Here is a 57,671-nt window from a genome sequence, read left to right as displayed (position 1 = left end):
ATCCTTCCACGGGCGTACTCCACCAGGGGGTGATCCTGGGCACGGGACCTGATCCACACCCGCGCAGCACTTACCCTCGTGCCCAATCGGACCGTCCCCACCCACAGGATGGTCCTTCGTCCGCCGCTTCGTACTTGGGAGTCACCACAGTGACCGATGTGACCGGCGCTTCCGTCGATGTACTGCACACCCTGTTCCGCTCGGACCAGGGCGGCCATGAGCAGGTAGTGCTCTGTCAGGATCGCGCCTCCGGCCTGAAGGCCGTCATCGCCCTCCACTCCACCGCCCTGGGCCCGGCCCTGGGCGGCACCCGCTTCTACCCCTACGCCTCCGAGGCCGCGGCCGTCGCCGACGCGCTGAACCTCGCCCGGGGCATGTCGTACAAGAACGCCCTGGCCGGCCTCGCGCACGGCGGCGGCAAAGCAGTGATCATCGGCGATCCCGAGACCCTCAAGAGCGAGGAACTGCTGCTCGCGTACGGCCGCTTCGTGGAGTCGCTCGGCGGGCGCTATGTGACCGCCTGCGACGTCGGCACCTATGTCGCCGACATGGACGTGGTCGCCCGCGAGACCCGCTGGGCCACCGGCCGCTCCCCGGAGAACGGCGGCGCGGGGGACTCCTCCGTGCTCACCGCGTACGGGGTCTTCCAGGGCATGCGGGCCTCGGCCCAGCACCTCTGGGGCTCGCCCTCGCTCAGCGGCCGCAAGGTCGGCGTCGCCGGCGTCGGCAAGGTCGGTCATCACCTGGTGAACCATCTGATTCAGGACGGCGCCGAGGTGATCGTCACCGATGTGCGCGAAGAGTCTGTACGACGAATTCAGGCCAAATATCCGCAGGTCACCGCCGTCCCTGACACCGCCGCGCTGATCCGGATCCCGGGTCTGGACTTCTACGCGCCCTGCGCGCTCGGCGGCGCGCTGAACGACGCCACCGTGCCGGTGCTGACCGCGAAGGTCGTCTGCGGCGCGGCGAACAACCAGCTCGCGCACCCGGGCGTGGAGAAGGACCTCGCCGACCGCTCCGTTCTCTACGCGCCCGACTACGTGGTGAACGCCGGCGGGGTGATCCAGGTCGCCGACGAGCTGCACGGCTTCGACTTCGACCGGTGCAAGGCGCAGGCGTCGAAGATCTACGACACCACGCTGGAGATATTCGCACGTGCGAATGAGGATGGCGTTCCGCCCGCCGTGGCGGCGGACCGGATCGCCGAGCAGCGCATGGCGGAGGCCCGCCGGCGCTGAGATTGATCATGGCTTCGGCCCGCCGCGTCGGGAGACAAGACTCACCCCGGTCGGCGGGTCGACCGCCAAGAAGAGGTTAATATCGCAGTTGACCAGCGAGGACGGGGCTCCTCGCGGGTCCTGCGAAGTGGCACGTCATGCGGGCGGCGTACCGTATGGCTGCGGAAGCAGGTACCGTTGAAGCCCTACGGGCCGGTCTCCCCGCGGGGAGTCCGTTCCGACTCATGAACGCGTGTCAAGACTCTGGGGCCGTCGAGCCCCGTCACCGAGGGGGTCGAGCCATGGGGCGCGGCCGGGCCAAGGCCAAGCAGACAAAGGTCGCCCGCCAGCTGAAGTACAACAGCGGCGGGACTGACCTGTCGCGTCTGGCCAACGAGCTGGGCGCTTCGACTTCGAGCCAGCCTCCGAATCCGGAGCCGTTCGAGGACGACGACGACGAGGAAGACGACCCGTACGCGCGGTACGCGGAGATGTACAACGACGATGAGGACGAGGACGACGAGTCCGGTCCTTCGTCACATCGCCGCGGCGCTTGACGTCGTAGCTGGCCACCGACCCGGTCCGGATCACTCCGGACCGGGTTCTGTGCTGTACGGGTCAGACCGCGCGGGCGGTCCGGATCACGCGTGATCGCCGACGAGGGCGGCGCCCGTGCTGTGATCGCCGCGCTCGGTGATCTCTCCGGCGACCCAGGCCTTCACCCCGCGGTCCGCCAGCAGGGTCAGCGCGACGTCCGCCGACTCCTCGGGCACCACGGCGATCATGCCGACGCCCATGTTGAGCGTCTTCTCCAGTTCGAGGCGCTCGACCCGGCCCGCCCGTCCGACGAGGTCGAAGACCGGCCCCGGCGTCCAGGTCGAACGGTCGACCACGGCGTGGAGTCCGTCCGGCACCACACGGGCGAGGTTGTTGGCAAGACCGCCGCCGGTGACATGGCTGAAGGCGTGCACCTCGGCGGCCCGGGTGAGCGCCAGACAGTCCAGGGAGTAGATCTTGGTCGGTTCGAGCAGTTCTTCGCCCAGCGTGCGGCCGAACTCCTCCACATGGGACTCCAGCGCCATTCCCGCGTGATCCAGGAGGACATGGCGGACCAGCGAGTACCCGTTGGAGTGAAGGCCGGAGGAGGCCATGGCGATGACCGCGTCCCCCGTACGGATGCGATCCGAGCCCAGCAGCCGGTCGGCCTCGACCACGCCCGTGCCGGCGCCGGCGACGTCGAAGTCGTCCTCGCCGAGCAGCCCCGGGTGCTCGGCGGTCTCGCCGCCCACCAGCGCGCAGCCCGCGAGGACACAGCCCTCGGCGATGCCCTTGACGATGGCGGCGACCCGCTCGGGGTGGACCTTGCCGACGCAGATGTAGTCGGTCATGAAGAGCGGTTCGGCGCCGCAGACCACGATGTCGTCGACGACCATGCCGACCAGGTCGTGGCCGATGGTGTCGTACACGCCGAGCTTGCGGGCCAGGTCGACCTTGGTGCCGACGCCGTCGGTCGCGGTGGCCAGCAGCGGGCGCTCGTACCGCTTGAGGGCGGAGACGTCGAAGAGGCCGGCGAAGCCGCCGATGCCGCCGAAGACCTCGGGGCGCCGGGTCCGCTTCACCCACTCCTTCATCAGCTCGACGGCGCGGTCACCGGCTTCGATGTCGACGCCCGCGCCGGCGTAGCTGGCGCCGGGGCCCGCCTGCGGAGCAAGGTCGGAAGACTCAGATGTCATGACGGAGAGAGCTTTCGTATCGATACTGCGGAGCCCCGGCCGCGGGCCGCCTCACGGTGACCCACGGCGCTGTGGATCACCGTGCTGTGGCACACGGAACCTATGGGCGGCGGAGTGCGTCGGCGGCGTCGGTGCCGCCCGCCAGCTCGGTTTCGAGCAGCTGCTTGCCCAGCAGCTCGGGGTCGGGAAGATCCATCGGGTACTCGCCGTCGAAGCAGGCGCGGCAGAGATTCGGCTTGGCGATGGTGGTCGCCTCGATCATGCCGTCGATGGAGATGTAGGAGAGGGAATCGGCGCCCATGGAGGTGCCGATCTCCTCGATCGTCATCCCGTTGGCGATCAGTTCGGCCCGGGTGGCGAAGTCGATCCCGAAGAAGCAGGGCCACTTCACCGGCGGCGAGGAGATCCGTACGTGGACCTCGGCCGCACCGGCTTCACGGAGCATCTTGATCAGGGCGCGCTGGGTGTTGCCGCGGACGATCGAGTCGTCCACGACGACCAGCCGCTTGCCCCGGATGACTTCCTTGAGGGGGTTCAGCTTGAGGCGGATGCCGAGCTGACGGATGGTCTGGGAAGGCTGGATGAAGGTCCGGCCGACATAGGCGTTCTTGACGAGCCCGGAGCCGTAGGGAATCCCGCTCGCCTCGGCGTAGCCGATCGCGGCGGGGGTGCCGGACTCCGGAGTCGCTATGACCAGGTCCGCCTCGGCAGGAGCTTCTTTGGCCAATTTCCGGCCCATCTCCACCCGGGACAGATAAACGTTCCGGCCGGCGATGTCGGTGTCGGGGCGGGCGAGATAGACATACTCGAAGACACAGCCCTTGGGCTTCGCTTCCGCGAATCGAGAGGTGCGGAGGCCGTTCTCGTCGATGGCGATCATCTCGCCCGGCTCGATCTCCCGGACATAGCTCGCACCGCAGATGTCGAGGGCGGCGGACTCACTGGCCACCACCCAGCCGCGATCGAGCCGGCCGAGCACCAGCGGGCGGATGCCCTGGGGGTCCCGGGCCGCGTACAGGGTGTCCTCGTCCATGAAGACGAGCGAGAAGGCGCCACGGACCTCGGGAAGGATCCGGGCCGCGGCCTGCTCGATGGTGAGGGGCTTGCCGTCGTCGTCCGCCTGGCCCGCGAGCAGAGCGGTGACCAGATCGGTGTCGTTGGTGGCCGCGACCTGAGTGGCGCGTCCGTCCTGACGGGGCAGATCGGCGACCATCTCGGCGAGCTGGGCGGTATTGACCAGATTGCCGTTGTGGCCGAGGGCGATGGAGCCGCGGGCCGTGGCCCGGAAAGTCGGTTGCGCGTTCTCCCAGACGGATGCTCCAGTGGTCGAGTAGCGCGCGTGACCGACAGCGATATGTCCGCGCAGGGAACCGAGGGAGGTCTCGTCGAAAACCTGTGAGACGAGGCCCATGTCCTTGAAGACGAGGATCTGAGACCCGTTGCTCACCGCGATTCCGGCGGATTCCTGGCCTCGGTGCTGGAGGGCGTAGAGCCCGAAGTACGTCAGTTTTGCGACCTCTTCACCCGGAGCCCAGACACCGAAGACGCCACAAGCGTCCTGGGGGCCTTTCTCGCCGGGGAGCAGATCGTGATTGAGTCGACCGTCACCACGTGGCACGGCACCGAGTGTAGGCGAGATCGACCACCGGTCCGAATTGGGGTGGACGAATCGGCTCTGGGTGACGGGGCCGTCACCGGGCGGGGGCGGGGCTCCGCCGCTCCGGCGCACCGCGCGGGAGCGGCCTTCGGCGGGCCCGGCGCGGACCTACGGCGGGCCCGGCGCGGACCTTCGGCGGCCCTGGCGCCGGGCGGCGACCGGCCGCCCGGCGCGGAGGGGCCGCGGATTCTACCGCTCGGCGACGGCGGAGACGCGCTTGTCGCCCGGTCCGGTGAGGGTCAGTCCGCGGTGCAGCAGGTTGTACGTCACCTCTTGGTCGAGCACCTTGAGCAGATGCGCCTCGACCTGACCGGCCGTGCCCGCGCACATCATGCGGGTGGCGGCGACCCGGCCCAGGGTGATCTTCGAACCGGTGATCTTCGCGGGCGCGGTGAAGGAGTTGCAGCCGAGGTTGCCGCGCACCTTGCCGTCCTTGGTGAAGGTGAATCGGGCGCCCTTCGCCGTGCCGGCCGGCATCGGGGTCGCGACATCCCCGTCGAGCAGGGAGTTCACCGTCCAGGTGGTGCCGATCAGCGGGGCCGGCTCCTCGGAGGTCAGGGCGATGGTGTCGCCCCCGCCGCTGGTCAGGGTGAGCTTCTTACCGGTGAGTTGGGCCTTGAGGCGGCCCGTGAAGACGGTCTGGACCTTCTCCTCGAACTTCTGGGCCGAGGGCTCGCAGCCGACGGCGGTCGACTCCGCCGCGCCCACGGCGAGGGTGTCGCCGTCGACCTTCGCCGTCGCGCCGAACGGATTGCAGCCGTAGTTGCCCTGGGCCCGCCCCTTCTCGGTGATCTCGACATGCGCGCCGTCGGGGGCGGTGGTCTTCTCGCCGCCGACGGTGACGCTGTCGAAGGACCAGTGCACACCGGCGAGAGGGACGTCGGGGGCGCTCGCCTTGCCGACGCCGTCTCCGTCTCCGTTGCCGGATCCGGAGCCGCAGGCGGCGAGCGTGAGGAGGGCCAGGACGGTGAGGGGGACGCTCAGCTCGTTACGCATGCCCCTGGGACGGGACGGACGCCGGACCGGTTCCCGTCGCTCGCGGCAGGCTCCGGGCGGGGCGGCCCCGCTCAGCCGAGGATCGGCAGCAGCCCCGCGAGATCGGCCCGCTCGCCGCTCGCGCCGACCCGCGCCGCGCCCAGCTCCTCGGCCCAGCCCGTCCGCCCGGCGGCGAGCCGCACCCAGGTCAGCGGGTCGGTCTCCACCACATTGGGCGGAGTGCCCCGGGTGTGCCGGGGGCCCTCGACGCACTGCACCACCGCATACGGCGGAATCCGCACCTCCACCGCTCCGCCCGGGGCCTTGAGCGCGAGGGCGTCGGCGAGGAGGCGGGTGCAGGCGGCGAGCGCCTGCCGGTCGAGGGGGACGCTGAGGCCGGTCGCCTCGTTGAGATCGTCGGTGTGGACGACCAGTTCGACGGTACGGGTGACCAGGAGGTCGCCGAGCCGCATGGGACCGAAGCGGGTCGGCACCGGCCGGTCGTCCCCGGCCGCCGCCAGCGCCTCGCCGAGCCGGGCGGCGCTCCGGGCGAGCCCCTCGGCCGGATCGCCCTCCCCGGCCGGGGCCCCGGAGTCCTCGTCGATCGCGCCCGCCGCGCGGAAGGGCCACTCCATCAGCGCGGTCTCGGCCCTCGGCGGCGCGGGCTCGTCGAGGTCCCGGACGACGGAGCCGAGCACGGTCGCCAGATGCGCGGTGAGGTCGCGCACCGTCCAGTCCCCCAGCCGGGTGGGCCGGTCGAGCTGCTCGGGTGTGAGCGCGCCCGCCGCCTCGGCGAGCAGCGCGGACTGCGCGAGCACGGCGGCGCGGATCTTGGCGGAGTCATAGGCGCGGGGGCGTTTGCGGGCCGGTGGCATGGGGGTGAGATTAGTCGGCGGCCCGGGCGGTCGCGGAGCCGTCCACGGCGAAGGTCTCGCCGTTGGCCGGGACCCCGACGCCGCGCCAGCTGAACGGGAGGCCGCGCGCGGTGTCCGGGTCGGGGCCGTCCATCAGCTGGAAGTGGAGGTGCGGCTCGGTGGAGTTGCCCGAGTTCCCGCAGCGGGCGAGGAGCTGGCCGGCCCGTACCCGGTCGCCGGCGCGGACGGCGAGCGAGCCGTGCTGGACATGGGCGTAGGCCGCGTGGACGCCGTCGCCGAGGTCGAGCACGATCCGGTTGCCGAAGACGGCGGCCGGGCCCGCCATGTCCCGCAGGGCGGACTCGGCGAGCAGCAGATAGGCGATCATCAGCGGGGAGTTACGGCTCAGATGGTCGCGCCGGCCGTCGGAGGCGTGGACGACGGTGGCGTCCGCGACGGCGAGCAGCGGGGCGCCGTAGGACGGGAAGTCCCGGTTGCGCCGGACAACGGGCCAGAGCCAGGCGAAGGCGGGGCGGCCGGGGGCGTCCGGGCCCTCGGGTTCGGCGAGGATGTCGACGGCGTACGTCTGTCCGTAGCCGTGGGTGCCGTGGCTGGGCACCTTGTCGGCGGGGCTGTTCAGGGTCGTCCAGCGGCCGGTGACCGGCGGCTCCACCTCGATCGGGGGCGGTCGCTTCTCGGGGGTGTGGTCCCTGGCCGCGCGGGCGTTCGAGGTGATGCCGAGGACCATCGCGGTGACGCCGAGCCCCAGAATCCACAGCGTGCCGATGGGGAGGTCGATCAGAAAGCTGGTGATCACCAGGACGATGAAGACGATCCAGAGGGCGCGGATCCCGGTCATGAGCGCTTTCCGGTTCCGCGCGGGCGGGCTGGGCGCGGGGGCGTTGGGCACGGGCGCGGGGGCGCTCGGCTCGGGCGCGTTGGGCCCGGGCACGGGCACGGTCGGCGCGGGCGCGCTCGGTTCCGGCGGATGCGGCGCGGGTGCGTTCCGTACCGGTGTGGACCCGGACAGATCGGGCGTGGGCGGGTTCGGTGCGGACATGCGTGTCCCCCGGGTTGTGGGTGTCGGTGCGGCCCGCCGTCGCGGGTTCACGGGCGGGCCGCGGTCAGGGCGACCAGCAGCGGCACCACCCGGACCGGGGGCACTTCGTAGCGTCCCCCGCCCGAGGCGTGCAGCCAGCCGGCGGCGGTGAGCCGGCGCAGATGGTGGTAGATCTGGCCCGTGGTGCCGAGGCCGTCGAGTTCGGCCAGCTCGGCGGCGGTGCGCCGGCCGCCGAGGATCTCGCGCAGCAGCCGCAGCCGTACGGCGTTGCCCAGCGCGGCGAAGGAGTCGGCCGTCTCGGTCCAGTCGCCGTCGAGGAGCGCGCCGGTGAGCGCGCCGTACTGCCATTCGTACCGCTCCCCGGTCGGCAGCCGGACGGCTCCGGTGAAGAGCACCCCGCCGTCGGCGGCACCGAGCGCGGCGAGCCGCTCCTTGAAGTCCTCCAGCGCCCGGAAGTCGTCCTCGCCGTCGGCGGCGGTGGCGGGAGCCGGGGCCGGGCCGCGCTCCTCCAGCGCGGCGAGCCTGCGCTCCAGCTCGGCGACGCGCTCGTCCAGTTCCATGCGTACCAATATACGTAAGTACGTACATACGTACGCCCAGGAGACGGCGAAGCCCCCGCTCCACCGGAGGGAGCGGGGGCTTCGCCGGACGTCCGATCAGCCGAAGAGGGCCGGAAGGGTCTCCTCGTGGGCGGTGCGCAGCTCGCTCAGCGCGATCCCGAACTCGCCCTGCAGCTCGATCTCATCGCCGTCCACCACACCGATACGGGCGGCGGGCAGCCCGCGCGCGCCGCACATGTCGGTGAAGCGCAGCTCCTCGCTGCGCGGCACCGAGACGACCGCGCGCCCCGCCGACTCGCTGAACAGGAAGGTGAACGCGTCCAGACCGTCCGGGACGACCAGCCGCGCGCCCTTGCCGCCGCGCAGACACGACTCGACCACGGCCTGGATCAGACCGCCGTCCGACAGATCGTGCGCCGCGTCGATCATTCCGTCGCGCGAGGCGGAGATCAGGATCTCGCCCAGCAGCTTCTCCCGGTCGAGGTCGACCTTCGGCGGCAGACCGCCGAGGTGGTCGTGGACGACCTGGGACCAGGCCGAGCCGCCGAACTCCTCCGCGGTGTCCCCGAGCAGATAGAGCAGCTGCCCCTCCTCCGCGAACGCGATCGGGGTCCGGCGGTTGACGTCGTCGATCACGCCGAGCACCGCGACCACGGGCGTCGGGTGGATCGCGGTCTCGCCGGTCTGGTTGTACAGCGACACATTGCCGCCGGTGACCGGGGTGCCCAGCTGCTGACAGGCGTCCGCGAGACCGCGGACGGCCTCGGCGAACTGCCACATCACGTCCGGGTCCTCGGGCGAGCCGAAGTTCAGACAGTCCGAGACGGCCAGCGGCCGGGCGCCGGTGGCGGCGACATTGCGGTACGACTCCGCCAGCGCGAGCTGCGCCCCGGTGTACGGGTCGAGCTTGGTGTAGCGGCCGTTGCCGTCGGTCGCCATCGCGACGCCGAGATCGGTGCTCTCGTCGACGCGGACCATGCCCGCGCCCTCGGGCTGGGCCAGCACGGTGTTGCCCTGGACGAACCGGTCGTACTGATCGGTGATCCACGCCTTCGACGCCTGGTTCGGCGAGGCCACCAGCTTCAGGACCTGCTCGCGCAGCTCCGCTGCCCCGGCCGGCCGGGGCAGCAGGCCCGCGTCGTCCGCCTGGAGGGCGTCCTGCCAGGAGGGCCGGGCGTACGGGCGCTGGTAGACCGGGCCCTCGTGGGCGACGGTGCGCGGCGGCACGTCCACGATCTGCTCGCCGTGCCAGAAGATCTCCAGCCGCTCGCCCTCGGTGACCTCGCCGATGACGGTGGCGATCACGTCCCACTTCTCGCAGATCTCCAGGAAGCGTTCGACCTTCCCGGGCTCCACGATCGCGCACATGCGCTCCTGCGACTCGCTCATGAGGATCTCCTCGGGCGAGAGCGTCGCGTCGCGCAGCGGCACGGTGTCCAGATCCACCCGCATACCGCCGGAGCCGGCGCTCGCCAGCTCGGAGGTGGCGCAGGAGAGCCCGGCGCCGCCGAGGTCCTGGATGCCCGCGACGAGCTTCTCCCGGAAGATCTCCAGGGTGCACTCGATGAGGAGCTTCTCCTGGAACGGGTCGCCGACCTGGACGGCGGGGCGCTTGGCCGGGCCGGTGCTCTCGAAGGTCTCGGAGGCGAGCACCGAGACCCCGCCGATGCCGTCGCCGCCGGTGCGGGCGCCGTACAGGATGACCTTGTTGCCCGGTCCCGACGCCTGCGCGAGGTGGATGTCCTCGTGCTTCATCACACCGATGCAGCCCGCGTTGACCAGCGGATTGCCCTGGTAGCAGGGGTCGAAGACGACCTCGCCGCCGATGTTCGGCAGGCCCAGGCAGTTGCCGTAGCCGCCGACGCCCGAGACGACGCCGGGCAGCACCCGGCGGGTGTCGGGGTGGTCGGCCGCGCCGAACCGCAGCGGGTCGACCACGGCGACCGGGCGCGCGCCCATCGCCAGGATGTCGCGGACGATGCCGCCGACGCCGGTGGCCGCGCCCTGGTAGGGCTCGATGTAGGAGGGGTGGTTGTGCGACTCGACCTTGAAGGTCACCGCGTACCCCTGGCCGACGTCGACGACGCCCGCGTTCTCGCCGATGCCGACGAGCATGGCGTCGTTCTCGGGGACCTTCTCGCCGAACTGCCGCAGATGGACCTTGCTCGACTTGTACGAGCAGTGCTCGGACCACATGACGCTGTACATCGCCAGCTCGGCGCCGGTGGGACGGCGGCCCAGGATCTCCCGGATCCGCGCGTACTCGTCCTGCTTGAGGCCGAGTTCGGCCCACGGCTGGTCGGTTTCGGGCGTGACGGTGGCGTGCTTGACCGTATCGAGGCTCATGCCGTGACCAGCTTCTTGATGACGGAGGTGAAGAAGGCGAGACCGTCGGTGCGGCCGGTGCCGATCAGGGGCTCCACCGCGTGCTCGGGGTGCGGCATCAGGCCCACGACATTGCCCTCGGCGTTGGTGACGCCCGCGATGTCGCGGAGCGAGCCGTTGGGGTTGCCGTCGAGATAGCGGAAGGCGACCCTGCCCTCGGCCTCCAGTTCGTCCAGCACCCGCTCGTCGGCGACATAACGGCCGTCGATGTTCTTCAGGGGTACGGAGATCTCCTGGCCGGCCGTGTAGTCGGCGGTCCAGGCGGTCTCCGCGTTCTCCACCCGCAGCTTCTGGTCGCGGCAGATGAAGTGGAGGTGATTGTTGCGGAGCATCGCGCCCGGCAGGAGATGCGACTCGGTGAGGATCTGGAAGCCGTTGCAGATGCCGAGGACCGGCAGCCCCGCCCTGGCCTGATCGATGATCGTCTCCATCACGGGCGAGAACCGGGAGATGGCCCCGGCCCGCAGATAGTCGCCGTAGGAGAAGCCTCCGGCGAGGACCACGGCGTCGACCTGCTTGAGGCTTTTGTCCCGGTGCCAGAGGGAGACGGGCTCGGCGCCCGCGAGCCGTACGGCCCGCAGACTGTCCCGGTCGTCCAGCGTGCCGGGGAAGGTGACGACCCCGATCCGGGTGTTGCCGAGGCTCGGGGAGCCGGCCCCGGCGGCGGAGGACGGGACCGCGGTCACGACTCCACCCTGACGACGAAGTCCTCGATGACGGTGTTGGCGAGGAACGTTTCGGCCATCTTGTGGATGCGGGCGAGGGCGTCGTCGTCGACCGGTCCCTCCACCTCCAGTTCGAAGCGCTTCCCCTGACGGACGTCCGCGATGCCGTCGAAACCGAGACGGGGCAGCGCGCGCTGCACGGCCTGTCCCTGCGGGTCGAGGATCTCGGGCTTGAGCATGACGTCGACTACGACGCGTGCCACGGGCACTCCCGGTGATGTGGTGCGAAGGCGGTCCGCCCAGCGTACCCGGCCAAGAAATCTACTCGCGTAGATATGGGTGGATTTCCGAGGCCCCCAAGACGGAACACGGACGGAACACGACAGCCTCCGACCAGGCGTAACCGGCGTCGAAAATCACGGAAAATAACCCGCTCGTCATTGATCGGACACGCGCACATAATTGGGTGGGCTTCACAATGCACCACCGATCGCTGTACAAAGGAATGCAGAGGACAGCACTTTTACCCCCTCGACCGCCGGAATGCCGGTATCACCGCACGTCAGAACCTGTGATCGTGCGGGGTGCCTCGGGAAAGGACCGATATCCGTGGCTCAACGAGTAGTGGTCACGCTCTTCGACGACATCGACGGCGGAGAAGCGGCGGAAACGGTCAGCTTCGGCCTGGACGGGAAGTCGTACGAGATCGACCTCAATCCCGCCAATGCAAAGAAACTGCGCAAGGCCCTGGCGCCCTACCTGGCGGCCGGGCGGAAGCAGGCGGCCGGGTCCGGCCGGCGCGGCCGGACGGGACGGCCCGTGACGTACACGCACACCGCGCTGGAGCCCGCGCCCGCCGCCGTGCGCGCCTGGGCCCAGTCCAACAAGATGGACGTGCCCGCGCGAGGGCGTATCCCCAGGGCCGTCTACGAGGCGTTCCGCGAGGCGAGTTGAGCGAGGCGGACGGCTCGCGCCGACTCGGCCCCGAAGCCGAGTTGCGCAGCACCCCCCACCGTCCGCTAGAGTTTGGATCACGCCGAGGGGCAAGGCCGCAAAGGCCCCACCTCAGCAGCGTGCGGGTGTAGTTCAGTAGTAGAACATCCCCCTTCCAGGGGGAAGGCGCAGTGTGCAATTCCTGTCACCCGCTCTCATCGCTCGACCGACCACCTCTGTGGATCAGGTAGAGTGATGCACGCACCGCCCGGTGAAAGCCGTGCGGAGGCATGCGGACGTAGCTCAGTTGGTAGAGCGCAACCTTGCCAAGGTTGAGGTCGCCAGTTCGAACCTGGTCGTCCGCTCAGAGTATGAGACCCCGATTCTGATTCAGAGTCGGGGTCTTCTTCATGTGGGGCTTCTTCGTCCGGGGCTTCGGATTCCGGGTGAGGGGCTCTCGGGCAGGGGATCTCGTCCGAGGATCTCGTCCGGGGCTCTCGCGCGAGTTGATTGTCAGGGACCTGCCATTGGGCATGACATTTGTCAGCCCGGGCGGTGACAGGGCGCACTGCCCCCGGCCGCCCGGCGGCGGAAAGCTGGGGCCATGACCACGGACAAGCATGTGATCACGGTGGACGACCTGCGGCGGAGCTACACGGGCGGCTTCGAAGCCGTCGGCGGAATCTCCTTCTCGGTCGCGCGCGGCGAGATCTTCGCCCTGCTCGGGACGAACGGCGCGGGCAAGACCTCCACCGTCGAGCTGCTGGAAGGGCTCGCCTCCCCCAGCGCCGGAACGGTACGGGTGCTCGGCCACGACCCGTACCGCGAGCGCGCCGCCGTACGCCCCCGGATCGGCGTGATGCTCCAGGAGGGCGGCTTTCCCTCCGATCTGACCGTGGCCGAGACCACCCGGATGTGGGCGGGCTGCACCAGCGGCGCCCGGCCGACGGCCGAGGCGCTGGAGCTGGTGGGGCTCGGCGACCGGGCCCGCGTACGCGTCAAGCAGCTCTCCGGCGGCGAACGGCGCCGGCTGGATCTCGCGCTGGCGCTGCTGGGACGGCCCGAGGTGCTCTTCCTCGACGAGCCCACCACCGGACTGGACGCCGAAGGCCGGCGCGACACCTGGGACTTGGTCCGGGCGCTGCGCGACACCGGCACCACCGTGCTGCTGACCACGCACTATCTGGAGGAGGCCGAGTCGCTCGCCGACCGGCTGGCGATCATGCACCAGGGCCGGATCGTGACCACCGGCACACCCGCCGAGGTGACCGGCTCCCGGCCCGCCCGGATCCGCTTCACCCTCCCCGACGGAGTGCCGGCGGGCCGGCTGCCGCTCTCGCTCCGCGCCGCGGCCGAGGGACGCCAGATCTCGATCCGCACCCTCGACCTCCAGGAGTCGCTGGGCGAACTCCTCCGGTGGGCCGGGGAGTCGGGCATACGGCTGGAGGGGCTCGACGCGCGGTCGGCCTCCCTCGAAGAGGCCTTCCTGGAGATCGCGCGGACCGATATGGCGGGTGTGTGACATGACGACGACGGCAAACGGAACGAGCGGAACGAGAGGGTCGACCGGGGTGACCGGAGGAGCGGGTACGGCCGGAGCGGCAGGGACGGCGGGGGCTACCGGGACGGCCGGGGGCGGCGCGGGGCGCGGGACGACGGCGGCGGGCCGGCTGGCCTCGCTCGGCCGGGCCGAGCTGACCCTGCTCATCCGGAATCGGACCGCCCTCTTCGTGGCGCTGCTGCTGCCCGCCCTCGGCGTGGTCGGACTCAGCTCCTCGCTGGAGCAGATCGATCTCGGCAAGGCCGGGATGAGCGTCGCCGAGGCCGCGATGACCAGCGGAATCGGCATGGTGCTGATCCTCGTCGTCCACCTCAATCTGGTCTCCGCCTATGTGGCCCGGCGCGAGGAGCTGGTGCTCAAGCGGCTGCGCACCGGCGAGGTCGCGGACCGCGAGATCCTCGCCGGGACCGCGCTGCCCGCCGTCGGACTGGCGTTCGCGCAGTGCGCGGTGCTGGTGGCGGGCGGGGTCGTCCTCCTCGACCTGGACGCGCCCGCCCGGCCGGATCTGCTGATCGCGGGCGTGGCGGTCGGCGTGGTGCTGATGGCCGCCCTGGCGGCGGTCACGGCGGCGTTCACCCGGACCGTGGAGAGCGCGCAGATCACCACCATGCCGATGTTCCTGGTCTCGGTCGCCGGCTCGGGGCTCTTCTTCCCGGTGGAGCTGATGCCCGAGAAGATGGCGTCAATCTGCGAGCTGCTTCCGCTGACCGGGGTGATGACCCTGGTCAGGGCGGGCTGGCTCGGCGGCGCGGAGAGCGGCGAGCTGACGGGCGCCGCGCTGACCGCGCTGGTGTGGGTCGCGCTCTCGGTGTTTGCTGTCCAGCGGTGGTTCCGCTGGGAACCCCGGCGCTGAGAGGCGTCCGGCGGACGGAGTTCTGGGGTATGCGGTGCGGGTGAAGGGCTGGAGCGGGCGCAGCGGACTGGCCAAGGTGGATCTGTACTCCCGGGGCACGGTCTATCTGATCCTCTGGGTGGGCGTGCTGACGCTGATCGCCCTGCTGCTGTCCCACACCGTGCGCCGGAGCGGGCCGCCCCTGGTGCTGCTGATCGCCGGGCTCGCGCTGGCGCTCACGACGGGGGTGCTCTGCTCGAAGCTCGCACGGCGCGCGATGGACGCCTATCTGGGGCAGGGGCGGGTGCCCGGCAGGCTGCTCGCCCGGACCACGCTCGTGGTCGCGGCGACGACCGGCGTCGGCGGGGCGCTGGCGGCCATCGCCGGAGAGCCCGATCTGCTGGCGACCGTGCTGGTGATGGCGGTGCTGCCGCTGTCGTCCGTACACGCCCTGATGGTGCCCAACCGGGTCACCGTGCTGGTCCAGACGGCCGGTGTCGCGGTGCTCTTCGCCGTACTGCTGCCGGCCGGGATGCCGGTGTGGGCGGCCCTGCTCACCGCGCTGTTCACCGGGCTCATCACCGCCTGGATGGCGTTCACCGCCCGGGTGTCGATGTGGATGCTCGCGGTGATGTGGGAGCTGCGGGAGGCCCGCGATGTGCAGGCCCGGCTCGCGGTCGCGGAGGAGCGGCTCCGCTTCGGCCGCGATCTGCACGACGTCATGGGCCGGAATCTCGCGGTCGTCGCGCTGAAGAGCGAGCTGGCGGTCCAGCTGGCCCGGCGCGGCCGGCCGGAGGCCGTGGACCAGATGCTGGAGGTGCAGCGCATCGCGCGGGAGACCCAGCGCGAGGTGCGGGACGTCGTACGCGGCTATCGCGAGGCGGATCTGCGGGTGGAGCTGGAGGGGGCGCGCGCGGTGCTGGAGGCGGCCGGGATCGCCTGCACCGTGGTCGTCGGGGAGCCGGCGCTGCCGGAGGAGGTCAGGTCGGCGCTGGGGTGGGTGGTCCGGGAGGCCACCACCAATGTGCTGCGGCACGGGGACGCGCGGCGCTGCACCGTGTCGCTGGGAGAAGTGGACGGCGGGGTGCGGCTCGTCGTCGAGAACGACGGTGCGGAGAGCGCCCCGGGCGGCGCGGCGCGGGCGGCCGCGGGCGGCGGCCCCTCGGGGGCCCCGGGGTCGGGGCTGGCCGGGCTCCGGGAGCGGCTCTCCGCGGTGGGCGGCGTCCTGGAGGCCGGCCCCGGCCGCGCCGGCCGCTTCCGGCTGACCGCCACCGTCCCCCTGCCGGAACGGAACCCGGCACGGGCGGCGGATCCGGCGTGAGGGGCGGATCCGGCGTGAGGGGGTGCGGGGCGGGTGCGGACGGCACCGGTACGGGCGGGTCCGGGGGTGCGGGTCCGGTACGGGCCGGTACGACGGGTCCGGTACGGGCCGGTACGGCGCGGTGGTCCGGCCGGGCGCCGGGCGTGGGCGGGCGTGGGATCGTGGGGCGCGGGCGGCGGGCCCGGGTCGTCGGCGGCGGCGGCGGCCGGAACGGGCAGCGGACGGTGACGGCCCGGGCGGGCACGGACCCGTATGACGACACCGGGGCAGCGGCCGCCGTCCCCGGACAAGGAAGGGCGGCATGGGCGGCATGACCGTACGCGTACTCCTCGCAGACGACGAGCATCTGATCCGCGGCGCGCTCGCCGCGCTCCTCGCGCTGGAGGACGATCTCGAAGTGGTCGCCGAGGCGGCCTCCGGCACCGAGGCGCTCGCCATGGCGCTCGCCCACCGGCCCGATGTCGCGGTGCTCGATCTTCAGATGCCGGGCGCGGACGGTGTGAGTGTCGCCACATCCCTGCGGGCCGAACTGCCCGGCTGCCGGACGATGATCGTGACCAGCCACGGCCTGCCCGGCCATCTGAAACGGGCGCTCACGGCCGGTGTGCGGGGTTTTGTCCCCAAGACGCTGAGCGCTCAGCGGCTCGCCGAGATCATCCGTACCGTCCATGCCGGAAATCGCTATGTGGACCCCGAGTTGGCGGCCGACGCGATCTCCGCCGGGGACTCGCCGCTGACCGCGCGGGAGGCGGAGGTGCTGGAGCTGGCGGCGGACGGCGCGCCGGTCGCGGAGATCGCGGAGCGGGCGTCGCTGTCGCAGGGAACGGTGCGGAACTATCTCTCGTCGGCCGCCTCGAAACTGGGCGCGGAGAACCGGCACACGGCGGCCCGTCTCGCGCGCCGGCGCGGTTGGGTATAGTTGGCCTCGCGCCACGGCGCATGCGGACGTAGCTCAGTTGGTAGAGCGCAACCTTGCCAAGGTTGAGGTCGCCAGTTCGAACCTGGTCGTCCGCTCCGATGAAAGGCCCCGGACCTGCACCGCAGGTCCGGGGCCTTTCTCATGCCCCCGCGCGGCGCGCTAGGACCAGGGCGTACCGGTCAGCAGCTCGTACGCCTCCAGATACTTCGCGCGGGTCGCCGCCACGACCTCCGGGGGCAGCGCGGGCGGCGGCTGCTCGCTCCGGCGGTCCCAGCCGGACGCGGGCGAGGTCAGCCAGTCCCGTACGTACTGCTTGTCGTACGAGGGCTGGGCGCGGCCCGGCTCCCAGGTCGCGGCGGGCCAGAAGCGGGAGGAGTCCGGGGTCAGCACCTCGTCGGCGATGATCAGATTCCCGTCGTCGCCGACGCCGAACTCGAACTTGGTGTCGGCGAGGATGATGCCCCGGTCGCGGGCGATGTCACGGGCCCGGCCGTAGACGGCGAGCGTCGACTGCCGCAGCAGGGCGGCGGTCTCCGCGCCGACCTGGCGGGCGACCTCCTCGTAACTGACGTTCTCGTCGTGATCGCCGACGGCCGCCTTGGTGGCCGGGGTGAAGATCGGCGCGGGCAGCTCGGAGCCGTCGGTGAGGCCCTCGGGGAGGGCGAGACCGCAGACCGTGCGGCTGTCGTTGTACTCGGCGAGGCCCGAGCCGGTGAGATAGCCGCGGGCGACGCACTCGACGGGGATCATCCGCAGCGAGGTGCAGACCAGGGTGCGGCCCTCCCAGTCGGCGGGGGCGCCGGCGGGCAGCTCGGTGGAGAGCACATGGTTCGGGACGAGGTCCGACAGCCGGTCGAACCACCAGAGGGAGAGCTGGGTGAGCACCCGTCCCTTGTCGGGGATCTCGGTGGGGAGCACCCAGTCGTAGGCGGAGATGCGGTCGCTGGCGACCATGACAAGCTCACCCGCCTCGTTCTGGTACAGATCGCGCACCTTGCCGGTGTGCAGATGAACCAGGCCCGGCACCTGAAGCGGTTCGGGCTTTTCTACGAATCCGGACACGGTTCCTCCCCGTGGTTCTGAACTAATGATTCCGATTCTCCCGTATCCGGGGTCGGGCACTGGGGGCGGGGCCGGGGGTGGGTCCGGGGGCGGGGTCCTGGGCCGGGATCCGGGGCTCGGTTTCGGGGCTCGGATCCGGGGCGGTGTCAGTCGCGCTTGCAGATGCGGTCGAGGAGGTTGGCCGTCGCGCGCTGGATGCGGGAGTCGACGTGACCGGGCCGGTCGAGCGCCGGGGACCAGGCGAAGGTGCCGGAGGCGAAGACCAGCGCGCCGGAGGGGGCCCGGTAGAGGGAGGTCTCCTGGTGGCGGGTGACTCCCTCGGCGTCCCGGTACGGGGAGTGGGCGAGCAGGATGCGGCGCAGATGCTCGGGCAGCGAGGTGCGCGGGAAGTAGCGGTCGGCCTCGGCGGCGACCATGCCGGGCAGCTCGTCGCCGTCGCCCGCGCCGGTCGACTCCCAGAGCCAGTGGTGCGCGTTCCGTACGACCAGCGGATACGGCTGGGGCACCCGCCCCGCGTACTGGATGCCGAGCAGATGCTGCTCGGCCCGGTCGGCCTCCCGCCACAGGGCGGATTTCCCGGGGCCCCGGCGCTTTCGGCAGGTCAGCAGCCGGTCGGGTACGCCGGAGGGCGACGGGCCCAGCTCCACCTGCCAGTACATGGTGTTGGCGGAGAGGAAGACGAGCGAGGTGCCGTGGTCGCGGGCGGTCTCGACGGTGCGGCGCATGGGGACCGACCAGTACTCGTCGTGGCCGGGGAAGACCAGGCCCCGGTAGCGGGTGGGGTCGATGTTCCCGGCGTGCAGATCGCGGGCGTCCGCGTAGGCGAGGTCGTAGCCGTAGCGCTCGGCGAAGCGGATGAAGTCGTAGGCGTGGCCGATGTGGAGCGGCAGGCCCGCGCCCGCGTAGGGGCGGTCGAAGGAGACGGTGACGGCCGCGTGCTTCTCGCCGAGCAGCCGGCCGTCCTCGTCCCACGCGTGGTAGAGGCTCGCGCCGGTGCGGCCGTCCTCGGGGTAGAGGTTGTACGCCTGCCAGGTGATGTCCGGGAGGAGCAGCAGCAGGTCGGCGGGGTGGCTGTCGCGGACGGTGAAGGGGATGTGGGAGCGGTGGCCGTCGGCGGTGGTGAGGACGGCGACATACGCGCCGATCGCCCAGTAGGACGGGATCTGGAGCCGCCAGGAGAGCCACCAGTGGTGGCAGGAGACCGTGCGGTGGGCGGCGAGCGGGGTCGGCTGGACGATGCCGGAGAGACGCGGGCTGGTGGTGATCTTGGACGCGCCGTGGCCCGCGTAGTGGCCGATGCGGTAGACGTCGACGGAGAACTGCTGGGGCGGGTCCACGGTGATGTGGAAGTCGATCGATTCGCCGGGGGCGACCGCGCCGTTGGAGGCGAAGCCCTTGATCTGGCGGCGCACATCGTCGGCGCTGCGGGGGCCCCGGGCGGTGTGGCGGCGTTCGGGCCGCTCGGAGCGTCCGGAGCCTGCGGGCCGTGCGGATCCCTCTGATCCCTCGCATCCCTCGGACCCCTCGGCCCGTTCGGAGCGGGCGTACCAGGGGACGAGGCGGCCGGCGCCGTCGACATAGCTCTCCGCACCGCGGAGCCAGGGGAGGGGGCCCTGCCCGAAGGGATCGGACACGGCATGGGCGAGCGCCCCCGATTCCCACCGCCGGACGTGCTCAGCCCCCATGCGCCCTCCCTCGCCGCCCCCGGACAGCCCTCACCGCGCCGCTCTCCCGACGCCCGCCTCCAGCACATCACATAACGCACGCGGGCCGTCACCCTTCGTCGTGAATTGTTGAGGTCCCGGGGGAAGTCCGGGGAGGTCCGGGGTGGTTCGCAGAGGTTCGCAGAGGTCCGGGGAGGTTCGGGGAGGCCCGAGGGGCGCGGGCGGCGGGGGCGGGGCGCGGGGGCGTGGGCGGCGACGCTGGGGCGCGGGGGCTCGATGGCGCGGGGCTTTCGGGCGCGGGCGCTCGGGCCGGGGCGCGGGCCGTGAGCCGGGCGCGGGTGGGGTGCGTCGGAGGGGCGGGTCCGGTCGGGTGGTCGTCAGACCAGGCGGACGGGCTTCTCCGGGCGGACGCCGACCCCAGCGAGCCAGAGGCCGAGCGGTCGCGGGTCGCCGTCCTCGGTGAGGCTGAGCACCGGGGACATCAGATCGCTGCCGCGGACGCCCCTGATCAGCAGAACGGGCCCGTCGAGCCAGTCGAGCCCGGGTGCGGCGCCCGCGGTGTCGACCGCCGCGCAGCACACCATCGCGATGACATGGTCGGCGAGCAGCTCCCGTCCGGTGCGCGGCGGCTGGAGGGGGAAGAGGGGCAGCGGGTCCGCGCCCCAGCCGTTGAGCACGTCTCCCGGGCTCTTGGCGACGGGGGCGGCCGCCGCCGTCCGCTGCCGGGCGGCCTCCTCGCGGGCGACCTCGGCGCCGATGGCCTCCGCGAGATCCTCCCCGGCGTCCGCACCGCCGCCGGAGAGATGCGCCAGCACGCGGTCGAGGGTGGGGCCGTCGGGCCGGCTGGCGGGGGTGACCCCGAGGCCGTCGAGCACTCGGTGGAGCCGGGCCGCCTCCGTACGCCATTTGCGGTCCACGACCTCTTCCGGATACTGCTGCCAGTCCACCGGGGACCAGCCGACGCCGGTCTCGGCGGGGCCGCCGTGGAAGAGCCGGGCGGCGAGCAGGGAGGCGGCCTCGTCCACCGCGCCGGGCTCCTCCAGCAGATCGCAGGCGGGGCGGTCCCCGAGCCGGGAGGCGAACCCCTCGGCGAGGCGGTCGCGGCGGGACAGCTCGGTGAGCGCGGAGACCACTCCGGCGTCGAGCCGGGAGGGCCAGCGGCCCATGCGCCAGGCGGGCAGCGCGACCCGGGTCAGCAGCCGGTCCCACCCGGCGTACGCCAGGCCGACCTGCTCCTGGGCGACGATCCGCAGTCCGTAGTCGACGGTCTGGGCGCGCTCGGACGCGGCGGCGGCCACCCCGCGCTCCATCTCACCGGCGTACGCCTGGCAGCTGTGGAGCAGGAAGCGGGCGATCCCGCCGACGAGACCGAGGGCCGCCGCCCGGACGAACCGGACGGGGGATATGGACCGCTCCGGTCCGGGGGCGGCCGCCACGGCGACCGCCGCGTCGAGCCCGCGGACGAAACGGCGGGCCGCGGCTATGTCGGGGTGCGCGGCGGGCGCGGTGCCCGCGACGACGGGCGCGAGCAGGGCCCGCAGCTCGGCGACCCGCATCCACCAGAGGAAGGGCGAGCCGATCACCAGCACGGGCGCCTCGGCGGTGCGCCGGCCGCGCCTCTTGCGGATGGCGTGGGGCAGGGCGTGGGCGGGGTGGGTACGGTCCTCCAGCCAGCTGTCGCAGTCGGGGGTGAGCGCGAGCGCGGAGGGCGCGGGGACGTCGAGCCGCTCGGCCAGATCCCTGACCAGCCGATACAGATCGGGGGCGGCCCGCTCGGCGAGCTGGACGGTGGGGCTGAGCGCGGGCGAGGCCCGTACGATCACGGCCGTCACCGCGGCGGCGAGCAGCAGCGCGACCAGCGCGAGGACGCCGAAGAACCAGCGGGCGGCGTCCCAGGCATCGCCGCGCATATGGCCGGTGCTCTCGCCGGCGAGCAGCACCACGGCGACGGCCGCGGGCAGCAGGGCGACGGCGAGGGCCCGGCCGCGGACGCGCAGCACGGCCAGTGCCCGCGAGCGCGCGGCCCGCGCGCCGATCGACTCACCGATGCCGGTATCGGACACGGTCGGTCATCACCCCCTCTGCCCTGCGACGGTCTGGGTGCACTCCCCCACTGTGGCACCCGCCACTGACATCGCAATGCCGGTGGGCCAAGTGCCGGAACGCCTCCGCCGCACCCTAGTTGGGGGTTCGCCGGGCGTCATCCGGATGGCTCAGCCGTCACTCGATGGAATGGCTTTGGGTAAAGGTGCTGGCGGGTGTGGGGCAGCGGCTGTCCACTTCCGCGCCGGATGGACCGGGTGGGGGCTGTGGGGCGTCTGAGCTGCGGGTGTTCTGTGTGCTCGGCGGGTCCGGCGGGGCTTTCGGATCCGGCGGGGCTTTCGGGTCCGGCGGGGCTTGCGGGTTCAGCGGGTCCTGCGAGGTGCGGGGACGGGCCGGAGGGGTACAAGGGTCCGCCCGGGCCGCGTCGCCGCCGCGCCCCGGCCGTCCCGTACACCCGGCGGCACAGGGGCGGGACGGCCGACGGGACGGGCCCGCCGACTCGCGTACCCGCCCCGCGCCCGGTCCGGCTCACGCCCCGGCTGCCTCCGCGATCCCGGCTGCCCCGGCGGGCCCATCGGCCCCGGCCGCCTCAGCGTCCTCCGCCGCCTCGCGGGCGATGTCGGTGCGGTGCTGGGACCCGTCCAGACGGATCCGGTCCACCGCCGCGTACGCGCGCTCCCGCGCCTGTCGCAGATCCCGTCCGGTCGCGGTGACGGAGAGCACCCGGCCGCCCGCGCTCACGACCGCGTCGCCGTCCCGGCGGGTGCCGGCGTGCAGGACGTACGCGTGCGGGGCGTCCCGCGCCGCGACCTCGTCCAGGCCCTCGATCGGGTCGCCGGTACGCGGGGTGTCCGGGTAGTTGTGGGACGCGACGACCACGGTGACCGCGGCCTCGTCGAGCCACCGCAGCGGCGGCTGGTCGTCCAGCGCGCCGTTGGCGGCGCGCAGCAGCACCCCGGCGAGCGGGGTGCGCAGCCGGGCCAGCACGACCTGGGTCTCCGGGTCGCCGAAGCGGGCGTTGAACTCGATGACCCGCACCCCGCGCGAGGTGATCGCGAGACCCGCGTACAGCAGTCCCGCGAAGGGGGTGCCCCGGCGGCGCAGCTCGTCCACGGTGGGCTGGAGGACGGTGGTCATGACCTCGTCGACCAGCTTGGGGTCGGCCCAGGGCAGGGGCGAGTACGCGCCCATGCCGCCGGTGTTGGGGCCCTCGTCGCCGTCAAGGGCGCGCTTGAAGTCCTGGGCGGGGGTGAGCGGGAGGACGGTCTCGCCGTCGGTGATGGCGAAGAGGGAGACCTCGGGGCCGTCGAGATACTCCTCGATCACCACCCGGCCGCAGGCGACGGCGTGCTCGCGGGCGGCGGCGAGGTCGTCGGTGACGACGACGCCCTTGCCGGCCGCGAGGCCGTCGTCCTTGACGACGTAGGGAGCGCCGAAGGCGTCGAGCGCCTCGTCGATCTCCTCGGGGTTCGTACAGACGTAGCTGCGGGCGGTGGGCACGCCGGCCGCGGCCATCACGTCCTTGGCGAAGGCTTTGGAGCCCTCCAGCCGGGCGGCCTCGCCGGAGGGGCCGAAGCAGGGCACGCCGGCCGCGCGCACGGCGTCGGCGACCCCGGCGACGAGCGGCGCCTCAGGGCCGACGACGACGAGTCCTGCCTCCAGTTCGAGGGCGAGCCGGGCGACGGCGTCGCCGTCCAGCGCGTCGACCGGGTGCAGTTCGGCGACCTCGCCGATGCCGGCGTTGCCCGGCGCGCAGTGCACAGCGGTGACGTCGGGGTCGTGGGACAGAGAGCGGCACAGGGCGTGTTCGCGGGCGCCGCCGCCGATGACGAGGACCTTCACGGCAGTCAGCCTAACCGCCGACGCCGCCGGGACTGTACTCCCCTCCTAACCCGCCCCCTTTACTCGTTTGTGTATTCCTCCACCACGGTCGCGCCCAGCTCGCGCACGATCAGGTCGTGCCCGGAGAGGGCGGAGTCGACGAGATCGGGGTCGTCGTCCTCGGGGACGTCGTCCTCGGGGGAGACCGGCGGCGGGCTGTGCGCCGGGGCGGGCGCGGCGCGCGGCGGCTCGGCGGGGCCGGTCTGCTGCCCGGCGGACCCGGCGCTCCGCGGTCCGGGCTGGGCCGGGGCCTGCGCCGGGGGCGTCTGGGGCGGCGACTGCTGGTACTGCTGCGGTGCGGGGGCCCCGGAGGACTGCGGGGAGTACGGGGAGGGGGGCGCGGGCTGGGGCGGCCGGCCGCCGAAGCCGCCGCCACCGCCGCCTCCCCCGCTGCCGGGTCCGGCGGAACCTCCGGAGAGGTCGATGATCGCCTCGATCTTCCACTGCACGTTGAACTGCTCGGCGAGCGCCTGCTTCAGCACGTCCTCGCTGCCGCTGCCGGAGAAGTTGTCCCGGGCGCCCGCGTTGATGAAGCCGATCTGGAGGGTGGTGCCGTCGAAGCCGGTCACCTGCGCGTTCTGGCTGAGCAGGATCCAGGTGAAGCGCCGGCGGTTCTTGACGGCCTCCAGGATCTCCGGCCACATATTGCGGACCTGCGCCGCGCCCTGGGCCATGCCGGGCGCCTGCGCGGCGGGCGGCTGGGCCGCCGGGGCCTGCGGCTGGGCCGCGGGGGCGGGCGTCGGGGAGGCGGGCCGGGGGCCCTGACCCGGAGTGGAGGCGGTGGGCCAGCCACCGGGCCGCCGGGCCTCGGGAGCGGAGGCGGGAGCGGCAGGCGCTGAGGGCGCGGGCGCGGCGGCGGGCGCGGCGGGGGTGGACGCGGCGGGCCACGCGCCCGGCCGGGGCGCGGCGGACTCCTGCGACTGCGGCGGCTCGACGGGAGCCTCGGCCTGCGCAGGCTGTGCCTGTCCGGGCTGTGTTTGTACGGGCTGTGTTTGTACGGGCTGCGGCGGCGCGGGCTGTGCCTGTACGGGAGGCGCGACGGGGCCGTCGGGGCCCGGCATGTGCGGGGCGGCCTCCGGGCCGGGGACGTACCCCACGGGCGGACTCGCCGGGCCGGGCGGACCGGCCGAGAAGACGGGCGCCGGGCCGGCGGCCGGGCGGGCCGCCGCCCCGCGCTCCAGCCGGTCGAGCCTGGCCTGGGTCGAACGCTCGTCGTCGAAGGCGGCGGGCAGCAGCACCCGCGCGCAGATCAGCTCCAGCTGAAGCCGGGGGGAGGTGGCCCCGCGCATCTCGGTGAGCCCGGTGTTGACCAGATCGGCGGCCCGGCTCAGCTCGGCCGCGCCGAAGACGGACGCCTGCGCCTGCATGCGCTCCACGACGTCGACCGGGGCGTCGATCAGCCCCTTCTCCGCCGCGTCCGGCACGGCGGCCAGGATCACCAGATCCCGCAGCCGCTCCAGCAGATCGGCGACGAAGCGCCGGGGATCGTTCCCGCCCTCGATGACCCGGTCCACGACCTCGAACGCGGCCGCGCCGTCGCCCGCCGCGAAGGCGTCCACGACGGAGTCGAGCAGGGAGCCGTCGGTGTAGCCGAGGAGACCGGTGGCCATGGCATAGGTCACACCCTCCTCGGTCGCGCCGGCCAGCAGCTGGTCCATCACCGACATCGAGTCCCGCACGGATCCGGCCCCGGCCCGCACGACCAGCGGCAGCACCCCGTCCGCGACGGGGATCCGCTCCTTGCCGCAGACCTCGCCCAGATAGTCGCGCAGGGTGCTCGGGGGGACCAGCCGGAAGGGGTAGTGATGGGTGCGCGACCGGATGGTGCCGATGACCTTCTCGGGCTCGGTGGTCGCGAAGATGAACTTGAGATGCTCCGGGGGCTCCTCGACCACCTTCAGCAGGGCGTTGAAGCCCTGCGGGGTGACCATGTGGGCCTCATCGATGATGTAGATCTTGTACCGGCTGCTCGCGGGCCCGAAGAACGCCTTCTCCCGCAGATCGCGCGCGTCGTCCACGCCACCGTGCGAGGCGGCGTCGATCTCGATGACATCGATCGACCCCGGCCCGTTCCGCGCCAGGTCGCGGCAGGACTGGCACTCCCCGCAGGGAGTGGGCGTCGGCCCCTGCTCACAGTTCAGACAGCGGGCGAGAATGCGCGCACTGGTCGTCTTCCCGCACCCTCGCGGCCCGCTGAACAGATACGCGTGATTGACCCGGTTGTTCCGCAGGGCCTGCTGCAACGGGTCGGTGACATGCTCCTGCCCGATGACCTCGGCGAAGGACTCGGGACGATATCGGCGGTAGAGCGCAAGGGACGACACATCTACGAGGTTATCGGGACCCACCGACAACCGTCCCCGCTCCCGGCCCCGCCTCCCCCACACCACCCCGCGAACGCAAGCGCCCCCCACGCACCCGCCAGAGCCGACCTACCCTTGCTGCCTTCCGGCCCTGGGGGAGTTCAGTCAGATAGCGCCACGTGAGGGGCTCCGCACAGGGTACCCGATGGCGAGGGGTGGAAACGAACCGGTGGCCGGGGGCGGGAACGGGTTCGCGAGCATCCCTCAACGTCTTGTATTGTTTGCGGCGGAGGATTCGCCTAGTGGCCTAGGGCGCACGCTTGGAAAGCGTGTTGGGGGCAACCCCTCACGAGTTCGAATCTCGTATCCTCCGCCAGTGCCTCACCGGGCACTAACGTCGAAGGCCCCCATCGCGAGATGGGGGCCTTCGACGTTTCTGGTCGCGATACGGGATGTTCCACGAGCGCCGGACAAGCCCTTGGCCGTGCCCCCGGCCTCCGGTCCGTCCGGCGCCGCGCCGTTATGTGATTGCGGGCGCGGTCGCCGGTCCGTACTCTCCTCGGCAACGCGTAGACGGAGACGAGTAGCCAGGGCTCACGCGAGTGGAGAGAGCCGCCGGAAGCTGGGAAGGCGGTCTCGCGCCCCGGGGTGAAGACCCTCCTGAGCGCGGGGAGGAACGACCCCGTCCGGTGGTCCAATGCCCCGTCGGCCGGCCCCCGTCATCGGGCCCGAACGAGGCCGCCTCACTCGGCGGCGAAAGTGCGGTGGTACCGCGAGTCGCCCTTCTCGCCCGCACTCCCAAGGGATCATGACGACGTCCTTCGGAGGACCGAAATGATCCACAGCCGCGTACACGTCTCCGACCTGCGGGAAAGCATGGGCCGCACGGTGTCCGTCTGCGGGTGGGTGAACACGCTCCGCCTGCAGAGCACGATGCAGTTCGTCGTCGTACGGGACGGCACCGGCATGGTGCAGGTGACCCACCGGCGCGACGGCGGGCCGCTGGAGGCCCGGCTCGAATCCCTCACCCCCGAGTCCGCCGTCCGCGTCACCGGCCGGGTCGTCGACGCCGCGCAGGTCAGGCTCGGCGGTCTGGAGATCGTCCCCGAGAGGGTCGAGATCCTGAACCCGGCCGCCGCCCCGCTGCCGATCGACGAGCACACCGGCCTGGAGCAGCGACTGGACTGGCGGTTCCTGGACGTACGCCGCCGGCCCGCCGCCCAGCTGGTGTTCGCCGTGCAGACCACCCTGGAGCAGGGCATGCGCGAGTACGCGTACGCGCACGGGGCCACGGAGATGCACACCCCCAAACTCATGGGCGCCGCCTCCGAGTCCGGCGCGGAGGTCTTCGAGCTGGGCTACTTCGGCCGGAGCGCCTACCTGGCGCAGTCGCCGCAGTTCTACAAGCAGATGGCGATCGCCGCCGGGATCGACAAGGTCTTCGAGATCGGGCCCGTCTTCCGTGCCGAACCGTCGTTCACGTCCCGGCACGCCACCGAGTTCACCGGCGTCGATGTGGAGCTGGCCTGGATCGACGGCGTCGAGGACGTGATGGCGTTCGAGGAGCGGATGCTCGCCCACGCGATCGCGAAGGTCGCCGACGCCCACGGTGAGGCGATCGCCGAGCGCTTCGGCGTCGAGGTGGCCGTCCCCACGGTCCCCTTCCCCCGTATCACCATGTCCGAGGCGCACCAGCTCCTGCGCGAGGGCGGCTGGGACCCGGAGGGAGTCAAGGACGACCTGGACCCGGAGGGCGAACGGAGCATCTCGGCCCGCGTCGAGGAGGCCACCGGGCACGAATTCGTGTTCATCACGCACTACCCGGTCGGCATCCGGCCCTTCTACCACATGCGGCCCGCCGACGACCCGAGCGTGACGCTCAGCTTCGACCTGCTCTGGAAGGGCCTGGAGATCACCACCGGCGCACAGCGTGAGCACCGGTACGACGTGCTGGTGGAACAGGCCGCCGAGAAGGGGATGACCACCGAACCGCTGCGGGACTATCTGAACGCCTTCCGCTACGGATGCCCTCCGCACGGCGGGCTCGGCATGGGGCTCGGGCGGGTGCTGATGGTGATGCTCGGCCTGGACTCGATCCGCGAGGCGAGCTTCCTCTTCCGCGGGCCGAACCGGCTGACGCCGTAGTCGGCCGCAGGCCGCGTCCCCCGGTAAGGGCGAAACGCCTCGCGCCGGGGGGCGCGGCGTCAGTGGCGGACATGGCACAGGTCACACGTCCCTGCCTCGCCGGGGTTCCTGTCCCAACGGGACCACAGTGCCGGCTCCCACTGGGACAAAGCGACCTCGGAGGCACAGTTCGCTGTGGGAGAGGATGACGCTCATGGCGAGCGCCGACTCGGTGGTGACCAGTGAGGCGCCGGGGAGTGATTCCCCAGCTGGTTTCACGGCGGCGTGGTGAGGTGCTGGTGGTCCGGGCGGTCGTGCTCGGACAGGTGCTCACCGGTGGTCTCGCCCACGTCGGCCGCTTCGGCCGGACCGCACTTCGGATTACCGGATACCTCGCTCTCCGCTGGGCTCATCGACGATGTTCAACGGGGTCCGACAGCTCGCCGAGGAACTGCCCCGACGCAACTCAGGGCCCTAACCGACCGCCCCGAACAGTCAGGAGGACAGTCGGAGAGCGTGTGGAGGGCGAACCTCGGTAGCGCCCGGTCGGCGGGAGGCTCTGCCGTGTTCGACCGGGCGGATCCCTCAGAATTTTCGGGCAGTGATCAGGAGAGTTGACGGCCCATGGGTGTGTCTGGGGTCATTGAGTTCCTGTGTCTGGCAGAGGCGAAAGCCGGCACGGGCCAGAGCCGCCGACCACTGGGGGATGTCAAGATCCCAACGGGCGACAGGGCGACGGGTCCCGTCGGGGAGGGCCAGGAAGTCCGTACGGGCGCGAGGCACGGTCAGGGTCGACCGGCCGCCGCGGCGGGGATGAGGAACGGAGAAGGCCAGAGGCCGGTACGGATTGAGCCGACGGGCGATCGCCGGCAGGAGGATCTCAGGATCGGCAAGGCCCACCGCGCCGAAGACCGAATAGACGGCGTCGAACCGTTCACCTCCGGAACGGAGGAATCGCAGCGCGTCGCTCGTGAGATAGGTGACTCCCGGCAGATGTCCATAGCGATCGCGAGCCCGGCGGATCTGAAGATCGACGATGTCCAGCGCGGTGACGTTCGCGCGTTCCCGGCCAGCCAGATACGCCGCACTGTGGCCGCTGCCACAGCCGAGGTCCAGGAGGGGAAGGTTCCGTACACTCCGGCCGAACGCCCCGACGCCGGGACCGATACCGGGGCAGGTGCCCCACTCCAGCCGCGGCGGTACCGGAGAGGGGCCGGGGGGCTGGTCTCGAGCCTGAGCCGCGTAGGCGTGCCAAGGAGAGGACAAGCTGATCATTCACGTCTCCGTTGTGAACGAACGGTGGGCTTAGACACGTGAGGTGGTGCGCTCCACACGACGGCGCGGGAGTCGCGTAAAGGGAGGCGAAGAAGTCGGCGGGGGGAGGGCGGGCCGGTGAAAGAGCCGCCGGCCCGCCACGAGTCACTGGGACTTGCTCAGGACCATGACCTCAACACGTCCATCCCGTCGGCTTTTTGGGCCCTATCTCATGCCTCGTCCGTCACCCGGTGGGCATAGACCTGCTCGATCCACCCTGCCTTGAACTCGCTCAGCTCATCGCGGAAGACGGCCATGGAGGCGCCGTAGGGGGCAACGACTCCGCCGGTCTGGTCGGGCACGGACTGGCACCCGTGGACAAGTCGGCCGCCGAGCGCCGCATGGGCCTTGATGGACTCGATGCGTCGGTATTCGTTGAACCATCCCCCGTGGTAGATCTCGTCGAGCATCGCGCCCACGCTGTCGTCCAGGCCGAAGACGACTGATGTCGCCGCGGGGAAGAACCAGCAGGGGCCGACGTTGGAGATGTGCCCATCCAACTCGACCTTGTTGAGCGCCATCAGCGTGGCGGCCTCGCGCAGCATCCGCAAGTGGTCGGGCGTGACCTGCGGAAGCCCGAGAGTCGGGAGATGCTCATCGCGGAAGAGGTACGTATAGACCTGGTACGCGGTGGAGAGCACTCGGGCCGGGTCCGATGTGGAGACCGCGTACCGCTTGATGAAGTCGAGCGCCATCTGCTCCACCGCGCTGGCCGCAGTCTCCTCCGCGGGCAACAGTTCTGACTTGACGAGCTTCCAGTCCGCCACGAGCCAGGTGTGGGACTCGAATCGGAAGAAGTACTCGTCCGGATCGACGCTGATGCACCGTCCATCGACCTTCAGGCCGGGAAGACGGTTCCAGCCGGGATCGAACGCCGCGGGCAGTTCGACAGTGACGATCTCGTTGCCGATCGCCTTGTGTTCGATCAAATTCATTTTTGCGGCAGTCACTTGCTCACCTCTCTTGTGAGTGATTTCGGGCAGCGCGCTGCCCAGATGCGGCGGGGGTGGGTGACCAGGGCACAGCCGCATGAGCCAGCGGTCGGCCGGTGCGCACGGAGCCATGAGCCTCATGGCGGTGCCGAGCCTTGGTCGTTGCCTCAGACGGCCGTCCGTCGAATGCGGACCGCAGACGAGATCACTGACCCCGGGGCCGGCAGACGTTCGGTGGAGGAAAGAGCGGGCGATCGGCCCGGTGATACGAAGAGCGCCTCCGCATCAGACAGGCCGTCGGGCACCGGTTCGAACGAGGGTCCTTACGCGTACCGGCCCCGGTGCCATGGGAACGGTACGGCGAACGCCTCAGTCCCGGGAATACGAGCCGACCCTTTCGATAGGCTCAAAGGGCCACACAAAATCACCTCCAATCGAACCCTTATCGACACTTCGAATGTTCGTTTCATTTCCCCTGAATGGCGGGAGATGAATTGGTGTGAACTTTAGACAGGGGGCGCCTTGCATCCGACAAAAAAGTGAGAGCCGTGAGAAATTATTTTTTACCAAGCCTCCTCGTGCCCATTGAGGAGCCAAACTTTTGGAGCCATAGACGATGCGCAGGTTCTTTCCTTGCCCGATGGGCCGCCGCCCACCGAGGCATGGCTCACTCGGCGGCAGCCCGCCGGAGCCCACACGGTGCGTTCGGTGGACGGGGAGCTTGTGCGGACCGGTGACGCCGTGAGCGTGAGAACGGCGGGTGTCCCCCGACTGCAGGATCTGACCTACTTGGTGACCACCGCACTGGCCGTGGACGCGGGCAAGCCGTTCGACCAGATCCGTCTGGACGTCTTCGACCGGGCCAGGCTCCTTGCCCAGGAGAACGACACCGTCGGGGCCTTCGATGCCGATAAGTGGGAGAAGCGCCGGAGCGACGAGAAGGCGTACTTCCGCAGCACGGTCGTAGCGCTGAAGGAGTTGATGCGACTCGACTGGGTGGAGCGACACGATCTGCCCTCCACGCCGAGTTCGGCACCCGCCCACGCGGATGTGGTGCTCACCATGACGCCGGCCGGTCGGGAATGGACCCGGCTGGTCACACGCGAGCCGCTGGACGGCTTCAATGCCCTCGCGGGAGTTCTGATCGAAGCACATCCTCAGTTCGAGGCATTTCTGCGGCTGGTCGGAGCCAGACCGGACAGCACCGCGGATCATCTGACCATCCCTCTGATGAGGGCCGAGGAAGCCTCACAACGGGATCACACAGATCATCTGTCCAGCTTCGTGGCTCACCTGGTCAAGAAGGCCCGTACAGACGATCTGGGCTGGTCCGCCTCGCCCGAGGTCATCGAGGAAGCGCTGCGCGGCTATGTGTCGCGGGCCGTGTGCCGGGACGCGCGGCGGGCGAAGGCGGAGACCGAGCCCGCCGCGCAGGAGAAACGACGCAAGGAGGCCAACAGCCGCAAACGGCTCGTCGCCCTGTGCGAGGAAGCGGCTGTCCGGCTCGCTTTCACGGCTGCGGGCTACCCACTGGATTACGTCAGCCATGAACTGCTCCGCCGATGGACGCGGTTCTTGGGGCTCGCCAACTTCAGCTACTACGTGCCCGGACCGTCCGCGCTGCGCATCTGGAAAACCGCCGATGTCATCGGCAGCGGACCCGCGACCGTTTTCCGGCGCGCGGTGGGCGATGAAACGCGCAGGGCGGCCATGGAGATCCTGCCCGTCGTCTGGCGTGCGGTAGAGCAGCTCGCGGCCCAGGATATGTTCCTGCCGGTGTGGAGGATCAGGGCCGCCGTCTGCTGGGAACGCCGCATCAGCGACGGAGAGTTCGACGCCGCCCTGACAGCGGCTGCTCGTGGTGAAATCCCCGGCCTCGGTTTCAAGGTGCACCTCGACGGCGCGTCGGGCGGCAGGACGCCGCGTTCCACCAAGCCACTGGTCCTGACGACCGCCTCCGGGCACCGCTCCTACCACGTGATGCGCGTCTACAACGAGGGCCGGAACGAGGAGATCTCCGCATGACGGGCGAGGCCCAGCCGCAGCCGGGGCTGCTCTGGATCAAGAATATGTGGAAGTTCCGCAATAACCCCTTCCCAGCCACTGGCGTGGCCCGAATCGGGGGCGCGGACGCCAGGGAGAACGGTCTTCTGTACGAACCCGATGTGCACGCTGAACAGCTGCGCCAAGTAATCGACAAGTTCGTCCTGGGGATGTCCCATTCAGGTCTGAAATTTGGATTCCTATGGTCGGAGGGTGCGACTGCGAGCGATTTCGATGCTCGAGGCTTCGGTAAGTCGGTGCTGATGCAGCATGTGGCAAGAGAGATTAACGATCAATTCGGCGCAAAGGTGTACTTGTCGGCGGGCCTGGATGAGGAGGACGCCGCCGAGATCCCGATCTGTTGCCTGCTGGCAGGCTTCGACACGGCACAGGTGAGGACGCTCGGCGCGGTGCTGTTCGCCGCTGTCGAGTACGCGGTGGCCACCGTGGCGAAGGATGGGACGACTCTCGTCGGCCGGCTCCGACAGGAACTGATCTCCACCGCCCACACCACCGATGCAAAGGAGCTGGCAGCGACAGTGGTCAACGGCCACCGGGCCCTGCGCGGCAGGACCCTCGGTCCACCCGATGAGAAACTGATCGCCGCACTCTGTTCAAGCAATCCGGCGGACGCCGCCGACTACCTCATGCGAGTCAGCCCCACCACCCGTTCCCGTAACGGGGCGGTTCACATGGCGACGTTCCTGCTGTTCGCGGCAGCGGCCGGAGTGAAGCATGTACTCCTCTTCTGTGATCAGCTGGAAGACCTGGCGAGCACCACGACGGCGAAGGCGAAACGCGATCTGGAGATCGAGAGATTCCGGGACGTGATCGTGGAAACGCTGCCCATGGCTGACATGGTGACCGTGATTATGACCATGCATCCCCGGGCCGCCCTCACCATCGGCGCCGCTTGGGACCTAGCCGATCTGCCGAGCTTCACCCTCACCGACCAGAACGAGCGGAGTACGGTGAAGCTCTCCCCGCTTCGCGACGCAGAGCAAACCGCCCAATTGCTCAGGCCATATCTGGTGGCTGCGACGAAGCCCGAGGCATCGCGGTCCGACGACGAACTCTTCCCTTTCACCCGTGAAGCCATCGCCTGCCTCTTCAGCCTATCCAGTCGCAAACCACGCGACGTCCTGCGCAAAGCACACGCCGTTCTGGACGCGGCGGCGGTCAGAAATCTCGAACGGATCGAGGCTGAGGACGTCCTCCGCTATTTCGACGCGACAGCTCCCCGGCCTCGTGACAGCTTCGGCCTCACCTCCGGCGCCCTCGACTGGAGTCGCAAGTGACAGGCGACGTCCATGTCCGCGGTCCAGAATCGGACGCCTGCACCGCGGCCGACGCCAGCTCCTGGCGTCGGCCGCGGTGGGGTCCCCGGGACGGGAGATGCGATGCGTGCACCGCACCCCTCAGCGCGTGGGAGGGCGACGCTTGTGCCTGCCTCGGGCCCTTGGGACGGCGGCACGGAGACCTGCTGTACGCGGTGGCCTGCGCGAGCGCGGCTCCACTGGATGTATCAGGGCTCGTAGAACTGGTCGAGACCGCTCACGGGAAAAGCATCCCTGAGCATTCGGCCACGACGACCATCGCCGGAGACCGCCGATTCTGCTGGGCGGGCCCCGGACGGTATGCGCTGTACCGGCACGGGTCGCTGCCCGGTCCGCGCACTCTCGGCGAAGTGAGCTGGCTGACCCTCAACTTCTCTCCCAGGCCCCTGACGTTCGACGAAATCGACCACTGGCTCAGGGGCATCGGCTATGAGTACCGAGCTCAGTCGTTGGCGCACTCCATCCGCAGATCTCCATGGATGACCTATCAGCCGGACGGTCACGTCACTCTGTTCTCGTCCGAGGAAGGAGGGGCCCATCTACGCCCGAAGGTCGCGCCGAACGCGGACGAGGAGAGCTGGTCAGCGCTCCGCAACGCGGTGGCCCTGCGGCTGAGCGCCTGTCTGACCGAGCACGCCGGTTCGAACGCGCCCTCACCGGTGCCGCCATGGACTCCCCGATGGCCGGACTGGGCCGCCCAGAGACGTTGAGCGGCTAGCTCGCCCAGATGCCCGTTCGCATCAGTCCACCAGGCTCTCCCACAGGGAGAGCTGCGGAGCCTTCGTCACATAGTGATGCTTTTTGGGGATGAGGAATTCGTAGCGGGCGATCAACCGGTCCGTGGCGGCCAGAACCGCATCTCTGACAGAGGTCCTGATCGCCTCGTCCCAGTGAAAAGTAGAGGCGGGGGAGTGTAGTTCGTCATGGGGCAGGAAGCGGAGAGCCTCCCAGCAAATCAGTTGCGGAGCGTACTTGACCAGGTGCCCGTGACCACAGGAGCGGCGGGAGAGCGGGAGCTCTTCGAGCGTCTTGTTCGCCATCCACCATGCCTCCGCCGCGCGCGCGATCCCGACCGGCTCCATGCCTGAGTGGAAAAGAGTCCGGTAGGAGGTCGACGTCTGATCGCCCCAGAGGATCTCCATACCTTCCGGAGTGGACGCCTCATGAGCGAGCTGAGGTCCGGGGCCGGAGAAGCACGCCAGGGCCCGGGTCACATCGACCATAGAGTAGGAGAGACCGTTCGGGCCGGATGTCATACCCCGACGGGGCTCAAAGGATCCCCGCTCCCAGTTCGCATTCATCAGCCGTGCGATGTTGGGGCAGCGGACCAGTCTGTCCTGGGCCGTCCTGAGGTTCGTGAACCGGTCGGCGGTGTCATGCAACCGCCGAGCGCGCTCACGTTCGGCACCGACAAGGATCTCCAACCGGACGATCGTGTTGGCCAGCATCGACGGATCCATCACGGCACACGCCGCAGCGATCACCCGCAGTCGCTGAAGGCCGTCGATGCATTCCACGCCCTCGGCCCGGAGATGCGCCGCGAACGGCCCCGAGGCTCCTGGAACCAAGTTCACCTCGTCAGCACCGAGCACGATCGTGCCAACGGCCCCGAAATCCTCCGGAGACTCCTCCAGAAGCCGGGCCAGGGCCGCCGTCCGGTCGCTGTCGTAGAGAAAGCCCCGGTGAGCACGCAAGCTCCGGGCGGCATCCGTGCCTGCGGCGAGCACGGCCAGTTCCGTCACCGGAACTTCGACGGACCAGCCTCGGGTCATGAGCGCCTTGCGCAGTGGCCGAAGCCAGAGAGACGGCCCGCTGGAGGCCATGATTGGGGAGTGCACCGTCACAGTCACATCCCTCACAACGCTCAAGAGCCCCTCACGTGACGGGTCAATCGCCAGTCCTATGAAAAGACCACACCCTGGGATCCTCGCGTCGACACTGAAAGATCGTCGCTGTCCCGAACGTGCTCCCTCGCGCCATCACCCGCACCTCGCGCTACTGGGCTACGCGCCCCTGCGACACAGGCGGAGCGGCGGCCGGGAATGGCCCGTGGGGAACGCCGCGCATCAGAAGGATCCGGGCCCCAGACCCATCTGGGGCGGCTGTGGGCGGATGTCTCTGCCGACCCAGGAGACGGGCACCAGCGCAGCACCACCGTTCCGTGCGCCACCCGGAGGTCAACGGGCACATATCTTGGGCGACTCAACGCCCACGCCCGGGTCGGGTGCCGACTCGATCGGTACCTGATCAGGCGTCGGCCGGGGCGCGGCGCATCGACCAGAGGGGTGGGCCGCCGCCGGGGAGGTGGACCTCGTCGGTCACGGTGAAGCCGAAGTGCTCGTAGAAGGGGATGTTGGAAGCCTTGGAGGACTCCAGGCGGGCGGGCAGGCCGGCGGCGTCGGCCCTGGCCAGGCCGGAGCGCACCAGGGCGGCGCCCTGGCCCGTGCCCTGGGCGATCGGGTCGGCGCCGATGAGGGCCAGGTACCAGTGCGGTTCCCGGGGAGTGTGCTTCGCGTCCTCCGTAACGGCTTCCGCGAACGCGTCGGCCCGGTCGCCGAGGATGCTCCGCAGCTCCTCGATGGTCCCCGCGTCGGGAACGGCCTGGTCCCGCGCCTCCGGCGGCATCCAGAAGGCCGCCGCGTCCGCAGTCCGCTCGCACACCGCACTCCGGATGTACTGCCGGGTGAAGAGCGTGGTGAAGTACCTGCTCAGCGACGTCTCGCGCGAGGACTCCCGGGGAAAGAGCCAGCACATCATCGGGTCGTCGCCGAAGGCGCGGGCCAGGGAACCGCTGATCTGCCCGGCGTCGTCGATCACAGCCGGCCTCGGCATGTCCGTCATCGCCACAGCGACATTCTGCATCCGATGATCTTCGACTGCGAGGCGGGGCCGGTGCGCCCCGGCCCGCGTGGCCGGGCGCGGGAAGAGGTCGCGCGGGGCCGGGCGCGGGAAGAGGTCGCGCGGGGCCGGGCCGGTCGTACGCTGGCAGTGTGGTGCGGTTGATCGTGGCGGCCGGGGGCGAGGGAGACGCCGTCGCCGGCGCGATGGTGGACGCCGCGCTGTACGGGGGTGAGCGCCCGGCCGTGATCCTCACGTACGCGTGGGACCGGCCGCGGCTCGGCCCCGTGCCCGGCCCCCGAGGGGCCGACGACTTCACCGGGCTGCGGCCGCTGACGCCCCGGGTCTTCGCGCTCCCCGCCGGGACCGAGACCGTCCCGCCCGCCGTGTCCACGCTCCCCCGGCTGGCCCGAACACTCCCCCAGACCCTCGCCCTGATCGATCCGCGCCACGGCGCGCGGGGCGTCGCCCGCCAGATCGACGAGCTGGTCCGGCTGCTGGCGCCGGAGTCGATCGACCTGCTGAACGTCGGCGGCGGCGTCCTCGCCCGGGGCGGCGAACCCGGCCTCCGGTTCCCGCTCGCCGGCGCCCTCGCCCTCGCCGCGTGCGGCCGAGCCCGAGCCCGCGTACGGCTGCTGATCGCCGGGCCCGGTCTGGACGGCGAACTGCCCGCCGGGGAGCTGCGCGGGCTTCTCGGCCGGAACGTCCTCACCCTGACCGCCGAGCATGTCCAGCCGGTCGCCGACGTCCTGGAGTGGCATCCCGACGAGGCCGCCGCGATGCTGGCGGCCTGTGCGCGCGATGTGCGCGGACTCTGCGAGGCCCGGGAGGCCGGCCCGCCCGTGCCCCTCACCGACGAGGGCCCCACCGTCCACGAAGTACCCCTCCCCGACGCCCTGGGCCGCAGCCGGCTCGCCCGCGCCCTCGCCTCCACCACGACTCTCGCCGAGGCCGAACAGCTCTGCCGCGACATCTGCGGCTGCTCCGAAATCGACCGTGAACGAGGCAGAGCCCTCCGGCTCAGCGACCGGCCAGGACGCGGACTCGACCCGGACACCGCGCTCGCCCGGGTCGCCGCGTACGAGCACCTCGCCCGCGGCCGGGGAATCAGCCACACCACCTTCCGCCGCCTCGGCGACGCCCTCGGCCTGAGCGGCGCGGCCCACGAGGACCTCAGGGCCCTGCTGATCGCCGCCCGGCCGGAGCAGTGCGAGCCGCCGCCGCTGTGGCACATTCCGGCGGCGGCCTGAGAGCGGGTGTGGGGTGCTGCGGCGGCGATGGGGGTGAGCTGCCGCTTCGTGGGGGTGTGCGGGCGGTGTGGTGGTGCGGCGGGGGCCTGCCGGTTCCAGGTGTACGGCCAGGTGCAGCGCGGGCCGCCCGGGGCGCGGGGCCGTCCTCAAACGCCGGACGGGCTGGAAGGGATCGGACCCCGGCCAGGTCGGGACGCCCGCACCGACCGGTTCCAGGTGAACGAACCCGTACAGCACAGGCCACCCAGGACCCGGGGCCGTCCTCAAACGCCGGACGGGCTGGAGGGGATTGGACGGGCTGGGTGGGTCGGGGGGAGCTGGACAGTGGCGGGCGGAGCGGAGGTCGCCGGGCAGGGGTGGGAGGGGGTGGGAGGGGGTGGTGGGCTGGGTGGGGGAGGGGTGGGGTTCGAGGGGGTGAGTGGGGGGTGAGGGGGGTGGAGGGGTTTGGGGGGACCTTGGGGCGGGAGGGGTTTCGTTGCCGAGGGACGGTGGAGCCGTGGTGGAGGCATCCGGGCCGCGAGGTCTGCCGCGGAGGGCGTGGGCGGTCAACCCGCCGCCGGCCGGGGCCGGTGGGTTCCTGGGCCTGCTCTCCCTGGCGACCCTCGTGGCGACTTTCGTGGACCCGAGCGAGCTGACCGGACAGCCCGTCTGGGCCAAACCCGCCCGGTTCGCCTTCTCCTTCGCCCTCTACGACGTCACCCTTCTCTGGCTGCTCACCTTCGTACGGGGTCACCGCCGGCTCGTCCGCGTGATATCCTGGACCACCGCCGTCGGCGTGGTCGCCGAGGTGCTCTGGGTCTTCGGATCGGCCGCGGCCGGCCGGATCAGCCACTACAACCACGGCAGCTCCGCCTCCACCGGACTGACCATCACCATGCTGGTCATCATCTCCGTGGTCGGCGTGATGACCCTGCTCACCATCGGGCTGCTGCTGGTCCAGCGGGTCGAACCGCCCGCCCTCGCCTGGGCGCTGCGGCTGGGACTCGCGCTCACGGTCGTCGGCATGACCCTCGGGACCCTGATGATCACCCCCACGCCGGCGCAGGAGACCGCCGCCGACCTCAGCGGGAGCATGCCGGTCATCGGGGCCCACAGCGTCGGCCGGGCCGACGGCGGACCGGGGATGCCCGTCACGAACTTCAGCACCGACGCCGGGGATCTGCGCGTCGCCCACTTCGTCGGCGTCCACGCGCTCCAGGCCCTCTGTCTGCTCGGCCTGCTCCTCACCCTCGGACCCCGGAGCCTCGGCCCGCGCCACCGCACCGCCCTCGTGTGGATCGCCGCGGCCGCCTTCCTCGGGCTCGCCCTCGTCCTCGCCTGGCAGGCCCACCGCGCCCAGTCCGTCGTCTCACCGGACGCGACGACCCTCACCGACCTGGCCGCCCTGGCCGTCGCGGTCGCCGCCGCCGTCACCGCCGTCTTCCTGCGCGCCCGCGCCTCCCGTCCGGCGCGCCCCGACACCCCCGGGTGATCCAACAACCCCGGGACCGCCCCGGCCGGCGTCCCTCAGTCGACGGTGACGACCACCGAGTGCCGGCCGCTCGCCCCGTCGGGGACCGTACGGGTCCGTTCCGCCGTCTGGACCTCCCCCGTGCCGTCGGTGGCGCGGACGGTGAGGGTGTGCGGACCGGGAGTCGCCCGCCACGGCAGCGACCAGTGCCGCCAGGTGTCACGGGTGTCCTGCGCGGCGAGGACGGCGGGCCGCCACGGGCCCTCGTCGATCCGGACCTCGACCCGCTCGACGCCCCGGCGCTGCGCCCAGGCCACCCCGGCGATCATCACCGTGCCCGCCGCCGGCCGGGCGAAGGGCTTCGGGGTGTCGATCCGGGACTGTGTCTTGACGGGCGCCTCGCGGGCCCAGCCGCGCTTCACCCAGTACGGGTCGTACGCCGCGAAGCGGGTCAGCTCCAGCTCGCGAATCCACTTGCACGCGGAGACGTAGCCGTACAGCCCCGGCACCACCATCCGGACCGGGAAACCGTGCGTGAACGGCAGCGGCTCGCCGTTCATGCCCAGGGCCAGCAGCGCGTCCCGCCCGTCCATCAGCTCCTCCACCGGGCTGCCGATGGTCATCCCGTCGACCGAGCGGGCCACCAGCTGGTCGGCCGGGCCGCCCCGGGACGGCGGGCGCACGCCGCACTCCCTGAGCAGTTCCGACAGCCGTACGCCGATCCAGCGGGCATTGCCCGCGTACGGGCCGCCGACCTCGTTCGAGACGCAGGTCAGCGTGATGTGGCGTTCGATCAGCTCCCGTCGCAGCAGGTCGTCGTAGGTGAGCGTGAGCGGTCGGGTGACGCCCTCGCCGTGGATGCGCAGCCGCCAGCGCGAGGCGTCGACCCTCGGGACCACGAGGGCCGTGTCGACGCGGTAGAAGTCCTTGTTCGGGGTGATGAAAGGGGTGATCCCGGGCACGCGCAATCGGGCGTCCGCCGGTGTGGGAACGGCCGCGGACGCCGGGCCCGGCAGGGCGATCCGCGCGCGGGAGGCGGCCGCGTCCCGGCCGCGTGAGCCGTTGAGGGAGCGGCCCAGCCCTCCCGCCGCCGTGGAGGCGGCGGCCGCGGTCGTCGCCGCGAGCACGAAGCCGCGCCGGTTCCAGCCGGGTGCGAGGTCCGGGGACTCCCGTCCCTCCCCGGGCTCCGGACCGCTCAAGCCGCCCGTACCGCCCGCATCGCCCGCATCGCCCGTACTGCCTGTAACACCACCTGTACCGCCCGCACCGTCCCCAAGAGCCCCGGACGCCCCCGGCAGTCGTCCCGTCAGGAAATACAGCAGAGCCGCCCCCGCCAGCCCCCCGGCCAGGGACGGCAGGGCGTCCAGGAAGCCGGTGGAGTCCGGGCGGCCCGTCGCCGCGAGGGCGCCGACCGCGCCGAACAGCAGCACTCCGGCGGCGCCCGCGCGCCGCCGCCGGGACGCGAACGCGCCGAGCGCCAGCGCGAAGAGGACGAGAACGGTCAGAATGCCCGCCAGGAGCACCAGTTTGTCGTTGGCTCCGAAGGTGCGGATCGCCCAGTCCTTGAGCGGCGCGGGCGTCCGGTCGACGGCCGCGCCGCCCACCGCGATCACCGGGCCGGACTCGGGCCGCACGGCCGCCGACACCAGCTCGGCCACCGCCAGCGACAGATAGGCGGCGAGCACTCCGGAGAGAGCGCCCGCCGCGACGCGCCGCCGACCGCCTGGGGGCCGGCGGTCCTTCCGCTGCTGGTTCCGGTTCCGGTTCACACGGGGAATCCGGCGCCGGGGCCGGTACGGATTGGTCCGGCGGGCACGCGCTCCCCACCGGACCGGCCCCACGCCGAGCGGTCAGCCGACAACCGTCAACCGTCAACCACAGTCGTCAACCGTTAACCGGCAGCCGCCAGCCGCAGTCGTCAGCCGTCAGCCGTCAACCGAACGCGACGGCCGCCAGCGGCGCGGAGGTCGGCAGGGGCGAACCCCCGGCCGGCTCCAGCGTGATGCCCATGCCCTTCGCCCCGCCGAGCCGTCCGGCCATGAGCACCGCCTCCGAGGTGCGGCCCGGGTCCATCAGGCCCGCGGGCCGCATCGCCCCGCCCTCCTCGTACCAGAGCTGGTAGACCTTGCCGGCGGGCGGCCGGGCCATCCCCTCCGTCGCGAACACGGCCCGGTCCCGCTCGCGCGAGACGACGACCGTGCCGCCCGCGCCGCCGGGGAGGGCGACCGTGCGGACCTTCGCGTCCGGCGCTCCCAGCACCGACGCGACCCGGTCCAGCTGGACACGGGCCGCGCGGGCCCGGTCCTCGGCCCGTCCGGCCTCCTGGTGCTGCCACACGGCGGTGCCGCCGAGCCCGGCGGCGACCGCGAGACAGGCCGCCATGGCCCACCGGGCGAGCCCCCGGCCCCGGAAGGGCCGCGCGGCGACCCGCTGGATCGAGGCGGTACGCGGATTCTCCTGCCGGACCGTGCCGATCCGGCGCATCACGGCCTCCTTGAGACCGGGCGGCGGGGTCACCGCGAGCGCGAGGCCCAGCCGGGCGGCGACGGTGCCCAGCTCCCGGGTCTCCTGGGCGCAGGCGGCGCAGGAGGACAGATGGCGTTCGAAGGCGGCGCGTTCGTCGTCGGGGAGCGCGTGCAGCACATACGCGCCCGACAGCGTGTGGACGTCCACGGCGGTCATACGCTCACCCCCAGGCAGTCGCGGAGCCGGATAAGGCCGTCGCGCAGCCGCGTCTTGACCGTGCCGAGCGGGGTCGCCAGCATGTCGGCGACCTCGCGATACGTCAGCCCCCGGTAGTAGGCCAGGGTCAGGGACTCCCGCTGGAGTTCGGTGAGCGTCCGCAGACAGCGCCGCACCTGCTCCCGCTCCAGCCGCGTCTCCACCTCCTCCTGGACCTGGTCGTACGCGGGTGTACGGCCGAGCCTGGCCGCCTTCTCGTCGCGCGCGGCGGCCGCGTGGGCCGAGCGCACCCGGTCGACGGCCCGCCGGTGGGCGAGGGTGAGCACCCAGTTCATGACCGTCCCCCGGTCGGAGCGGTAGCGCGCGGCGGTCCGCCACGCCTCGGTCAGCACTTCCTGGGCGACTTCCTCGGACTGGGCGAGGTCGCGCAGCACGCTGCGCGCCACCCCGAGCACGGGGCCGGACACGGCGTCGTAGAGGGCGGCGAAGGCCTGCTGATCGCCCTTGGCGACCCGGCTCATCAGCTCTTCCAGATCAGGGCCGGTCGCGGGGTTCCTGCCGATGTGGACCGCTTCTGGCACGCGGCGCTCCTCTCCAGACGAATGGGACGGTCACGGGGGATTCGGAGCGGGCCGGGGCATGGATGGGCGGCGACGCCCTCTTTTCCCGGGCCTCTTTCCCGGGCCTCTCCGCCGGGTCTCCCCGCCGGGGTTCCCCGCCGGGCCTCGCTCCCGGTCTTCCTCGCCGCGCCCCCGCCTCCGCGGCTCTCGCCCTCGAGGATCGGGGACTTCTCCGAACCCCTCCGGGCGAGCCTCTTCGGGCGGGGGCCCCCGATCGGATGCACCGCGTCTCGCCCCGGGCTGGGCCCTGGCCGGGCGCGTCCGGGCGCGGCCGCCGGCGACAGGTACGGGCCCGCGCCGCACCGGGCCCAAGTGCCGTCACCCGTGGGTGAGTTCGGCCCCGTCGACCGTACGGGCCGGTTGCTCGTGCATTGGTATGGACATGACCATGATGTCCGGTCTAGCCTTGAACTTGGTCTAGACCAAGACTGCGCCAGCCTGGCACTCCCCCCACCCCAACCCAGGAGCGAAGCATGCGCAGAAAGATCACCTCATCCCTGCTCGGCCTCGGCATCGCCGCCGCCTCCGTCCTCGCCACCTCCTCCAGCGCTCAGAGTCACGGCTACGTCGACTCCCCGATCAGCCGTCAGCAGCTCTGCGGCAAGGGCACGGTCAGCAACTGCGGGCAGATCAGATGGGAGCCGCAGAGCGTCGAGGGGCCCAAGGGCTTCCCCGGGCGCGGTCCCGCCGACGGCGCGATCTGCGCCGGCGGCAACGGACGCTTCGGTGAGCTGGACGACCCGCGCGGCGGCGCCTGGCCCACCACCAAGCTCTCCTCGGGCCAGAGCCACACCTTCACCTGGCGGTTCACCGCCCGGCACAACACGTCCGACTTCCGCTACTACATCACCAAGGACGGCTACGACCCCTCCAAGCGGCTGACCCGTGCCGACCTGGAGCCGCAGCCCTTCCTGACCGTGCCGTTCGGCGGCGCCCAGCCGGACGCCACCGTGAGCCACTCCGGCACCCTGCCGCAGAAGTCCGGCAGGCATCTGATCCTCGGCGTCTGGAATGTGTCCAACACCGAGAACGCCTTCTACGCCTGCTCCGACGTGCGCTTCTGAGCCGAAGCGCGGACCGTGTCCCGGCCCCGGCCGGGGCACGGCCCCCCACGCGCGGACCCGGGCCCGGCCCCCCTCGCCCCGGCCCCGGCCGGGATGCGGTCCCCGGCCCCGCCCCCGGATAATGGACGCACGGGGCGGCGGGACCACCGGGCCCGGCGGCCCTCCCCCCACGGAGGTGCACGCCATGGCCAGGGACAGTACGACCGCCGCCGGGCGGGCCCGGCGGCGACCGCCGCACCCGACGCCCCGGGAGCGCGCGGACCTCGGCCGGGCGGCGCGCAGGGCGACGCCGAGGTCGGCCCACGCGGAGTTCGCTCCCGCCGCACAGCGGCCCGACCCGATCGACGTGATCGAGGAACAGTCCGCCGCCCGGGTGCCGGAGCTGGTCCCCATCCGCTACGCCCGGATGTCAGAGTCGCCGTTCCGCTTCTATCGGGGCGCGGCGGCGATCATGGCCGGGGATCTGGCCGCCTCGACGCCGGCCTCCGGCCTGACCGCGCAGCTGTGCGGGGACGCCCACCTGATGAACTTCCGGCTCCTCGGCTCCCCCGAGCGACGGCTCGTCTTCGACATCAACGACTTCGACGAGACCCTGCCCGGCCCCTGGGAGTGGGACGTCAAACGCCTCGCCACCAGCTTCGTCATCGCCGGACGGGAGAACGGCTGCACGGCGAAGGAGCGGAACGGCATCGTCCGCGCCGCCGTGCGGTCGTACCGCGAGCGGATGCGGACCTACGCCGGGATGGGGAATCTGGAGGTCTGGTACGACCGCGCCGACATGGAGCAGCTGCGCTCGATCACGGACGACCGGCTCGGCGCGCGGGGGCGCTCCCGGGTCGCCAAGGCCATGGCGAAGGCCCGTACCCGCGACAGCCTCCAGGCGTTCGAGAAGCTCACCCACCTGGTCGGCGGCGAACGCCGGTTCGCGCCCGACCCGCCGCTGATCGTGCCGCTGGAGGATCTGCTGGAGGGCGCGGAACGGCATCGTTACGCCCGTGAGCTGCACGGACTCGTCGAGCGCTACGCCCGGAGCCTGTCCACGGAGCGCCGGCACCTGCTCCGGGAGTACCGCGTGGTCGACATCGCCCGCAAGGTGGTGGGCGTGGGCAGCGTCGGCACCCGCTGCTGGATCCTGCTGCTGCTCGGCAAGGACGACGAGGACCCGCTGATCCTCCAGGCCAAGGAGGCGGACCACTCGGTGCTCGCCGCGCACGCCGGCGAGAGCGCGTACGAGAACCAGGGGCAGCGGGTGGTCGCCGGGCAGCGGCTGATGCAGGCCGTCGGCGATGTGTTCCTCGGCTGGGACCGGGTCAGGGGGCTCGACAGTCTGCGCCGGGACTTCTACGTACGCCAGCTCCACGACTGGAAGGGCATCCTCGACCCGGCGGACATGGTCCCCAAGGGGATGCGGGTCTTCGGCGAACTCTGCGGAGCGACCCTGGCCCGCGCCCACGCCCGCTCCGGCGACCGGATCGCGATGGCGGCCTATCTCGGCTCCGGCGACTCCTTCGACCGCGCGCTGGCCGCGTTCGCCGAGAGCTACGCCGACCAGAACGAGCGCGACCACGCGGCGCTGCTGGCCGCCGCGGAATCGGGCCGGGTGACCGCGTCGCCGGCCGAGTGAGCGGCCGGTACGGGGAGGGCCGCCGGTACGGGGACGCCCCGCCTCCCCCGCGCGCGCGGCTCCCGCACCCCTCGCACCCGGCCCGCACCCCCTCCCGCGTGATCCGCATCACAGCAGGTCAACCGGTACGGGGCCGCCGGGCGTAGCGTCTCCTGCGTACCTGATGCATCTGCGAGGAGAGCCGACGTTTGACCGAGGAGGAGTTCGCCGAGTTCTACACGCGATCGGTCCACCGCCTCACGGGCCAGCTCTATGTCATGACCGGCGATTTCCACGAGGCCCAGGACGTGGTCCAGGAGGCCTTCGTCCGGGCCTGGGGCCGGCGCGGGCAGCTGGAGCGGGATCTCGGGCCCGAGGCATGGGTGCGCACCGTGGCCTGGCGGCTCGCGGTGAGCCGGTGGCGGCGCGTGGTGCGGGGGCAGCGCGCGTGGAGCAGGCGTACCGACCCGGTGGCGAGCGGCGGGCCGGAGCCGGGCATGGTCGATGTGGAGCGGGCGCTGCGCCGGATGCCGGCCCGGCAGCGGCAGTGCGCCGCGCTCTTCTACGTGTGCGATCTGTCCGTGGAGCAGGTCGCGGCCGAGACCCGGCTCTCCACCGGCACCGTCAAGACCCATCTCTCCCGGGCCCGCGCCAAGCTCGCCGATTTCCTCGACCACCCTTCGCACTCAGGGGAGAGCAGTGAAGTCTGACCTCGACAACCGGATGGCGGCCGAGCTGCGGCGGGTCGCCGACCGGGCCGCGGAGCGGACCCGCGCCCCGGGACTGCCGGCGATCACCGCGAGAGCGCGCGGGCGGCGGCGCAGGGCGCTGGCCGTGTCCGGGGCGGGCGTGCTGTGCGCGGCGGCCTCCCTGGCGGTGCTGCTGGTCACGGGCGGCGCATCGGATCCCGTACCGCCGTCGTCGCCCGCGAGCGTCCCCGTCACGGAGAGCGCCACCGAGAGCGGTCCGCGTCCCAGCGCGTCCCAGGTGCTCCCCTCACGGAGCGGTCCGCCCCGTCCGACCGCCACGCCCGAGGCGAGCGGGACGCGCCCGGACGGGGGGCGGAGCGGGACCGGGGCGCGGACGGCGGGACCGCCGCGCCCGCCGAACGGGCCCGAGACCGCGACAGGCCCCGCGAACGGACCCGCGACCGGCGCCGCGCCGAGAACCACGACCGGCGCCGGGGCCGCCGACGGGATCCCCGGCGGCCCGCCCCCGGCGCAGGCCCCGGTGGAGAGCCCTCCCCCGTGACCGAGGGGACCCGTGACCGAGGGGACCCGTGACCGATGGCGCCCGTAGTCGATGGGGCCCGTAGTCGATGGGGCCCGTAGCCGATGAGCCCGTAGTCGATGGGACCCGTAACCGATGTGACACGCGTCTCATATGTCAACCCCGTCCCCGCTCCCCCGCGTAAGGCCGGAAGAACCTGACCTTGCGAGGAGCCGATGGCCGACCACACGCAGACCGACGTCCGCCCGACCGCCGCCGGGCGGCAGCGGCGGGCCGGACCCGGGGCCCCGCGCCCGGCCGCCGTCCGGCCGCTGTCCGGCGCGCGGCGGGCGCGGCACACCGGCCTCGCCCGTACCGCGTGGACCGTGACCGCGGTCTACGCCGTGAGCACGGCCGTCCATCTGGCGATCCTCGCCGCGATGACCGCGCCGCACGGCCCGAGCGTCCGGGAACGGCTGCTGGCCTGGGACGCGCTGCTCTACATATCCATAGCCGAGGACGGCTACCCGGCCGGCTTCACCTACCAGGAGAACGGCGAGCTGAGCGGCAACAACCTCGCCTTCTTCCCGCTCTTCCCGCTGCTCGCGCGGTCTCTGCACCGGCTGACCGGCGTCGACACCGGCACCGCCGCCCTCGTCGTCGCCCACCTCTCCCTGCTGGCGGCGCTCTTCGCCGTACACCGGCTGCTGATCCGGCTGTACGGCCCGCGCACCGCCACCGTCGCCGTCGTCCTGCTGGCGGGGGCCCAGCCCATGGCCCTGACCTTCCTCATGGCCTACAGCGAGGCGCTGTTCCTCGCCCTGGCGGCGGGCTCCCTGCTCGCGGCCCACCGGCGCGCCTGGCTGACCGCCGGGGTGATCGCCCTGCTCGCGGGGCTCACCCGGCCCGCCGCCTTCGCCCTGGTGCTCGCCCTGGTCTGCGCGGCCCTCCTGGAGATCCGCCGGGTCGGCCGCCCGGCCTGGCGTCCCGTCACCGCCGTCGTCCTGGCCTGCGCGGGCACCCCCGCCTATCTCGCCTGGGTGGGGAACCGCTCCGGCCAGCTCAACGCCTGGTTCGAGATCCAGGAGGCGGGCTGGGGCACCCACTGGGACTTCGGCGCGTCCTTCGTCGACTTCCTGGGCGGCGCGTTCCTCCGCAACGACGACTGGGTCCCCCTCAGCACCGCCGTGCTGCTGCTCGCCGCCGTCTTCGCCACCGTCCTCGCCTGGCGGCGCGACGCCTGGCCCCCGCTGCTCGTGTACGGCACCACCGTGCTCGTGCTCACCCTGGGGCAGAGCAACTTCTACCACTCCAAACTCCGGCTGCTGATCCCCGCCGTGCTCTTCCTCGTGCCCCTCGCCCAGTCCCTGGCCAGGTCGCGCGATCGCAGCGTGGTCGCCGTTCTGACGGCGGCGACCCTCTTCGGCAGCTGGTACGGCGCCCATATGCTCACCACGTGGCGGTACGCCATCTGACCGGGCCCCGGACCGGCCCCGGGACGCGCCCGCCGATGGGCCGGACAGTGGCTCGAACGGTGTCGAACAGGGGCGTTTTTACGCGGACTCGCAGGTTCCGGGCCGCCCGGCGGTTGCCGGCACAGCTTTGTCCGCCATACTGCTCGCCGTGGAGCAGAAGCACATAGGACCGAGCATCCCGCCGACGCACGCGGCCGGCGTCGACCCGGCGTTCATCCCCGGGCTGATGCCCTCGCGCCCCGCCGAGGCGGAGAAGCGCGAGGACACGGCCCCGGAAGCGCCGCCCGAGGACCATGTCCCCGAGGACCGCGCGCCCGAGCCGCCCGCCGGGGAGGAGCCCGCCCCGGACGGGGCGGAGGAGCCCCCGGAGCCCGACGGCCGCCCCGTCTTCGAGGTGTCGGACCGGCGCGGCGCGATCGTCGCGGACCAGTCGGGGATCACCTTCCGGCTGGACACCGAGGAGGCCCGGTTCGGCTGGGACGAGATCAAGGCCGTCGAGTTCGACACCCCGAGATTCGCGCGGCGCTTCAACGTCACCGTCTACACCTCCGGCCAGCGCTGGTTCCAGAACGACGTCGAGGCCCCGTCCCGCAGCGACCTCAAGACCTGGGCCGAGCGGCTCGACGCGGTGCTGGACGCGCGGTTCGAGGAAGACGCCGACGGCGCGACCGGTACGGAGTAGCCCCGGCCCCGGCGGGCCGCCCGGCCCGCTCCGGGGACACGTCGCCGGCACACGTCACCGGCCCTCGGCCAGCGCCTCGGCGAGGGCCGCGCCGGTCTCCCGGGCCGTGAGGTAGGGCCGTACGTCATGGGCCCTGGCCCCGTTGTGCACCAGCACATCGCGGACACGGTCGCCGAAGAGCGGGGCCAGCTCCTTCGCGAGGGCCACCACATCGCCCCGGTCGGCGATGTTGACCCAGCGCCGCACCGGCGGCGGCCAGGGTCCCGATCCGCCCCCGGGCGGCGGCTCCAGCCGGTCGAAGACCAGATTCCGCACGCCCAGCGGTGAGCCGAGGGTCACCAGGGCGACGCTTCCGGACCCCGCGGGGCGGGCGCGGAGCGCCTCGTACGCCACGACCGAGCCGAGCGAGTGGGCGACGACCACCTGGGTCTCGTCCCCCAGACACGCGGTGAACCGCTCCCGGACGGCCGCGCGGATCGCGGGCTCGGTGAAGTAGCGGCGCACCTGACGGGCGCTGGAGATCATCAGACGCTCGCCGAACCCGGCGAAGAACGCGGAGTGGCTGAGGGCGTCCAGGGCCCGCTGGACCAGCCGGGGCGTCCGCAGCCTGGCCGCCGCCCCCGGGCCCGCGACCCGGCTCTCCTCCCGGGCCGCCGACTCCCACCAGCTCAGCAGCAGTTCGGACTCCAGCCCCTCCCGGACGTCGGAGGCGTCCAGCTCGGGGACGCCGAGACCCCGGTGCCCGGCCGGGCGGAAGAGATCCCCGTAGAACGCCATGGAGACCTCCTCCCGCGCGAGCCGGGGACCGTCCGGGGCCGCCAGCGACAGCCCGTCGGCGAGCGCCGGACACCAGGCGTCGAGCAGGGTCTCGGGCCCCTTGGTCTCCTGGGCTATCCCATGGACGAGCACGACACGGCTCATCGGATCTCCTCTCCTTCGGCGAGTACAGGACGGCTGAACGGGCCCGCGCCGGGCACGACACGGCTCACCGGGGTTCCGCCCCCTTCGCGGGTACGACGAGGTCGAGCCGGAGCACGACCGCCCCCATGTCGGTCGCGACGCTGACGTGCCCCTCGTCGTCGGCCGAGAGATCGACGATGCCGCTGCCGATGTCGGCCTCGGCCGTCCAGGACGGGGAGTGGGTGTCCCACACCCGCAGCAGCCCGTACCGGTCGGCCGCGACGACGACGGGAGCCCCGCCGATACGGGTGAGGCGGATCGTGCGGGCGGTGGCGGGGAAGGGCTCCAGCTCCACCCCGAGGTCATGGCCGTCGACGAGGTCCCGGAATCTCACCCGGCCGTCCCCGGCCCCGGTGATCACGGTCTCCCGGCCGTCCAGCACTCCGATCTCCAGGCCGTAGGCCCCCATCGCGTGACCGCCGAGCGGTTCGTCGAAGGGTTCGCCGGTCCGCAGGTCCCAGAGCTGGACCGTGCCGTCGACGGAGGCGCTCGCCACGAGATGCGCGCCGGACGCGGTCACCGCCGTCCGCAGGTTCGTCACCTCGGCGGTGTGACCGGTCATCGGCGGACACACCGGGGTCTGGGTGTGCGCGTCCCACGCGTGCAGCACGGAGTCCCGCTCCGCCGACACCACCACGGCCCGGCCGTCCATCGTGTGCAGGGCGGCCCGCGTCGAGAGGCCGGAGCGCCGGACGAGCCGCCGCCGGAGGGTCAGGCTCCAGACCTCGACCCGCTCCCAGGCGCTGCGCACCAGCAGGGTGTCGTCGCCCGCCCGGGCGGCCGTCATGTGGTACACCAGCTGCGCGGGCGAGGGAATCTGGGAGGCCGTCTGACGCCCGCCGCGCAGATCGTGGGTCCGTACGATGCCGTTGCCGCCCCCCGTGACGACGACCGCCCGCCCGGCCCCGTCCCGGACGATGTCCGCCGAGACCAGCTCCTGTTCCCTCCCGCACAGCGGCTCCCCCACGGGCAGCATCGTGTCCGCGTCCCAGACCAGAACGTCCTTGCTGTTGGCGATGACGGCCACAGCGGCCCCGCCCGCGCGCCCGAACACCGGGGCCGACCGGAACACCTCCGGACCGCTCAGCAGATGGAGCCCCTCCAGCGGCGGGCCCAGGGGCCGCCCCGTCCGCAGATCCCAGATCCGGGCGGTGTCGTCGCGGGCGGTCGACACCGCCACCTCACGGCGGCCGACCCGCCCGAGGGCGGCGACGAGGACACGGCCGGTGTGCCCCAGGAACGGCCCGGCCGACTCCGCGCCGGTCATCACGTCGTGCGCGTGGAGCCGCTGCCCGTCGAAGACGGACAGCACCACCGGACGCGTGCCGTGGAAGGCCACCCCCACCGCCCGCGCCATGGGGGTGATGTCCTCCACGGGGAAGTGCCCCCGCGGCCGGAGCGGCCACGGGGACCCGGCCCCTCCCACCCGCCAGACGTACGCGTGGTCGAGCGAGGTGGCCAGGACGATCTCCAGCACGGGTCCGGCGCCGCGCACGGCGAGATGGCGGACGGCTCCGACATGCCCCACCAGCGGAACGCCCCGCAGGGCCCCGGTGACCGCGTCCCAGATCCGGACCGTGCCGTCCTCGCCGCCGCTGACCACCACGGGCCGGCCGTCCAGCGCGCCGAAGGCGACGCACCGCACCGTGTTGGTGTGCCCCTCCAACAGCAGCTCGGCCTCCCCGCCCCGGAGCGGGTCCCAGAGCCGTACGCTCGTGTCGGAACCGCCCGTCGCGACCGTGGCCCGGCCGTTGACCGTGGTCATGGCCACGGCCAGGACCGGTCCCGAGTGGCCTTCCATCGGCGCGGCGAGCTGCTCCCGGGTCGCCAGGTCCCACAGCCGGGCGGTGCCGTCCTCCGCCCCCGTGACCACGACGGAACGGCCCTCCGTCTCCCCGTAGGCCAGCGCGCCGACCGGCCGGGTGTGACCGGCCTCGGGCTGATCGGCGGTCAGATCCCAGATCCTGGCGGTGCGGTCCTCGCCGACGGTGACCGCCAGCGCGGCGTCGGAACGGTCGGTGAGCGCCGCCGCCGTGATCTCCGAGACATGGCCGCGCAAGGGCTGTCCCAGCTGCTGGAGGCTGCGCAGATCCCAGAGCCGGACGTCCAGGCGTCCGCAGGTCAGCGCCACGGGCCGGCCCTTGAACACCCCGGTCGCCAGCGAGCGGACCCCGCTGCCGAACCCGTAGACATGGGCCGCGACCGGCTCGCCGAGCTGACGGCGCTCGCCGAGGTCCCAGCGGCTGAGCATGCCGGACTTGTCGCCGACCAGGGCGACGGTCCGCCCGTCGACCCGGACGAGGCTCACCGCCGTCACCGACTCCGCCGGGCCGATCAGCGGGCTGCCGTCGGACCGGGCGTCCCCGCCGTGGAACACCTCGCTCAGGTCCCAGACGTGGACGGCCTTGTCGGTGCCGCCGGTGACCGCGGTGGGGCGCCCGTCCAGCTCGCCGAGATCGACGTCGAGGACGGTGCGCCGGTGGGCGCTCAGCTCGCCGCCCAGCTGCCGCCGGGTGGTCAGGTCCCAGATCCGGGCCGTGCCGTCGGCGCTGCCGGTCAGCACCACGGGCCGGCCCTCCACCGCGCCGATCACCATGGCGGTGACGTTGTTGGTGTGCCCGGTGAGCGGCTCGCCGTACTCCTGGCCCGCGGAGAGGTCCCAGACCCGGACCGTGCCGTCCAGCGCGCCGGTGAGGGCGACCGTGTAGTCGCCCAGCTCGCCGACGGCGACCGCGCCCACCCCGATGCCGACCGTCAGCGGATCGCCGATCTGCCGCTGCGAGGCGAGGTCCCACACCCGGGCGGTGCCGTCGGCGCCGCCGGTCACCGCGATCGGGCGGCCGTCCAGATCGCCGGTGGCGACGCAGCGAACGGACCTGCCGTGCCCGCTGAGCAGCCGGTGCACCCCGCTCGTCGACCACCAGGCCCAGCGCGCCGTCCACGGCAGGGCGACGGCGAGGCCGGAGATCCGGTCCGCGAGCCCGTCGGCGGCGCAGCGGCGGGCGGAGAGCTGGAGGTCTGCGGCGCGCTCCCCGAGCGAGCGGTCGGCGGTGAGGCGGTGCGCGACTTGTTCGTACGAGCCGCGGATACGGCGGGGCTCCTCGCCCTCGACGGTGACGAAGGCCCGCAGCAGGGCGAGCGGTTCGGCGGCGAGCAGGAAGCCGGGGTCCTCGACGAGGGCGGTGAGTCCGCCGGCCGCCGCGGCGTGGGTCGCGAGATAGAGCCGGATGTAGGGCACGGCGGCGAACCAGTCGGGGCGGCCGTCCGGGGTCTCGGGGACCAGGGAGCGCAGGGCCTCGACGACGGAGTGCTGGATGTCGGCCTCCGGACGGTCGGCACTGGCGCGCAGATGTTCGGCGAGCGCCTTGTGGTAGAGCCGGTACGCCGAGCGGCGGTCGTCGTCGATGACCTCGGCGATGTACGCCTCGCCGACGTCCAGCACCCAGGAGACGTCCTCCTCGGTGCAGGGCACTCCGGAGATCACCGAGCTGAGCGCCGTCCAGACCCGGCCGCGCGGAAGTCCCTTGCCCTCGGAGAAGGCGAGGGCGAGCAGCATCCGGCGGACGCGGGGCTCGTCGGGTCCGAAGCGGGCGAGGTAGTCGTCGAAGGCCTCGCCGACCTCGCTGGGCAGCTCGTCGTCCCAGCCCCGGCGGGCGACGTCCACGGCGCGCTGTTCGGAGCGGAGCGTACGGGCGGTGGTCCTGGCGTACAGATAGACGCCCGAGGCCTTGCGGGCGACGCCGCGGGCCACGGTGCGGGCGAGTTCGGGCCGGTCCCGGTAGGGGGTGGGGACGCCGGGCTCCTCGGCGGCGAGCAGGACGCGGGTGACATAGCCGGTGACGTCGGACTCGCCGGCGCGGTACGCGGCCCGGTCCAGGTCGAGGCAGGTGAAGGTGGGGCCGAGGGGCGCGACGAGTTCGTGGCGGGTGCCCACCAGGAGCCGTACGCCCTGGATCTCGGACAGGGGCCGGAGCAGTTCTCGGGTGATGCGGCGCGGTTCGCCGTGACCGCCGGAGTCGGCGGCGGTGTCGGAGCCCGCCTCGTCGACGGCGTCGACGACGATGACCAGCGGCGGGCCCTGGCGGCCGCGCCGGGTCAGTTCCTGGAGGAGGGCGGCGGCGCCGTCGGCCGCCGTGTCCAGGGCGGCGGCGATCCGTTCGACGACCTCTTCGAGGCGTTTGTGGCGGGCGTGGACGGCGGCGGTGACACAGCCTTCGGGGACGACGGTGTCCGCGTCGGCCCCGGAGAGGTCCATCCGGGTCCGGTAGCGGCCGTCGGAGAGGGCGACGATCCGGCCGAGCACCGCGGACTTCCCGCAGCCGGGGCTGCCGGTGACGACCCGGCCCCGGCCGTCGCCGTCGGGGGCGGTGAGCCAGGCGACGAGTTCGGTGAGGACGGCGGTCCGGCCGCTGAAGTACAGGCCCTGTTCGGATTCGAACTCCACTCCGCGCGAGCGCGGGCCGAAGTGTTCGGTGAGGTCGCGTTGGGCGACGCGGCGCTGCACTTCGAGGTCGGTGCCGAGCGGCGGGAGTTCTTCGCGGAAGCCGGAGTTGGCGAGAAAGGGGGCGAGTCCGGTGATCAGTCCGCCGGCGAGTTCGGCGCGCTGGCCCCGGCCGTCGGCCTCGAAGCGCTCGTTGACCGCCTTCACCAGCTCGGTGAGGTCCAGATACTGCTGGCGCTGTCCGGTGCGCCCGGTGGTGGTCGTCACGGCCCCGGTGAGGGCGGCGACGAACGCGCCGTCCTCGGCGATGTCCTTGCGGCGGGCGGCGGCGAGGAACCACAGGCCGGTGGAGGCGTCGGAGCCGGTGCTCCGGTACGCGATGGACCGGAGGGCGATCGCGGACGCCTCCGCGCCGCCCGCGCCGCCCGCGCAGGTGTCGAGGATCAGCAGCAGATGCCGCAGTCCGCCCCGGCAGAGGATGCGGACGAGATCCTCCGTGGCGAGGGCGGTGGTGGCGAGCTCCTCGTCCTGGGAGTCCCAGCAGAGCAGATAGTGCCGGTCGCGGTCCTCGACCGAGCCGTGGCCCGCGTAGTAGACGACGAGGACGTCGTCGTCGCCGAGATCGGCGTCGGCGGACCAGTGCCGCAGCTTCTGGCGGACCTGTTCGGCCCCCTCGTACTCGCCGAGTCCGGGCAGCGCGGCCGTGTAGCCGAAGGAGGAGAACAGCTCGCGGGTCTCCCGGATGTCGGCGGGCACCCGGTCCAGCTGCTCGCCGGGCGGGAGATGGCGGTAGCGCCCGCTGCCCAGCCCGATGAAATATCGTCGCCCCACCCAGCAACCCCGCCCCACTGTCACGCGTCTGCCCGGACCGTCGTCGACTGTAGCGACCCGGTGGCGGTGCGCACACGGTCACCGGGCGGACCGACGGCCGGTCAGCCGCTGCCGCCGCCCGTCGGGGCGGGCCGGCCGCGGTCGCGGCCGCGCGGGCCGCGGCGGGGGCGGCGGGAGCGGCGGGCCGGCCGGGGCGGGTCATCGCCGCCGGAGGGGTGGTCGTCGGCGGGGGCGGGGGTGACTCCGAGACCCTTGAGCCGGTCGAAGTCGGCGGTGTCGATCTGTTCGAGGATCTCCAGCTGCCGTTCCAGCTCGCCGAGCTGGCGGTCCGGGTCGGTGTGCCGGCGCAGGGCGTCGGCGGTGGTGACGTGGTAGCGCGCGAGGGCCACTTTGAGGCTGCGGCTCTCCAGGATCATCCGGTAGATCGTCTCCTCGGCCAGGGCGTCCTGGACGGATCTGACCGGCCGGGTGAAGAACACCGTCACGATCTGGCCCGCGCCCAGCACTCCGACGACGGCGGGGATCTGCCAGACCACCCGGTGCGGGTAGAACACGCTGAGCACCGAGAGGATCAGGGCCATCAGCAGCAGCCCGGAGCCGAGGCCGAGCAGGAACTTGCTGGCGAAGCCGACCGTGAGCTGCGCCCGGCGGAGCCGTTCCGACGCCTGGATGCGGTAGTCCCGCAGCCGGGCGTCCTCGTACGAGAGTATGCCCTGTTTGTCCTGGATGTACGAGGAGTAGCTCGCGAACTCCTCGGCCCCGCCCCGGGGCAGCCGGCCGTCCTCGTCGGGCCGGGAGCCGAGGAAGCGGGCGGTCTCCGCGAGTCCCGTCATCACCTCGGCGCGCAGCACCCGTTCGCAGAAGCTGAGTCCGGCGAGATGGCGTTCCAGGGTGCGGCTGGCGGTGAGCGCCTCGGAGACGACGAGCCGGCGGACGTTGTAGCGGGAGCGGATGCCGGTCAGCAGCAGCTGGACCTTGATGTCGGTGAGGACGCCGATCACCACGACATGGGTGGTCTCGGCGAGTTCGCCCGCGAGCAGTCCGTCGAGCAGTCCGGTCAGCTCGGAGCGCTCGCCGGGCTCGGGGCGGCCGCTCGCGCTGTGCTGGAAGTCGAAGAGCGTGTTGGAGAGCACATGGTGGACCCGGAGCCGGCCGCCCCAGTCCTCCCGGCCGTCCTCGGGGGGCGGCGGATCCAGCAGTTCGCCGAGCCCGTCCACGTACTCCGCCCCCCAGGTGCGGGCCTCGCAGTGGGCTCCGTACTGCCGGCGTTCGAGGTCGTACGCCTCTCCCGGGACATGCCAGTCGCGGATGTTGACCAGGTGGAGCAGGCCGTCGCCGTGGCCGCGGGTCCGGGAGCCGACGGTGGCGTCGAGGAACCGGGCGAGCGGCGAGCGGGCCAGCTGGGCGCGGGTGAGCGTTCTGCGATGGCCCTCGGTACGGAGGGTGTCGCCGCTCTCGGCGTCCAGCAGCAGTTTGGAGACCGCGCTGTCGGGGAGCGACAACTGGCAGTCCAGATTGAGGAACAGATCGTTCTGCAGACATTGCGTGATCAGGATGTACCGCGGCGCGGGGGGCTCGCCCCCGGCCGCCGGTCCCGGCGCCGGCGTGCTCATCCTCGTTCCTCCCGTCCGGACGTTCCCGTCCTGTCCTGCTCTGCTCTCCCCTGCCGGGACCGGCGCCGAGCCGGTCCCGGCGACGGGGACGTCGGTGCTCCCGGCGGGGTCAGCCCGGCAGCAGCGGCCACTGACGGGACAGCCGCATCGCCGCCTCCGTCACCGCCGGATCGCCCGACTTCCCCGCCACCCCGTCGAGATAGGCGTGGGCCGCCGCCTCGTACAGATCCGACACGGCGTGCAGCCGGGCGTCCTGGGCGGCCCGGCGGTGGTCGATCCGGGCGTTCAGCACGGCCTCGGCCTGTCTGGCCCGCTCCGCGCCCGCCTCGTCGGCCTCGATCTCCGCCTCCAGCCGCCGCAGCTCCTCCGCGTTGCTCCGGTACGCCGCCAGATACGGGTGCTCGTCCCCGAGCCCGATCAGAAAGGCGACGCCGCCGGAGAGCAGCAGCAGGGCGACGAACATCAGCGAGACGCTGTCGGGGGAGAGATTCAGCGAGTCGGCCAGACTCTCCACCGGCACCGTCTTCACATCGGGCGAGACGATCAGCGGCCGCTCCTCCCGGAAGACCAGCTTCGCCCGCAGCTCGCCCAGCGTCCACGCGCCGTATCCCCAGGCCGCCATGAGCGCCAGCGCGGGCACGGCGGCCAGCCGGATCGCCCCGGTGGCCGAGCGCCGCCGCAGGATCCGGCCCGCGATGTGCGGGGCGAGGATCATCACGGTGGAGACGGCGAGGGTGAGGCTGACGGAGAGCACGGCCGCCAGATCGCCGGTGCCGTGGAGCTGCTGGAAGACGACGTAGTACACCGGCAGTTCGACCAGGGCCAGCAGGCCCAGCAGGATCATCCGGCCCCGGGCGGACATCCCCGGGCGGGCGGCCGCGCCCTCCCAGGCCGCCCGGGACGCGGCGGCGTCCGCGAGGGACGCGCCGGGGTCCGTACGGACGTCGCCGTCGGGGAGGGTGTGCCAGCGCGGATGGTCCCGGCCGTCCCGGCCCTCCCGTGCTCCGGGGTCGGCGCCGGAGCCCGGGTCGGGTCCGATGGGGTCGTCCCAGTCGTCCGGCGCCCCGGCGCGGACCCGGCGGGCCTCGAACTTCCCCTGGACCCGGTCGCGGAAGGCGTTCCACCGGTCGGCCCGGCGGGCGAGCCGGTCGAGCTGTCCGACCACCGCCGACCGGCGGTCCTCCAGCCGCGTCCGCCGCGCGTCGGCCCGGGTCAGCCTGTCCGCGGCGGCCGTGGCCGCGGCCCGCACCCGGCTCGCCTCCAGGGCGGCCAGCTCCTCGGCCCGCGCGTCCTCCGCGGCGAGCTGCCGGCGGACCCGGTCCCGCAGGCTCGCCAGCTCGGCGAAGTACGGTATCCGGTCGGTGCTGTTGAGCACCCAGGGATCGAAGACCCGTCCGGCCGCCGCCTTCGCGCCCAGCGAGCGGGCCCGGTCCAGCATCCAGGAGGTGTCCTCGGCCCGGACGGCCGCCGGCTCCACGGGGTCCGGCTGCGGCAGCGTCCCGTCGGGGAAGCGCCGGGCGCCGGAGCGTCCCGGGCGGCCCCGGTCCGGATCGCGGCCGCGCAGCCGCAGCCGCC

45 protein-coding genes, 4 tRNA genes and 1 other RNA gene (1 of these 50 only partly in view) are annotated in these 57,671 nt (G+C 72.3%); 23 read left to right on the top strand and 27 right to left on the bottom strand.

The genetic code is table 11. The features are described from left to right. Nucleotides 1–149: 149 nt before the first annotated feature. A complete protein-coding gene (locus ACF089_RS32350) occupies nucleotides 150–1,241 on the top strand; it encodes a Leu/Phe/Val dehydrogenase (protein WP_392034550.1) in 1,092 nt (363 codons plus the stop codon). Nucleotides 1,242–1,522: 281 nt separating this feature from the next. Next, nucleotides 1,523–1,777, top strand: coding sequence for a DUF3073 domain-containing protein (locus ACF089_RS32345; RefSeq protein ID WP_392034547.1), 255 nt, complete (start codon nucleotides 1,523–1,525; stop codon nucleotides 1,775–1,777). 84 nt (nucleotides 1,778–1,861) lie between these two features. On the opposite strand, the gene purM is transcribed toward ACF089_RS32345, so the two are convergent. The 9 genes from purM to purS all read right to left on the bottom strand — a co-directional run bounded on the left by purM (nucleotide 1,862) and on the right by purS (nucleotide 11,372). Continuing rightward, a complete protein-coding gene (gene purM / locus ACF089_RS32340) occupies nucleotides 1,862–2,953 on the bottom strand; it encodes a phosphoribosylformylglycinamidine cyclo-ligase (RefSeq protein WP_392034545.1) in 1,092 nt (363 codons plus the stop codon). 100 nt (nucleotides 2,954–3,053) lie between these two features. Further along, the gene (purF, locus tag ACF089_RS32335) at nucleotides 3,054–4,571 is read right to left on the bottom strand and encodes an amidophosphoribosyltransferase (protein WP_392034542.1); all 1,518 of its coding nucleotides are present in this window, start codon (nucleotides 4,569–4,571) and stop codon (nucleotides 3,054–3,056) included. Nucleotides 4,572–4,799: 228 nt separating this feature from the next. Next, nucleotides 4,800–5,606, bottom strand: coding sequence for an META domain-containing protein (locus tag ACF089_RS32330; protein ID WP_392034539.1), 807 nt, complete (start codon nucleotides 5,604–5,606; stop codon nucleotides 4,800–4,802). Nucleotides 5,607–5,677: 71 nt separating this feature from the next. Further along, the gene (locus ACF089_RS32325) at nucleotides 5,678–6,460 is read right to left on the bottom strand and encodes a sterol carrier family protein (protein WP_392034536.1); all 783 of its coding nucleotides are present in this window, start codon (nucleotides 6,458–6,460) and stop codon (nucleotides 5,678–5,680) included. Between the two features lie 10 nt (nucleotides 6,461–6,470). Next, a complete protein-coding gene (locus ACF089_RS32320; RefSeq protein ID WP_392034533.1) occupies nucleotides 6,471–7,298 on the bottom strand; it encodes a M23 family metallopeptidase in 828 nt (275 codons plus the stop codon). 248 nt (nucleotides 7,299–7,546) lie between these two features. Then, nucleotides 7,547–8,059, bottom strand: coding sequence for an ArsR/SmtB family transcription factor (locus ACF089_RS32315; RefSeq protein WP_392034530.1), 513 nt, complete (start codon nucleotides 8,057–8,059; stop codon nucleotides 7,547–7,549). Between the two features lie 96 nt (nucleotides 8,060–8,155). Next, a complete protein-coding gene (purL, locus tag ACF089_RS32310) occupies nucleotides 8,156–10,405 on the bottom strand; it encodes a phosphoribosylformylglycinamidine synthase subunit PurL (RefSeq protein WP_392034527.1) in 2,250 nt (749 codons plus the stop codon). Further along, nucleotides 10,402–11,130: a phosphoribosylformylglycinamidine synthase subunit PurQ gene (purQ, locus tag ACF089_RS32305; RefSeq protein ID WP_392034524.1), complete on the bottom strand. Its 729-nt coding sequence runs from the start codon at nucleotides 11,128–11,130 to the stop codon at nucleotides 10,402–10,404. The genes purL and purQ overlap by 4 nt, the downstream gene beginning before the upstream one ends. After that, nucleotides 11,127–11,372 carry a phosphoribosylformylglycinamidine synthase subunit PurS gene (gene purS, locus ACF089_RS32300; RefSeq protein WP_392034521.1) on the bottom strand — a complete coding sequence of 82 codons (246 nt, stop codon included), beginning with the start codon at nucleotides 11,370–11,372 and terminating at the stop codon, nucleotides 11,127–11,129. The genes purQ and purS overlap by 4 nt, the downstream gene beginning before the upstream one ends. A gap of 346 nt (nucleotides 11,373–11,718) precedes the next feature. On the opposite strand from purS, the gene ACF089_RS32295 reads away from it, so the two are divergent. The 8 genes from ACF089_RS32295 (at nucleotide 11,719) to ACF089_RS32260 (ending at nucleotide 16,770) form a co-directional block, all read left to right on the top strand. After that, entirely contained in the window at nucleotides 11,719–12,063 is a 345-nt protein-coding gene (locus ACF089_RS32295) for an Lsr2 family protein (protein WP_392034518.1), read from the top strand. Nucleotides 12,064–12,184: 121 nt separating this feature from the next. Beyond that, nucleotides 12,185–12,256 (top strand) — tRNA-Gly (locus ACF089_RS32290). 78 nt (nucleotides 12,257–12,334) lie between these two features. Further along, nucleotides 12,335–12,407: transfer RNA gene (locus ACF089_RS32285), tRNA-Gly, on the top strand. Between the two features lie 239 nt (nucleotides 12,408–12,646). Beyond that, on the top strand, nucleotides 12,647–13,564 hold the full coding sequence (locus tag ACF089_RS32280; protein ID WP_392034515.1) for an ABC transporter ATP-binding protein: 918 nt from the start codon (nucleotides 12,647–12,649) through the stop codon (nucleotides 13,562–13,564). A 1-nt stretch (nucleotide 13,565) separates the two neighbouring features. After that, complete coding sequence (locus tag ACF089_RS32275; protein WP_392034512.1) at nucleotides 13,566–14,456, top strand: ABC transporter permease; 891 nt, start codon at nucleotides 13,566–13,568, stop codon at nucleotides 14,454–14,456. Between the two features lie 40 nt (nucleotides 14,457–14,496). Next, the gene (locus ACF089_RS32270; RefSeq protein WP_392034509.1) at nucleotides 14,497–15,756 is read left to right on the top strand and encodes a sensor histidine kinase; all 1,260 of its coding nucleotides are present in this window, start codon (nucleotides 14,497–14,499) and stop codon (nucleotides 15,754–15,756) included. A gap of 310 nt (nucleotides 15,757–16,066) precedes the next feature. After that, on the top strand, nucleotides 16,067–16,675 hold the full coding sequence (locus ACF089_RS32265; protein WP_392034657.1) for a response regulator: 609 nt from the start codon (nucleotides 16,067–16,069) through the stop codon (nucleotides 16,673–16,675). Nucleotides 16,676–16,697: 22 nt separating this feature from the next. Further along, nucleotides 16,698–16,770: transfer RNA gene (locus ACF089_RS32260), tRNA-Gly, on the top strand. 64 nt (nucleotides 16,771–16,834) lie between these two features. Here ACF089_RS32260 and ACF089_RS32255 read toward each other — a convergent pair. From ACF089_RS32255 to ffs, 6 genes are all read right to left on the bottom strand, one after another. Then, entirely contained in the window at nucleotides 16,835–17,737 is a 903-nt protein-coding gene (locus tag ACF089_RS32255; protein WP_392034506.1) for a phosphoribosylaminoimidazolesuccinocarboxamide synthase, read from the bottom strand. Nucleotides 17,738–17,883: 146 nt separating this feature from the next. Then, nucleotides 17,884–19,422: a N,N-dimethylformamidase beta subunit family domain-containing protein gene (locus tag ACF089_RS32250; protein ID WP_392034504.1), complete on the bottom strand. Its 1,539-nt coding sequence runs from the start codon at nucleotides 19,420–19,422 to the stop codon at nucleotides 17,884–17,886. Between the two features lie 356 nt (nucleotides 19,423–19,778). Then, nucleotides 19,779–21,464, bottom strand: a complete 1,686-nt coding sequence (locus ACF089_RS32245) for a hypothetical protein (RefSeq protein ID WP_392034501.1) — start codon at nucleotides 21,462–21,464, stop codon at nucleotides 19,779–19,781. A gap of 508 nt (nucleotides 21,465–21,972) precedes the next feature. Then, nucleotides 21,973–23,286 carry a phosphoribosylamine--glycine ligase gene (gene purD / locus ACF089_RS32240; protein ID WP_392034498.1) on the bottom strand — a complete coding sequence of 438 codons (1,314 nt, stop codon included), beginning with the start codon at nucleotides 23,284–23,286 and terminating at the stop codon, nucleotides 21,973–21,975. 59 nt (nucleotides 23,287–23,345) lie between these two features. Beyond that, a complete protein-coding gene (locus tag ACF089_RS32235) occupies nucleotides 23,346–25,649 on the bottom strand; it encodes a DNA polymerase III subunit gamma and tau (RefSeq protein WP_392034495.1) in 2,304 nt (767 codons plus the stop codon). A gap of 72 nt (nucleotides 25,650–25,721) precedes the next feature. Then, an RNA gene (ffs, locus tag ACF089_RS32230) (signal recognition particle sRNA small type) lies at nucleotides 25,722–25,820 on the bottom strand. Between the two features lie 96 nt (nucleotides 25,821–25,916). On the opposite strand from ffs, the gene ACF089_RS32225 reads away from it, so the two are divergent. Then, nucleotides 25,917–26,004 (top strand) — tRNA-Ser (locus tag ACF089_RS32225). Nucleotides 26,005–26,462: 458 nt separating this feature from the next. Next, nucleotides 26,463–27,773, top strand: a complete 1,311-nt coding sequence (aspS, locus tag ACF089_RS32220) for an aspartate--tRNA(Asn) ligase (RefSeq protein WP_392034492.1) — start codon at nucleotides 26,463–26,465, stop codon at nucleotides 27,771–27,773. Between the two features lie 254 nt (nucleotides 27,774–28,027). Here aspS and ACF089_RS32215 read toward each other — a convergent pair whose 3' ends face one another. The 3 genes from ACF089_RS32215 to ACF089_RS32205 form a co-directional block, all read right to left on the bottom strand. Next, the gene (locus ACF089_RS32215; protein ID WP_392034490.1) at nucleotides 28,028–28,165 is read right to left on the bottom strand and encodes a hypothetical protein; all 138 of its coding nucleotides are present in this window, start codon (nucleotides 28,163–28,165) and stop codon (nucleotides 28,028–28,030) included. Nucleotides 28,166–28,337: 172 nt separating this feature from the next. Beyond that, complete coding sequence (locus ACF089_RS32210; RefSeq protein ID WP_392034487.1) at nucleotides 28,338–29,027, bottom strand: class I SAM-dependent methyltransferase; 690 nt, start codon at nucleotides 29,025–29,027, stop codon at nucleotides 28,338–28,340. A 209-nt stretch (nucleotides 29,028–29,236) separates the two neighbouring features. Further along, nucleotides 29,237–30,001, bottom strand: a complete 765-nt coding sequence (locus ACF089_RS32205; RefSeq protein WP_392034654.1) for a hypothetical protein — start codon at nucleotides 29,999–30,001, stop codon at nucleotides 29,237–29,239. Nucleotides 30,002–30,790: 789 nt separating this feature from the next. Here ACF089_RS32205 and ACF089_RS32200 point away from each other — a divergent pair. The 3 genes from ACF089_RS32200 (at nucleotide 30,791) to ACF089_RS32190 (ending at nucleotide 34,088) form a co-directional block, all read left to right on the top strand. Continuing rightward, entirely contained in the window at nucleotides 30,791–32,023 is a 1,233-nt protein-coding gene (locus tag ACF089_RS32200; RefSeq protein WP_392034484.1) for a hypothetical protein, read from the top strand. Then, nucleotides 32,020–33,339, top strand: coding sequence for a hypothetical protein (locus ACF089_RS32195; protein ID WP_392034481.1), 1,320 nt, complete (start codon nucleotides 32,020–32,022; stop codon nucleotides 33,337–33,339). Before ACF089_RS32200 ends, ACF089_RS32195 begins: the two co-directional genes overlap by 4 nt. A 389-nt stretch (nucleotides 33,340–33,728) precedes the next feature. Next, nucleotides 33,729–34,088 (top strand): hypothetical protein, encoded by a 360-nt coding sequence (locus tag ACF089_RS32190; RefSeq protein WP_392034478.1) that lies wholly within the window; start codon nucleotides 33,729–33,731, stop codon nucleotides 34,086–34,088. Between the two features lie 30 nt (nucleotides 34,089–34,118). Here the strand turns inward: ACF089_RS32190 and ACF089_RS32185 are convergent, their stop codons facing one another. Together ACF089_RS32185 and ACF089_RS32180 are read right to left on the bottom strand one after the other, a co-directional pair. Further along, on the bottom strand, nucleotides 34,119–35,222 hold the full coding sequence (locus ACF089_RS32185; RefSeq protein ID WP_392034475.1) for a hypothetical protein: 1,104 nt from the start codon (nucleotides 35,220–35,222) through the stop codon (nucleotides 34,119–34,121). 403 nt (nucleotides 35,223–35,625) lie between these two features. Continuing rightward, a complete protein-coding gene (locus ACF089_RS32180; protein ID WP_392034472.1) occupies nucleotides 35,626–36,240 on the bottom strand; it encodes a GNAT family N-acetyltransferase in 615 nt (204 codons plus the stop codon). Nucleotides 36,241–36,368: 128 nt separating this feature from the next. Between ACF089_RS32180 and ACF089_RS32175 the strand changes: the two genes are divergently transcribed. After that, entirely contained in the window at nucleotides 36,369–37,466 is a 1,098-nt protein-coding gene (locus ACF089_RS32175; RefSeq protein ID WP_392034469.1) for a DUF1152 domain-containing protein, read from the top strand. 496 nt (nucleotides 37,467–37,962) lie between these two features. After that, nucleotides 37,963–38,937, top strand: coding sequence for a hypothetical protein (locus ACF089_RS32170; protein ID WP_392034466.1), 975 nt, complete (start codon nucleotides 37,963–37,965; stop codon nucleotides 38,935–38,937). Nucleotides 38,938–38,972: 35 nt separating this feature from the next. Here the strand turns inward: ACF089_RS32170 and ACF089_RS32165 are convergent, their stop codons facing one another. From ACF089_RS32165 to sigK, 3 genes are all read right to left on the bottom strand, one after another. Continuing rightward, nucleotides 38,973–40,685, bottom strand: a complete 1,713-nt coding sequence (locus ACF089_RS32165) for a sulfite oxidase (protein WP_392034463.1) — start codon at nucleotides 40,683–40,685, stop codon at nucleotides 38,973–38,975. 163 nt (nucleotides 40,686–40,848) lie between these two features. Continuing rightward, entirely contained in the window at nucleotides 40,849–41,598 is a 750-nt protein-coding gene (locus tag ACF089_RS32160) for an anti-sigma factor domain-containing protein (protein WP_392034461.1), read from the bottom strand. After that, nucleotides 41,595–42,179, bottom strand: a complete 585-nt coding sequence (gene sigK, locus ACF089_RS32155; RefSeq protein ID WP_392034458.1) for an ECF RNA polymerase sigma factor SigK — start codon at nucleotides 42,177–42,179, stop codon at nucleotides 41,595–41,597. The genes ACF089_RS32160 and sigK overlap by 4 nt, the downstream gene beginning before the upstream one ends. Before the next feature lie 512 nt (nucleotides 42,180–42,691). Between sigK and ACF089_RS32150 the strand changes: the two genes are divergently transcribed. The 6 genes from ACF089_RS32150 to ACF089_RS32125 all read left to right on the top strand — a co-directional run bounded on the left by ACF089_RS32150 (nucleotide 42,692) and on the right by ACF089_RS32125 (nucleotide 48,251). Further along, the gene (locus ACF089_RS32150; protein WP_392034455.1) at nucleotides 42,692–43,282 is read left to right on the top strand and encodes a lytic polysaccharide monooxygenase; all 591 of its coding nucleotides are present in this window, start codon (nucleotides 42,692–42,694) and stop codon (nucleotides 43,280–43,282) included. A 184-nt stretch (nucleotides 43,283–43,466) separates the two neighbouring features. After that, a complete protein-coding gene (locus ACF089_RS32145) occupies nucleotides 43,467–44,906 on the top strand; it encodes a DUF2252 domain-containing protein (protein ID WP_392034452.1) in 1,440 nt (479 codons plus the stop codon). 188 nt (nucleotides 44,907–45,094) lie between these two features. Then, nucleotides 45,095–45,595 carry a SigE family RNA polymerase sigma factor gene (locus tag ACF089_RS32140; protein WP_392034449.1) on the top strand — a complete coding sequence of 167 codons (501 nt, stop codon included), beginning with the start codon at nucleotides 45,095–45,097 and terminating at the stop codon, nucleotides 45,593–45,595. Continuing rightward, nucleotides 45,585–46,136: a hypothetical protein gene (locus tag ACF089_RS32135; protein WP_392034446.1), complete on the top strand. Its 552-nt coding sequence runs from the start codon at nucleotides 45,585–45,587 to the stop codon at nucleotides 46,134–46,136. Before ACF089_RS32140 ends, ACF089_RS32135 begins: the two co-directional genes overlap by 11 nt. A 194-nt stretch (nucleotides 46,137–46,330) precedes the next feature. Then, nucleotides 46,331–47,569 carry a glycosyltransferase 87 family protein gene (locus tag ACF089_RS32130; protein ID WP_392034443.1) on the top strand — a complete coding sequence of 413 codons (1,239 nt, stop codon included), beginning with the start codon at nucleotides 46,331–46,333 and terminating at the stop codon, nucleotides 47,567–47,569. 148 nt (nucleotides 47,570–47,717) lie between these two features. After that, complete coding sequence (locus ACF089_RS32125; protein WP_392034441.1) at nucleotides 47,718–48,251, top strand: hypothetical protein; 534 nt, start codon at nucleotides 47,718–47,720, stop codon at nucleotides 48,249–48,251. A gap of 54 nt (nucleotides 48,252–48,305) precedes the next feature. Here the strand turns inward: ACF089_RS32125 and ACF089_RS32120 are convergent, their stop codons facing one another. The 4 genes from ACF089_RS32120 to ACF089_RS32105 all read right to left on the bottom strand — a co-directional run. Next, nucleotides 48,306–49,172, bottom strand: a complete 867-nt coding sequence (locus ACF089_RS32120; protein WP_392034438.1) for a hypothetical protein — start codon at nucleotides 49,170–49,172, stop codon at nucleotides 48,306–48,308. A 64-nt stretch (nucleotides 49,173–49,236) separates the two neighbouring features. Then, nucleotides 49,237–54,483 carry a caspase family protein gene (locus tag ACF089_RS32115; RefSeq protein ID WP_392034436.1) on the bottom strand — a complete coding sequence of 1,749 codons (5,247 nt, stop codon included), beginning with the start codon at nucleotides 54,481–54,483 and terminating at the stop codon, nucleotides 49,237–49,239. A 101-nt stretch (nucleotides 54,484–54,584) separates the two neighbouring features. Then, nucleotides 54,585–56,096 carry a hypothetical protein gene (locus tag ACF089_RS32110; protein ID WP_392034433.1) on the bottom strand — a complete coding sequence of 504 codons (1,512 nt, stop codon included), beginning with the start codon at nucleotides 56,094–56,096 and terminating at the stop codon, nucleotides 54,585–54,587. A 109-nt stretch (nucleotides 56,097–56,205) separates the two neighbouring features. Further along, on the bottom strand, nucleotides 56,206–57,671 hold the 3' portion of the coding sequence (locus tag ACF089_RS32105; protein ID WP_392034430.1) for a hypothetical protein. The gene runs 40 nt beyond the window's last position; 1,466 of the gene's 1,506 nt are visible here — the last part of the coding sequence; the start codon falls outside the window, past its right edge; it ends in the stop codon at nucleotides 56,206–56,208.

Source organism: Streptomyces sp. NPDC014894 (assembly GCF_043080985.1).
In the GTDB taxonomy this organism is placed as follows: Bacteria; Actinomycetota; Actinomycetes; order Streptomycetales; family Streptomycetaceae; genus Streptomyces.
Note: the sequence above shows the minus strand (reverse complement) of the source record. Positions and strands in the feature narration are given on the sequence as shown.

What these genes read in the sequence shown, in the direction of transcription:
- ACF089_RS32345 (WP_392034547.1), top strand. Translation starts at nt 1,523, where the DNA reads ATGGGGCGCGGCCGGGCCAAGGCCAAGCAGACAAAGGTCGCCCGCCAG.
- purM (WP_392034545.1), bottom strand. Translation starts at nt 2,953, where the DNA reads ATGACATCTGAGTCTTCCGACCTTGCTCCGCAGGCGGGCCCCGGCGCC.
- ACF089_RS32330 (WP_392034539.1), bottom strand. Translation starts at nt 5,606, where the DNA reads ATGCGTAACGAGCTGAGCGTCCCCCTCACCGTCCTGGCCCTCCTCACG.
- ACF089_RS32325 (WP_392034536.1), bottom strand. Translation starts at nt 6,460, where the DNA reads ATGCCACCGGCCCGCAAACGCCCCCGCGCCTATGACTCCGCCAAGATC.
- ACF089_RS32320 (WP_392034533.1), bottom strand. Translation starts at nt 7,298, where the DNA reads ATGACCGGGATCCGCGCCCTCTGGATCGTCTTCATCGTCCTGGTGATC.
- ACF089_RS32315 (WP_392034530.1), bottom strand. Translation starts at nt 8,059, where the DNA reads ATGGAACTGGACGAGCGCGTCGCCGAGCTGGAGCGCAGGCTCGCCGCG.
- purL (WP_392034527.1), bottom strand. Translation starts at nt 10,405, where the DNA reads ATGAGCCTCGATACGGTCAAGCACGCCACCGTCACGCCCGAAACCGAC.
- ACF089_RS32280 (WP_392034515.1), top strand. Translation starts at nt 12,647, where the DNA reads ATGACCACGGACAAGCATGTGATCACGGTGGACGACCTGCGGCGGAGC.
- ACF089_RS32275 (WP_392034512.1), top strand. Translation starts at nt 13,566, where the DNA reads ATGACGACGACGGCAAACGGAACGAGCGGAACGAGAGGGTCGACCGGG.
- ACF089_RS32265 (WP_392034657.1), top strand. Translation starts at nt 16,067, where the DNA reads ATGACCGTACGCGTACTCCTCGCAGACGACGAGCATCTGATCCGCGGC.
- ACF089_RS32250 (WP_392034504.1), bottom strand. Translation starts at nt 19,422, where the DNA reads ATGGGGGCTGAGCACGTCCGGCGGTGGGAATCGGGGGCGCTCGCCCAT.
- aspS (WP_392034492.1), top strand. Translation starts at nt 26,463, where the DNA reads ATGATCCACAGCCGCGTACACGTCTCCGACCTGCGGGAAAGCATGGGC.
- ACF089_RS32215 (WP_392034490.1), bottom strand. Translation starts at nt 28,165, where the DNA reads ATGAGCCCAGCGGAGAGCGAGGTATCCGGTAATCCGAAGTGCGGTCCG.
- ACF089_RS32210 (WP_392034487.1), bottom strand. Translation starts at nt 29,027, where the DNA reads ATGATCAGCTTGTCCTCTCCTTGGCACGCCTACGCGGCTCAGGCTCGA.
- ACF089_RS32205 (WP_392034654.1), bottom strand. Translation starts at nt 30,001, where the DNA reads ATGAATTTGATCGAACACAAGGCGATCGGCAACGAGATCGTCACTGTC.
- ACF089_RS32195 (WP_392034481.1), top strand. Translation starts at nt 32,020, where the DNA reads ATGACGGGCGAGGCCCAGCCGCAGCCGGGGCTGCTCTGGATCAAGAAT.
- ACF089_RS32180 (WP_392034472.1), bottom strand. Translation starts at nt 36,240, where the DNA reads ATGCAGAATGTCGCTGTGGCGATGACGGACATGCCGAGGCCGGCTGTG.
- ACF089_RS32160 (WP_392034461.1), bottom strand. Translation starts at nt 41,598, where the DNA reads ATGACCGCCGTGGACGTCCACACGCTGTCGGGCGCGTATGTGCTGCAC.
- ACF089_RS32150 (WP_392034455.1), top strand. Translation starts at nt 42,692, where the DNA reads ATGCGCAGAAAGATCACCTCATCCCTGCTCGGCCTCGGCATCGCCGCC.
- ACF089_RS32145 (WP_392034452.1), top strand. Translation starts at nt 43,467, where the DNA reads ATGGCCAGGGACAGTACGACCGCCGCCGGGCGGGCCCGGCGGCGACCG.
- ACF089_RS32130 (WP_392034443.1), top strand. Translation starts at nt 46,331, where the DNA reads ATGGCCGACCACACGCAGACCGACGTCCGCCCGACCGCCGCCGGGCGG.
- ACF089_RS32120 (WP_392034438.1), bottom strand. Translation starts at nt 49,172, where the DNA reads ATGAGCCGTGTCGTGCTCGTCCATGGGATAGCCCAGGAGACCAAGGGG.
- ACF089_RS32110 (WP_392034433.1), bottom strand. Translation starts at nt 56,096, where the DNA reads ATGAGCACGCCGGCGCCGGGACCGGCGGCCGGGGGCGAGCCCCCCGCG.